Origin of the sequence: Streptomyces sp. NPDC060027 (assembly GCF_042737005.1) — a bacterium.
Taxonomy (GTDB): Bacteria; Actinomycetota; Actinomycetes; order Streptomycetales; family Streptomycetaceae; genus Streptomyces.
Genome location: NZ_JBHWVI010000035.1, coordinates 1 through 56585, shown reverse-complemented (window position 1 = coordinate 56585; position 56585 = coordinate 1). Strand labels below are relative to the sequence as shown.

The 56585-nt window shown below is 71.5% G+C and carries 52 protein-coding genes and 1 riboswitch; of the genes, 40 read left to right on the top strand and 12 right to left on the bottom strand.

The genetic code is table 11. The features are described 5' to 3' along the window. The first annotated feature begins 22 nt into the window (after positions 1–22). From ACFWBT_RS12190 to ACFWBT_RS12170, 5 genes are all read left to right on the top strand, one after another. Positions 23–430 carry a ribonuclease domain-containing protein gene (locus tag ACFWBT_RS12190; protein ID WP_385698588.1) on the top strand — a complete coding sequence of 136 codons (408 nt, stop codon included), beginning with the start codon at positions 23–25 and terminating at the stop codon, positions 428–430. Beyond that, positions 427–804, top strand: coding sequence for a barstar family protein (locus tag ACFWBT_RS12185; RefSeq protein ID WP_385698582.1), 378 nt, complete (start codon positions 427–429; stop codon positions 802–804). Before ACFWBT_RS12190 ends, ACFWBT_RS12185 begins: the two co-directional genes overlap by 4 nt. A gap of 98 nt (positions 805–902) precedes the next feature. Further along, positions 903–2354 (top strand): GuaB1 family IMP dehydrogenase-related protein, encoded by a 1452-nt coding sequence (locus ACFWBT_RS12180; RefSeq protein WP_385698579.1) that lies wholly within the window; start codon positions 903–905, stop codon positions 2352–2354. Between the two features lie 390 nt (positions 2355–2744). Beyond that, on the top strand, positions 2745–4226 hold the full coding sequence (locus ACFWBT_RS12175) for an amino acid permease (protein ID WP_385698576.1): 1482 nt from the start codon (positions 2745–2747) through the stop codon (positions 4224–4226). 30 nt (positions 4227–4256) lie between these two features. Further along, entirely contained in the window at positions 4257–4709 is a 453-nt protein-coding gene (locus ACFWBT_RS12170) for an Lrp/AsnC family transcriptional regulator (RefSeq protein WP_015661832.1), read from the top strand. Positions 4710–4896: 187 nt separating this feature from the next. Here ACFWBT_RS12170 and ACFWBT_RS12165 read toward each other — a convergent pair whose 3' ends face one another. Continuing rightward, positions 4897–5637, bottom strand: coding sequence for a GntR family transcriptional regulator (locus tag ACFWBT_RS12165; RefSeq protein ID WP_385698573.1), 741 nt, complete (start codon positions 5635–5637; stop codon positions 4897–4899). Positions 5638–5850: 213 nt separating this feature from the next. Between ACFWBT_RS12165 and ACFWBT_RS12160 the strand changes: the two genes are divergently transcribed. The 10 genes from ACFWBT_RS12160 to ACFWBT_RS12115 all read left to right on the top strand — a co-directional run bounded on the left by ACFWBT_RS12160 (position 5851) and on the right by ACFWBT_RS12115 (position 17840). Further along, positions 5851–7008, top strand: a complete 1158-nt coding sequence (locus tag ACFWBT_RS12160; RefSeq protein WP_385698569.1) for an ABC transporter substrate-binding protein — start codon at positions 5851–5853, stop codon at positions 7006–7008. Next, on the top strand, positions 7005–7913 hold the full coding sequence (locus ACFWBT_RS12155; protein ID WP_385698567.1) for an ABC transporter permease: 909 nt from the start codon (positions 7005–7007) through the stop codon (positions 7911–7913). The genes ACFWBT_RS12160 and ACFWBT_RS12155 overlap by 4 nt, the downstream gene beginning before the upstream one ends. Continuing rightward, a complete protein-coding gene (locus tag ACFWBT_RS12150) occupies positions 7901–8725 on the top strand; it encodes an ABC transporter permease (protein WP_385698564.1) in 825 nt (274 codons plus the stop codon). Before ACFWBT_RS12155 ends, ACFWBT_RS12150 begins: the two co-directional genes overlap by 13 nt. Continuing rightward, on the top strand, positions 8722–9783 hold the full coding sequence (locus ACFWBT_RS12145) for an ABC transporter ATP-binding protein (protein WP_385698560.1): 1062 nt from the start codon (positions 8722–8724) through the stop codon (positions 9781–9783). The genes ACFWBT_RS12150 and ACFWBT_RS12145 overlap by 4 nt, the downstream gene beginning before the upstream one ends. A gap of 323 nt (positions 9784–10106) precedes the next feature. After that, entirely contained in the window at positions 10107–11606 is a 1500-nt protein-coding gene (locus ACFWBT_RS12140; RefSeq protein WP_385698557.1) for an HAD-IA family hydrolase, read from the top strand. Between the two features lie 171 nt (positions 11607–11777). Continuing rightward, positions 11778–14078 carry a nitrate- and nitrite sensing domain-containing protein gene (locus ACFWBT_RS12135; RefSeq protein WP_385698555.1) on the top strand — a complete coding sequence of 767 codons (2301 nt, stop codon included), beginning with the start codon at positions 11778–11780 and terminating at the stop codon, positions 14076–14078. Then, entirely contained in the window at positions 14068–14586 is a 519-nt protein-coding gene (locus ACFWBT_RS12130; protein WP_385698552.1) for a roadblock/LC7 domain-containing protein, read from the top strand. Before ACFWBT_RS12135 ends, ACFWBT_RS12130 begins: the two co-directional genes overlap by 11 nt. Before the next feature lie 7 nt (positions 14587–14593). Then, complete coding sequence (locus ACFWBT_RS12125) at positions 14594–14974, top strand: DUF742 domain-containing protein (RefSeq protein WP_385698550.1); 381 nt, start codon at positions 14594–14596, stop codon at positions 14972–14974. Between the two features lie 282 nt (positions 14975–15256). Then, positions 15257–16084, top strand: coding sequence for a carbon-nitrogen hydrolase family protein (locus tag ACFWBT_RS12120; RefSeq protein WP_385698547.1), 828 nt, complete (start codon positions 15257–15259; stop codon positions 16082–16084). Between the two features lie 61 nt (positions 16085–16145). Further along, a complete protein-coding gene (locus ACFWBT_RS12115) occupies positions 16146–17840 on the top strand; it encodes a flavin monoamine oxidase family protein (protein ID WP_385698544.1) in 1695 nt (564 codons plus the stop codon). A 63-nt stretch (positions 17841–17903) separates the two neighbouring features. On the opposite strand, the gene ACFWBT_RS12110 is transcribed toward ACFWBT_RS12115, so the two are convergent. Together ACFWBT_RS12110 and ACFWBT_RS12105 are read right to left on the bottom strand one after the other, a co-directional pair. Then, a complete protein-coding gene (locus ACFWBT_RS12110; protein WP_385698542.1) occupies positions 17904–18833 on the bottom strand; it encodes an LLM class F420-dependent oxidoreductase in 930 nt (309 codons plus the stop codon). Between the two features lie 92 nt (positions 18834–18925). Then, on the bottom strand, positions 18926–19600 hold the full coding sequence (locus ACFWBT_RS12105) for a DUF5995 family protein (protein ID WP_385698538.1): 675 nt from the start codon (positions 19598–19600) through the stop codon (positions 18926–18928). 172 nt (positions 19601–19772) lie between these two features. Here ACFWBT_RS12105 and ACFWBT_RS12100 point away from each other — a divergent pair, with 172 nt between their 5' ends. After that, the gene (locus tag ACFWBT_RS12100; RefSeq protein WP_385698585.1) at positions 19773–20882 is read left to right on the top strand and encodes a glycoside hydrolase family 6 protein; all 1110 of its coding nucleotides are present in this window, start codon (positions 19773–19775) and stop codon (positions 20880–20882) included. Here the strand turns inward: ACFWBT_RS12100 and ACFWBT_RS12095 are convergent. Further along, the gene (locus ACFWBT_RS12095; protein WP_385698535.1) at positions 20864–22258 is read right to left on the bottom strand and encodes a uracil-xanthine permease family protein; all 1395 of its coding nucleotides are present in this window, start codon (positions 22256–22258) and stop codon (positions 20864–20866) included. The two genes, ACFWBT_RS12100 and ACFWBT_RS12095, sit on opposite strands and share 19 nt — an antisense overlap. Before the next feature lie 121 nt (positions 22259–22379). On the opposite strand from ACFWBT_RS12095, the gene ACFWBT_RS12090 reads away from it, so the two are divergent. Together ACFWBT_RS12090 and ACFWBT_RS12085 are read left to right on the top strand one after the other, a co-directional pair. After that, positions 22380–23684, top strand: coding sequence for an alginate lyase family protein (locus ACFWBT_RS12090; RefSeq protein ID WP_385698532.1), 1305 nt, complete (start codon positions 22380–22382; stop codon positions 23682–23684). 97 nt (positions 23685–23781) lie between these two features. Beyond that, positions 23782–24240, top strand: a complete 459-nt coding sequence (locus tag ACFWBT_RS12085) for an acyl-CoA thioesterase (protein WP_385698530.1) — start codon at positions 23782–23784, stop codon at positions 24238–24240. On the opposite strand, the gene ACFWBT_RS12080 is transcribed toward ACFWBT_RS12085, so the two are convergent. After that, positions 24200–25411: an MFS transporter gene (locus ACFWBT_RS12080; RefSeq protein WP_385698529.1), complete on the bottom strand. Its 1212-nt coding sequence runs from the start codon at positions 25409–25411 to the stop codon at positions 24200–24202. The genes ACFWBT_RS12085 and ACFWBT_RS12080 overlap by 41 nt on opposite strands. Before the next feature lie 129 nt (positions 25412–25540). Here ACFWBT_RS12080 and ACFWBT_RS12075 point away from each other — a divergent pair, with 129 nt between their 5' ends. Continuing rightward, positions 25541–26773 (top strand): ROK family transcriptional regulator, encoded by a 1233-nt coding sequence (locus ACFWBT_RS12075; protein ID WP_385698526.1) that lies wholly within the window; start codon positions 25541–25543, stop codon positions 26771–26773. Between the two features lie 71 nt (positions 26774–26844). On the opposite strand, the gene ACFWBT_RS12070 is transcribed toward ACFWBT_RS12075, so the two are convergent. Continuing rightward, positions 26845–27594, bottom strand: coding sequence for an SDR family oxidoreductase (locus tag ACFWBT_RS12070; protein WP_385698523.1), 750 nt, complete (start codon positions 27592–27594; stop codon positions 26845–26847). Positions 27595–27753: 159 nt separating this feature from the next. Further along, positions 27754–28767: an RNA polymerase sigma-70 factor gene (locus tag ACFWBT_RS12065; protein WP_385698519.1), complete on the bottom strand. Its 1014-nt coding sequence runs from the start codon at positions 28765–28767 to the stop codon at positions 27754–27756. A 367-nt stretch (positions 28768–29134) separates the two neighbouring features. Next, positions 29135–29265, top strand: a riboswitch (FMN riboswitch). A 154-nt stretch (positions 29266–29419) separates the two neighbouring features. Between ACFWBT_RS12065 and ACFWBT_RS12060 the strand changes: the two genes are divergently transcribed. The 9 genes from ACFWBT_RS12060 (at position 29420) to ACFWBT_RS12020 (ending at position 36928) form a co-directional block, all read left to right on the top strand. Continuing rightward, positions 29420–30055, top strand: a complete 636-nt coding sequence (locus ACFWBT_RS12060; protein ID WP_385698516.1) for a riboflavin synthase — start codon at positions 29420–29422, stop codon at positions 30053–30055. Beyond that, positions 30052–30687: a nicotinamide riboside transporter PnuC gene (locus ACFWBT_RS12055; RefSeq protein ID WP_385698514.1), complete on the top strand. Its 636-nt coding sequence runs from the start codon at positions 30052–30054 to the stop codon at positions 30685–30687. The genes ACFWBT_RS12060 and ACFWBT_RS12055 overlap by 4 nt, the downstream gene beginning before the upstream one ends. After that, the gene (locus ACFWBT_RS12050) at positions 30684–32021 is read left to right on the top strand and encodes a bifunctional 3,4-dihydroxy-2-butanone-4-phosphate synthase/GTP cyclohydrolase II (RefSeq protein WP_385698511.1); all 1338 of its coding nucleotides are present in this window, start codon (positions 30684–30686) and stop codon (positions 32019–32021) included. The genes ACFWBT_RS12055 and ACFWBT_RS12050 overlap by 4 nt, the downstream gene beginning before the upstream one ends. A gap of 73 nt (positions 32022–32094) precedes the next feature. Further along, positions 32095–32580 carry a 6,7-dimethyl-8-ribityllumazine synthase gene (gene ribH / locus ACFWBT_RS12045; protein ID WP_266756416.1) on the top strand — a complete coding sequence of 162 codons (486 nt, stop codon included), beginning with the start codon at positions 32095–32097 and terminating at the stop codon, positions 32578–32580. Between the two features lie 34 nt (positions 32581–32614). Then, positions 32615–32887, top strand: a complete 273-nt coding sequence (locus ACFWBT_RS12040; RefSeq protein ID WP_111665608.1) for a phosphoribosyl-ATP diphosphatase — start codon at positions 32615–32617, stop codon at positions 32885–32887. Positions 32888–32973: 86 nt separating this feature from the next. After that, the gene (gene hisG / locus ACFWBT_RS12035; protein ID WP_385698507.1) at positions 32974–33831 is read left to right on the top strand and encodes an ATP phosphoribosyltransferase; all 858 of its coding nucleotides are present in this window, start codon (positions 32974–32976) and stop codon (positions 33829–33831) included. Between the two features lie 14 nt (positions 33832–33845). Continuing rightward, positions 33846–34313 (top strand): PH domain-containing protein, encoded by a 468-nt coding sequence (locus ACFWBT_RS12030; protein WP_385698505.1) that lies wholly within the window; start codon positions 33846–33848, stop codon positions 34311–34313. A gap of 198 nt (positions 34314–34511) precedes the next feature. Beyond that, positions 34512–35843, top strand: a complete 1332-nt coding sequence (locus ACFWBT_RS12025) for a hemolysin family protein (protein ID WP_385698502.1) — start codon at positions 34512–34514, stop codon at positions 35841–35843. After that, the gene (locus ACFWBT_RS12020) at positions 35840–36928 is read left to right on the top strand and encodes a hemolysin family protein (protein ID WP_385698500.1); all 1089 of its coding nucleotides are present in this window, start codon (positions 35840–35842) and stop codon (positions 36926–36928) included. The genes ACFWBT_RS12025 and ACFWBT_RS12020 overlap by 4 nt, the downstream gene beginning before the upstream one ends. 83 nt (positions 36929–37011) lie before the next feature. Here ACFWBT_RS12020 and ACFWBT_RS12015 read toward each other — a convergent pair whose 3' ends face one another. Together ACFWBT_RS12015 and ACFWBT_RS12010 are read right to left on the bottom strand one after the other, a co-directional pair. Then, positions 37012–38877, bottom strand: coding sequence for an AAA family ATPase (locus ACFWBT_RS12015; RefSeq protein WP_385698497.1), 1866 nt, complete (start codon positions 38875–38877; stop codon positions 37012–37014). 467 nt (positions 38878–39344) lie between these two features. Then, positions 39345–40013, bottom strand: coding sequence for a uridine kinase (locus ACFWBT_RS12010; RefSeq protein ID WP_385698495.1), 669 nt, complete (start codon positions 40011–40013; stop codon positions 39345–39347). A gap of 218 nt (positions 40014–40231) precedes the next feature. On the opposite strand from ACFWBT_RS12010, the gene ACFWBT_RS12005 reads away from it, so the two are divergent. From ACFWBT_RS12005 to ACFWBT_RS11985, 5 genes are all read left to right on the top strand, one after another. Continuing rightward, on the top strand, positions 40232–41188 hold the full coding sequence (locus tag ACFWBT_RS12005; RefSeq protein WP_385698494.1) for a hypothetical protein: 957 nt from the start codon (positions 40232–40234) through the stop codon (positions 41186–41188). Between the two features lie 53 nt (positions 41189–41241). Beyond that, the gene (locus ACFWBT_RS12000) at positions 41242–42783 is read left to right on the top strand and encodes an amino acid permease (RefSeq protein ID WP_385698492.1); all 1542 of its coding nucleotides are present in this window, start codon (positions 41242–41244) and stop codon (positions 42781–42783) included. A gap of 189 nt (positions 42784–42972) precedes the next feature. Beyond that, positions 42973–44325, top strand: a complete 1353-nt coding sequence (locus ACFWBT_RS11995) for a peptidase C39 family protein (protein ID WP_385698491.1) — start codon at positions 42973–42975, stop codon at positions 44323–44325. A gap of 311 nt (positions 44326–44636) precedes the next feature. Next, complete coding sequence (locus tag ACFWBT_RS11990; protein WP_266756395.1) at positions 44637–44783, top strand: SCO1431 family membrane protein; 147 nt, start codon at positions 44637–44639, stop codon at positions 44781–44783. A 195-nt stretch (positions 44784–44978) separates the two neighbouring features. Next, positions 44979–45638 (top strand): TetR/AcrR family transcriptional regulator, encoded by a 660-nt coding sequence (locus ACFWBT_RS11985; protein ID WP_385698488.1) that lies wholly within the window; start codon positions 44979–44981, stop codon positions 45636–45638. Between the two features lie 141 nt (positions 45639–45779). Here ACFWBT_RS11985 and ACFWBT_RS11980 read toward each other — a convergent pair whose 3' ends face one another. Further along, positions 45780–47087 (bottom strand): glycoside hydrolase family 18 protein, encoded by a 1308-nt coding sequence (locus ACFWBT_RS11980; protein WP_385698485.1) that lies wholly within the window; start codon positions 47085–47087, stop codon positions 45780–45782. Between the two features lie 351 nt (positions 47088–47438). Between ACFWBT_RS11980 and ACFWBT_RS11975 the strand changes: the two genes are divergently transcribed. Further along, positions 47439–48611, top strand: coding sequence for an acyl-CoA dehydrogenase family protein (locus tag ACFWBT_RS11975; protein ID WP_385698482.1), 1173 nt, complete (start codon positions 47439–47441; stop codon positions 48609–48611). Here ACFWBT_RS11975 and ACFWBT_RS11970 read toward each other — a convergent pair. Further along, the gene (locus ACFWBT_RS11970; protein WP_385698480.1) at positions 48574–49005 is read right to left on the bottom strand and encodes a hypothetical protein; all 432 of its coding nucleotides are present in this window, start codon (positions 49003–49005) and stop codon (positions 48574–48576) included. The genes ACFWBT_RS11975 and ACFWBT_RS11970 overlap by 38 nt on opposite strands. 198 nt (positions 49006–49203) lie before the next feature. Between ACFWBT_RS11970 and ACFWBT_RS11965 the strand changes: the two genes are divergently transcribed. Both ACFWBT_RS11965 and ACFWBT_RS11960 read left to right on the top strand, forming a co-directional pair. Continuing rightward, positions 49204–50316 (top strand): hypothetical protein, encoded by a 1113-nt coding sequence (locus ACFWBT_RS11965; protein WP_385698479.1) that lies wholly within the window; start codon positions 49204–49206, stop codon positions 50314–50316. Between the two features lie 13 nt (positions 50317–50329). Next, positions 50330–51442 (top strand): phosphotransferase family protein, encoded by a 1113-nt coding sequence (locus ACFWBT_RS11960; protein ID WP_385698476.1) that lies wholly within the window; start codon positions 50330–50332, stop codon positions 51440–51442. 13 nt (positions 51443–51455) lie between these two features. On the opposite strand, the gene ACFWBT_RS11955 is transcribed toward ACFWBT_RS11960, so the two are convergent. Beyond that, entirely contained in the window at positions 51456–51893 is a 438-nt protein-coding gene (locus ACFWBT_RS11955) for a hypothetical protein (RefSeq protein ID WP_385698474.1), read from the bottom strand. Between the two features lie 268 nt (positions 51894–52161). Here ACFWBT_RS11955 and ACFWBT_RS11950 point away from each other — a divergent pair, with 268 nt between their 5' ends. The 4 genes from ACFWBT_RS11950 (at position 52162) to fxsA (ending at position 56569) form a co-directional block, all read left to right on the top strand. Beyond that, positions 52162–52602 (top strand): Lrp/AsnC family transcriptional regulator, encoded by a 441-nt coding sequence (locus ACFWBT_RS11950; protein WP_385698471.1) that lies wholly within the window; start codon positions 52162–52164, stop codon positions 52600–52602. A gap of 307 nt (positions 52603–52909) precedes the next feature. Continuing rightward, the gene (locus ACFWBT_RS11945) at positions 52910–54526 is read left to right on the top strand and encodes an amidohydrolase (RefSeq protein WP_385698469.1); all 1617 of its coding nucleotides are present in this window, start codon (positions 52910–52912) and stop codon (positions 54524–54526) included. A 540-nt stretch (positions 54527–55066) separates the two neighbouring features. Then, entirely contained in the window at positions 55067–55858 is a 792-nt protein-coding gene (locus ACFWBT_RS11940; protein ID WP_385698466.1) for a polyprenol monophosphomannose synthase, read from the top strand. 138 nt (positions 55859–55996) lie between these two features. Then, positions 55997–56569: an FxsA family membrane protein gene (fxsA, locus tag ACFWBT_RS11935; protein WP_385698464.1), complete on the top strand. Its 573-nt coding sequence runs from the start codon at positions 55997–55999 to the stop codon at positions 56567–56569. Positions 56570–56585 lie beyond the last annotated feature (16 nt).

Here is a 56585-nt window from a genome sequence, read left to right as displayed (position 1 = left end):
ACAGCGCGCGTACGCGGGCCGGCTGTTCGCCGGCCTGCTGGTCTGTCTGACGGTCCTGCCGGCGGGCTGCTCGTCGACGGGGACCGCCGCGCCGGGAGACTCCGCGGCCACGGCCGCGAGCCGCGCCACGCCGATCCCGTCCTGGGCCGGCGACCTGCCGACCGTCGCCGCGGCCGCGCTCCCCGCGCAGGCACGCGAGACCCTCGCCCTCATCGACCGGGGCGGCCCCTACCCGTACGCCAAGGACGGCGCCGTCTTCGGCAACGTCGAGCGGGAGCTGCCGAGGCACGACAGGGGGTACTACCACGAGTACACGGTCCGGACCCCGGGCGAGAGCGACCGCGGGGCCCGGCGCATCGTCACCGGGCGCGGCGGGGAGATCTACTACACCGACGATCACTACGACTCGTTCAAGGCGGTGCTGAGATGACCCACGGTCCTCTCTCGGAGGTGTGCCGCTCCGCCGGGTGGCAGGTCAACGAGCTCGACCTCACCGGGGTTCTCGACAAGGCCGGTTTCATGGCGCGCTGTGTCCGCTCCCTCGACCTGCCGGAGTGGTTCGGGCAGAACTGGGACGCGCTCGCCGACGTCCTGGGCGATCCCGACTGGGGACCGGCCAGTCCGGGCAGGCTGCTGGTGGTGACCGGCTGGCGCCCCTACGCGAGGGCGCGGCCCGGTGAGTGGGAGACCGCCCAGGAGGTCCTGGAGTCGGCATCCGGCCACTACCAGCAGTTCGACGCCACGCTCTCGGTCGTCCTCGTCCTTGGAGGATCCGACCAACTGCCCCCTGACCAGCCTGGATGATCTGTCCGGGGACCGCATACGGGTGGTCATGGGACAATGAAGTACGTGCTCTTCCCCCTGGCTGACCTGTCCGGGGGCCACCTCTGATCGACTGGGATGTGCAGCACGTGCGTTTCCTCAACGGCATCCAGCCCCCGTACGACCTGACGTACGACGACGTCTTCATGGTGCCCAGCCGCTCCGCGGTCGGCTCGCGTCAGGGCGTGGACCTCAGCTCTCCGGACGGCACGGGCACCACCATCCCGCTCGTCGTCGCCAACATGACGGCGATAGCGGGCCGCCGGATGGCCGAGACCGTCGCCCGCCGCGGTGGCCTTGTCGTCATCCCGCAGGACATCCCGATCGAGGTCATCACCGAGGTCGTCTCCTGGGTCAAGGGGCGCCACCTCGTGCTCGACACCCCGATCCGCCTCGAGCCCCACCAGACCGTCGCCGACGCGCTGGCGCTGCTCCCCAAGCGCGCCCACAACGCGGGCGTCGTCGTGGACGAGAACAGCCGTCCGGTCGGTGTGGTCACCGACGCCGACCTCACCGGCGTGGACCGCTTCACCCAGCTGTCCGAGGTCATGTCTAGGGACCTGCTGCTGCTCGACGCGGACATCGAGCCCCGCGAGGCGTTCAACACGCTCGACGGCGCCAACCGCCGCTACGCCCCCGCCGTGGACGCGGACGGCAAGCTGGCCGGCATCCTCACCCGCAAGGGCGCCCTGCGCGCCACGCTGTACACCCCGGCCACCGACGCGGGCGGCAGGCTGCGCATCGCCGCCGCCGTCGGCATCAACGGCGATGTGGCGGGCAAGGCCAAGCAGCTTCTCGACGCGGGCGTCGACACGCTCGTCATCGACACGGCGCACGGTCACCAGGAGTCGATGATCAGCGCCGTCAGGACGGTACGCGCGCTCGACCCGCAGGTGCCGATCGTCGCGGGCAACATCGTCGCCGCCGAGGGCGTCAAGGACCTCATCGACGCGGGCGCCGACATCATCAAGGTCGGCGTCGGCCCGGGCGCCATGTGCACCACCCGCATGATGACCGGCGTCGGCCGGCCGCAGTTCTCGGCCGTCATGGAGTGCGCGGCCGAGGCCAGGAAGTACGGCAAGCACGTGTGGGCCGACGGCGGTGTCCGCCACCCCCGTGACGTCGCGATGGCGCTGGCCGCCGGTGCGTCCAACGTCATGATCGGCTCCTGGTTCGCCGGCACGTACGAGTCCCCGGGCGACCTCCAGCAGGACGCCAACGGGCGCCTGTACAAGGAGTCGTTCGGCATGGCCTCGGCGCGTGCCGTGAAGAACCGCACCAGCGAGGAGTCGGCGTACGACCGGGCCCGCAAGGCGCTGTTCGAGGAGGGCATCTCCACCTCGCGCATGTTCCTCGACCCGTCCCGTCCGGGCGTGGAGGACCTGATCGACTCGATCATCGCGGGCGTCCGTTCCTCCTGCACCTACGCGGGCGCCAACTCCCTGGACGAGTTCGCCCGGAACGCGATCGTCGGCATCCAGAGCGCGGCCGGCTACGCCGAGGGCAAGCCCCTGCACGCCAGCTGGAGCTGACCCGCCGCTTCGCCCTCGTACGGCCCCTGTTCCCCTCGTCGGGAGCGGGGGCCGTACGCGTGTCCAGGGGGCGTGGAGGGGGTGGACGGGCGTCCCCGCGAAGGGAACTGACGCCGTGTCGGACAGGGTGCTCGCAGGGCCGCTCCCCGAGTGAAAAGGCGCCTTGCGCAACCATCGAAAGGCCCCGCGCAACGAACATGCGCCGGGATGCGATGAACGCAACGATCTTGCGGAGATGCGCAAGGTTGCTGCATTACGCCCGTGAAGCCCGGACTCATAGGGTCAAGCGCTGTACATAGCGTGGCGGGGACCCCGCTCGGTGGGTCCCTCCTGTCAGGGGTGCCGCCGGTCCCCGTCCTTTCCGACCGGCAGCGATGAAGGAGCCAGCGCGTGCTCGACCAAGGCGCACCCCCGCAGTCCCCCACCACGTCCGCCCCACCGTCCCCGGGTGTCGGCGCGCGTCTCATGCGCCGCAAGCCCGTGGAACGCCTGGTCGCGGAGGGTGGCCAGGGCGAGGGAGGCTCCCTGCGGCGCTCCCTCGGCCTGTGGCAGCTCACCATGATCAGCATCGGTGCCACGCTCGGCACCGGCATCTTCGTCGTCCTCGGCGAGGCCGTCCCCAAGGCCGGACCCGCGGTCACCCTGTCCTTCGTGATCGCCGGCCTCACGGCGCTCTTCTCCGCCCTCTCCTACGCCGAGCTGGCCGGCACCATCCCGGTCGCCGGATCCTCGTACTCGTACGCGTACGCAACGATGGGCGAGCTCATCGCCTGGATCTGCGGCTGGTGCCTGGTCCTGGAGTACGGCGTCTCGGTCGCGGCCGTGGCGGTCGGCTGGGGCGAGTACCTGAACGAACTGCTCGACGGCACCATCGGCGTCACCATCCCGGACGCGCTGTCCGCGCCGCCCGGTGACGGAGGCATCTTCAACCTGCCCGCGCTCATCGTCGTGCTGCTCGCGATGGCGTTCCTGCTCGGCGGGGCGAGGGAGTCGGCGCGCGCCAACACCATCATGGTGGCCGTGAAGATCGCCGCGCTGGTGATGTTCTGCGCGATCGGCATCCAGGGCTTCCGCTCCGGCAACTACGAGCACTTCATGCCGCTCGGCATGGCGGGCGTCAGCGCCGCCGGTGCCACCCTGTTCTTCTCCTACATCGGCTTCGACGCCGCCTCCACCGCCGGTGAGGAGGCCAAGGACCCGCAGCGCGACCTGCCGCGCGCGATCATGCTCTCGCTGGTCATCGTGACCGCCCTGTACGTCCTCGTCGCGGCCGTCGCCGTCGGTGCGAGGCCCTGGCAGGGGTTCAACGACTCGGAGGCCGCGCTCTCCGGGATCATGAAGGACGTCACCGGGCAGACCTTCTGGGGCACGCTGCTGGCGGCCTGCGCGGTCATCGCCATCGCGAGCGTCGTGCTGACCGTGCTCTACGGCCAGACCCGCATCCTGTTCGCGATGGGCCGGGACGGCCTGGTGCCCAAGGTGTTCGCCCGGGTTCACCCGAAGACCGGCACGCCCCGCGCCAACACGGTCATCGTCTCGCTGTTCTGCGGTGTCCTCGCCGCCGCGATCCCGCTCGGCCAGCTCGCCGACGCCACCAGCATCGGCACGCTCTTCGCCTTCGCGCTGGTCAATGTCGCCGTCGTCGTCCTGCGCCGGACGCGCCCGGACATGCGCCGTACTTTCCGGGTTCCGCTCGCGCCGGTCCTGCCCGCGATCGGCTTCCTGCTGTGCGTGTGGATGATGGCCAGTCTCTCCACCGTCACCTGGGTGGTCTTCGGCGTCTGGATGGCCGTCGGGCTCGTGTTCTACTTCAGTTACGGCTACCGCCGGTCCCGGATGGCGACCGCGGAACCCGTCGCCGAGCAGCCGTAGAACCTCTCGCAGAAAAGTGAACCACCCGCAGTGCTGAACGATCTCGACGAACGCATCGTGCACGCCCTCGCCGAGGACGCCCGTCGCTCCTACGCGGACATCGGGCAACTGGTCGGCCTGTCCGCGCCCGCCGTGAAGCGGCGGGTCGACCGGCTGCGGGCCACCGGGGCCATCACCGGGTTCACCGTTCGGGTGGACCCGGCGGCGCTCGGCTGGGAGACCGAGGGCTTCGTCGAGATCTACTGCCGGCGGAACACCTCGCCGGAGACCATCCAGCGCGGTCTCGAGCGCTATCAGGAAGTCGTGGCCGCCTCCACCGTCACCGGGGAGGCGGACGCGGTGGTGCAGGTCTTCGCCTCGGACATGCGGCACTTCGAGCGGGTGCTCGAGCGGATCGCGGGGGAGCCGTTCGTGGAGCGGACGAAGTCCGTGCTGGTGCTTTCGCCGCTGTTGCGTCGGTTTTCATCGGGGTCGCCCACGTAGTCGGAGCCCCCATAAACGCTGGTGCGCCCCAGGGGGTGGGGGTCCTGCCTCTGGCTGGCTGCCGGCTCGTCGTGGCTTGTCGCGCAGTTCCCCGCGCCCCTGAGGGGGCGCTCCAGTTGACGGCGGTCGGACAGTGCCCGGCATCGGAAGAGGGTCGCGTCCCAGAGGGCCCGCCACTCGGGCGCCGCTACTCCGCCGTCTTCCTGGCCAGGGCGTTGTTGCCTGTCGAGTTGTGCACGCTGAAGCTCACCGCGTCCGAGCGGTAGCGGTCGTCGGACCATTCCACCGGGCGCCCCTCGCGTGTGGTGGTGACGCGGCGGACGCGCAGCAAGGGGCTGGTGCGGCGGACTCCGAGGAGGTCGGCGTCCTGGGCGCCCGCCGCGACGGCGTCGATGACGTGCTCGCCGTAGGCGAAGACCACGCCGGTGTCCTCGTAGAGCCGTTGGGTCACGGAGGGGCACTCGGGCTCGATGGCCGCCACGGCGGGGGAGATCCAGTCCGCGTACACGGTGCGCTCCAGCAGGACCGGTTCCCCGTCCAGGCCGCGCACCCGCAGCACGTGCAACACGGGCGTCTTCTCCCGCAGTTGGAGGCGGACGGCGTCCTCCGCCGTCGCCGGGCGGTACTCCTGCGCCACCACGTGCCCCGTCGCCTCGCGTCCCATCGCCCGCGCCCACTGGGCGAAGCTGCGCAGTTCGGCGAAGCTCTGGCTGCGGCGGCCCGCGAGAACCACGCGGCGGGCGCCCTGGCGTGAACCGATGAGTCCCTCGGCGGTCAGGGCCGCGACGGCCTGACGGACCGTGCCGCGCGAGACGCCGTAGTGGGCCGCGAGGTCGGTCTCCGCCGGCAGCAGACTGCCCACGGTGTACTCCTCGCGGTCGATCGCCCGCCGCAGCTCCTCGGCGATCTCCTCGTGTCGCGCCGCCATTCTTCCCCTCTGAATTCGACCACTGTGCACAGCGTGATCAGCCTAATCGAGATCGGACGGTGATCCGCGGCGGTCGGGATTGTGCAGGGAATAAGGGGTAACGGTTTCACCAAAGTTTACGAACACGACATCACTAGCGGGCCTACTGGGGCCAACTTGTTCAGACAAGTTCGCCGTCCCACCCCACCCCTCGTGCGTCACCCTGGAGAGACCGTGACCGTGTTCCTGCCGAGGACCGCCCTCCTCACCGGCGGCCTCGCCGTCGCCGCAGCACTCGCCCTGAGCGCCTGTGGCGCCGCTCCCGACGACAAGGCGACCACCGCCGACGGCAAGAGCGCGGCCACCGCGACCTCCGCCGCGGACTTCGGCGGCCTCGACGCCCTCGTCAAGGCGGCCAAGAAGGAGGGCACGCTGCACGCGATCGCCCTTCCCCGCGACTGGGCCAACTACGGTGCCCTCATCGACGGCTTCACCAAGAAGTACGGCATCAAGATCGAGGTCGAGAGCCCCGACGGCTCCAGCCAGGACGAGATCAACGCCGTCACCTCGCGCAAGGGCCAGGACCGTGCCCCCGACGTCCTCGACCTCGGCAGCTCCTTCGCGCTGAGCGCGGCCCAGCAGGGGCTGCTCGCCCCGTACAAGGTGACCGCCTTCGGTGACCTCCCCGAGGGGCAGAAGGACGCCGCGGGCCGCTGGTTCAACGACTACGGCGGCTACATCTCCATCGGCTGCGACGCCAAGCGGGTCAAGGAGTGCCCGAAGACCTTCAAGGACCTGCTCAAGCCGCGGTACAAGGGCCAGGTCGCGCTCAACGGCAACCCCACCAAGTCCGGTTCGGCCTTCGGCGGCGTGTACGCGGCCTCGCTGGCGAGCGGCGGTTCCTTCGACGACATCCAGCCCGGACTCGACTTCTTCGCCAAGCTGAAGAAGAACGGCAACTACACGCCGGTGGAGTCGACCCCGGCCACGGTCGAGAAGGGCGAGACGCCCATCAGCATCGACTGGGACTACCTGAACGCCGGGTACGCCGACGAGTTCAAGTCCAAGGGCGTCGACTGGAAGGTCGCCATCCCCTCCGACGGCCAGTACGCCCAGTACTACTCCCAGGCCATCAACAAGGACGCCCCGCACCCGGCGGCCGCCCGCCTCTGGCAGGAGTACCTCTACAGCGCCGAGGGCCAGAACCTCTGGCTGAAGGGGTACGCCCGCCCGGCTCTGATGACCGCGCTGGAGAAGGCCGGCACGCTCGACAAGCCCGCCGCCGCGAAGCTCCCCGAGGTCTCCGGCACCCCGAGCTTCCCGACCGAGGACCAGCAGAGCAAGGCGAAGACCGTGCTCGCCGACGGCTGGGGCAAGGCCGTCTCCGGATGACCACCGCTCTCACCGAGGCCCCGGCCGACGTGGCGCCCGCCGCTGCCGACAAGCAGCGGCGGCGCCGCCGCGCCCCCGACTGGCTCGCCGTCGTCCCGCTGCTCGCCTTCGTGGTGATCGCCTTCGGCATCCCCGCCCTCGCCATGCTCAACGGCGCCTTCACCGTCAAGGACCAGGCCACCGGCGCGAGTTCGTACACCACGGCCAACCTGACCGGCTCGTTCCGGGGCGCGTATCTCACCGCCCTGATCGGCAGCGTCAAACTGTCCGCCGTCTCCGCGGGCCTCGCGACCGTCCTCGGACTGCCGCTCGCCCAGGCCGTGGTGACCTCCCGTTTCCGCGCCCTGCGCGAGGCCGTGCTCACCGCGTCCGGGGTCCTCGCCAACTTCGGCGGCGTCCCGCTGGCCTTCGCCTTCGTCGCCACCCTCGGCAACTCGGGTGTGCTGACACGGCACTTGAGCCTCACCGACAAGGGCTGGAGCCTCTACAGCTTCTGGGGCCTGGTCATCGTCTACCTGTACTTCCTGATCCCGCTCATGGTGCTCACCATCACCCCCGCCCTCGACGGCCTGCGCTCCCAGTGGCGCGAGGCGGCGCAGAACAACGGCGCGACCTCCGTCCAGTACTGGCGGCACGTGGCGCTGCCCGTCCTCACGCCCTCGCTGCTCGGTGGATTCGTGCTCCTCTTCGGCAGCGCCTTCGCCGCGTACGCCACCGCCGCCGCCATGGTGGGCAGCGCGGTCCCGCTGGTCACCCTGCAGATCGCCGACGCCATCTCCGGCAACGTGCTGGTCGGCCAGGAGAACGTGGCGCTCGCCCTCAGCCTCGACATGGTCCTCATCGCGGGCCTGGTCATGGCCGTGTACCTGCCCCTGCAACGACGGAGCGCGCGATGGCTCGCCTGAACCTGTGGCGCTGGGTGGTCCTCGCCCTCGCCGCGCTGTACTTCCTGGTGCCCATGGCCGCGTCCGTGGTCTTCACGGTCGACGTCCCGGGGCAGGGCGTCACCTTCGACGCCTACAGCGAGATCGTGTCCAGTGACGGGTTCGTCTCCAGCCTGGTGCTCTCGCTGGAACTCGCCGTCGCCACCATTGTCGTGGTGCTGCTCCTGATGGTGCCCGCCACGGTCGCCCTGCGGCTCGGCGTGCCCCGGCTGCGACCGGTCGTCGAAGTGGTGTGCTCACTGCCTCTGGTCGTCCCGCCGATCGCGTTCGTCGCCGGGATCGCCACCGTCCTGAAGTGGGGGCCCGAACACCTCTCGCGGACCCCGCTGTTCCAGACGTTCGTCGCGATCCAGGACCCGGGCTTCCCGGTCGTGCTCGTCCTCGCGTACGTCGTGATGGCGCTGCCGTTCGTGTACCGGGCCCTGGACGCGGGACTGCGCGCCGTCGACGTGCGCACCCTCGTCGAAGCCGCCCGCAGCTGCGGCGCGAGCCCCACGCGGGCGCTCGTGCACGCGGTGCTGCCCAATCTGCGCGGCGCGTTGCTCAACGCCTCCTTCCTCACCCTGGCCCTGGTGCTCGGCGAGTTCACGGTCGCGCGGCTGCTCGGCTACCAGCCGTTCGCCGTGTGGATCTACAACGTCGGCGGCTCGCAGGCCCAGATGTCCGTCGCCGTATCCGTGCTCAGCCTGTTCGTCACCTGGGCACTGCTCCTCGCGCTCGCCGTCTTCGGCGGCCGCTCCCGTACCGCTTCAGCCTCCCGGGGACGACCATGACCCTCGCCACGCTCGAAAAGGCCGCCACCGTCGAATTCCGGGCACTCCGGAGGGCGTTCGGCCCGACCGTCGCCCTCGACGGCCTGGACCTCACCGTCCGGCCCGGTGAACTCCTCGCCCTGCTCGGCCCCTCCGGCTGCGGCAAGACCACCGCGCTGCGCATGCTCGCCGGGTTCGAACAGCCCGATTCCGGCGAGGTGCTGGTCGACGGCGAGGACATCACCCGGGTTCCGGCACACCGCCGCGACGCCGGGATGGTCTTCCAGTCGTACAGCCTCTTCCCGCATCTCAGCGCCCTGGACAACGTGGCCTTCGGACTGCGGATGCGCAAGGTGCGTGCGGCCGAACGGCGAGCCCGCGCCGCCGAGTTGCTCGATCTCGTGGGCCTCGGGGACAAGAGCGAGCAGTTCCCGCACCAGCTCTCCGGCGGCCAGCAGCAGCGCGTCGCGCTGGCCCGCGCGCTCGCCCTGCGGCCCCGCGTCCTGCTGCTCGACGAGCCGCTCTCTGCGCTGGACGCCAAGGTGCGGCTCTCGCTGCGTGAGGAGATCCGCCGGCTCCAGCTGGAACTCGGCATCACCACCCTGTTCGTGACGCATGATCAGGAAGAGGCGCTGTCCATGGCGGACCGGGTCGCGGTGATGCGGGCCGGACAGCTCGAACAGTGCGCGTCGCCCGCCGAGTTGTACGGGCGTCCCGCCACCGCCTTCGTCGCCGAGTTCGTGGGCACGATGAGCCGGCTACCGGGGAGCCTCGACGGCGACACGGTCGAGGTGCTCGGCCGGCGGCTGCCGGTGGACGGGGACGCGCCCGCCGCGGGGGAGGTGGATGTGCTGGTCCGGCCCGAGGCGGTCCGGGTGAGCGCCGACGACACGGGGGACGCGCGGGTCGTGGCCACCGCCTTCCTCGGCGCGGCCACCCGGGTCACCGTGCGGCTCGCGGACGGCACCGAGGTCAAGGCCGACCTGCCCACGCACGAGGCCGCGACGCTCGCCTCGGGTGCGGCGGTGACGGTCGCGCTGCCGGACCGTCCGGTCCTGGTCGCCGAACGCACGACCTGAGCGGCGCCCGCTCTCACCGGTCGGAACCCGCCCGGTTCAGAACCGGTACCGCATCCAGCTCCGAACCGGCACCGCCCCCGGCACCACATCCGGTCTCGAACCGGGTCCCGCATCCGGTCTCGACCCGGGTCGGGAATCCGGCCCCGTACCGAAACCAGGTCGGGAATCCGGTACCGCGTCGGCCGACGTACCGGCAGGTCCCGGGCCGCGCGTCCGGTGCCGTGCCGCGCGGGGGTGGTGGCGGTGGCCGCAGGTCGCCCCCCCCCGCTGAGCGAGGTGGAGGCGCCTCTCCCGTCCGAGCCCCCACCCGACTCCCCCCACCGATGAAAGAGAACCCCGTGACCCACCGCACCACCGCCCGACTTCCCCTCCAGGCCGTCCTGTTCGACATGGACGGGACCCTCGTGGACACCGAGCGGCTGTGGTGGGAGGCGGTGGAGCAGGTGGCCGACGGGCTCGGGCACGTCCTGACGGGGGCGGACCAGTCGCACGTGCTCGGACGGCCCGTCGAGCACACCGCGGGCTGGCTGGCCGGAGCCACCGGCGGATCGGCCGAGACGATCGCAGCCGAGCTGCACCAGCAGTTCGCGGACCGTGTCCGTACGGGCATCGTGCCCCGCCCCGGAGCGACGGAACTGCTCGACGCGCTCGCCCGTGAAGGCGTGCCCACCGCGCTGGTGACCGCGTCGCCGCGCGCGGTCGCCGACACCGTCCTGGAGGTGCTCGGCGCCGAACGGTTCGCCGTGTCCGTCACCGCCGACGACACCGAGCGCACCAAGCCCGCCCCCGACCCCTACCTCGCCGCCTGCCGTGCCCTCGGCGTCGACCCCGCCGCCTGCGTCGCCGTCGAGGACACCCAGACCGGCGTCACCTCGGCCGAGTCGGCCGGCTGCGCCGTCCTCGCGGTGCCCTCGCTCGCCCCGATCGCCCCCGCGGCCGGGCGTACCGTGCTCGGCAGCCTGGAGGAGGTGTCCCCGGCCCGGCTGCGCGCGATGGTCGCCCCGGGGGAGCTGCGGGTGATGAGCTGGAACCTCTGGTACGGCGGCACCAGGGTCGACGGGTATCGCGAGAAGCAGCTCAAGGTCATCGCCCGGACGGCCGCGGACGTGGTCGGCCTCCAGGAGACGTACGGGAACGCGGCGGAGGAACTCGCCGAGGCTCTCGGCTGGCACCACCACCGGGCGGGCGACAACCTAGGCGTCATCAGCCGCTACCCGATCGTCGCCCGGCTCGGCGACCCGGACGTCGGTTTCTACGGGGGGACCGGCGTCCGGATCGCGCTGGACGGCGGCCGGCGGGTCGACGTCTGGAGCGTCCACCTCGACTGCGCGCCGTACGGCCCGTACGAGGCACGCTTCGACGGACTTCCGGCGGCCGGACTGATCGCGCACGAGGACGGGCGGCTCGACCGGATGAGGGAGATCCTGCGGAGGGTCGCCGACTCCGCCGACGGGTCCGTTCCGGTCGTCCTGGTCGGGGACTTCAACGCGCCCTCGCACCTGGACTGGCCGGACGTCGCCTGGCCGGTGACGCAGGCCGCCGAGGAGGCGGGCCTGCGCGACTCCTACCGCGAGGCCCACCCCGATCCGCTGCGGGACCCCGGGCACACCTGGTCGCCCGTCCACATCGAGCACGAGGACGGCAGCGGACGCCCGGAACCGCAGGACCGGATCGACTTCGTCCTGCACCGGGGCCTGACCGTTCTCGACTCCCGCACCCTCGTCAGCGGCACCCCGCGTGCCTGGCCCGACGTCGCGGACAACGACTGGCCCTCGGACCACGCTGCGGTCGTCACCGTCTTCGAGGTGCCGCGCGGAGACTGAGGGGACGGGCCGGGCAGCGGGCCGTGGGCATTGAACGGCGAGTCAGTCCGGACCATTGCGGTCCGGGCATGTCATCCACTAGTTTGAGCCGTCTCGCTACCCGCGAGTAACACCGATGGGTTACCACACGTCACCCGGCCACCCGATTCGTCCTGTCGTCCTGGGGAGTCCATGCGCTGGCCCTTCGGCCGTCCGACCACGGTCCGCACGCGGATCGTGACCCTCGCACTCGCTCCGGTGATCGCCCTCATGACGCTGTGGAGTTTCGCCATGGTGTCCGTCACCGGCGAACTGCGCGCGCTCGTCCGCCTGGAGGGTGTGTACAACACCTTCGGCACACCGGTCGACACGGCGATCGGCCAGATCCAGATCGAACGGCGGCTCGCGGCCGCGTACTTGGGCGAGGGCCGCGGAACGAGGGCGGCCGTCGACCTGCTGGCGCAGGAGCGCCGCACCGACCGGGCGGTGACCGCGATGCGCACCGCGATCCGGGACGGGGACCGTGACCAGCTCTCCGATCGCCAACGGCAGGAACTCGACGCCGTGCTCCACTCGGTGGACGGGCTGGAGGGGCTGCGCGGGCGGGTGCTGTCCCACGCCGTCACCTGGGACCGGGCCGTGGCCGAATACAGCACCCTGGTGGAACCCGGCTTCGACGTCCCGTCAGCGCTCACGGCGCTCCAGGCGGGGCAGCTGGCACGCGAGGCGCAGGTCGTCGTCGAGCTGGTGCGGGTAAGGGAGTTCGTCTCCCGCGAGGACGCGCTCGTCGCCGGGGCGCGGGCCGCCGGAACGCTCACCGACCGCCAGTACGACACCCTCACCGCGACGATCGAGGACCGCCGGGTCTTCGAGCGGACCTATGTGCCCGACCTGCCGGCCGACTCGCGCGGCCTCTTCGAGGAGTTCCAGCGCGGAGACCTCCACCGGGAGCTGACCCGGGGTGAGGACGCCCTGCTGCGGGCGGGTGCGGAGGGCGCGGGCGAGGCCGTCGCGGCCGGTACCTGGCGCACCACCACGGACCGCGCCGTCAAGCAGTACATGCGGCTGTGCACCCGGTCGGCGATCAACTCCGCCGAGCGTGGGCGGGCGTTCGCCTACCGTGAGATGGCCAAGGCCGCGATCGTCGGTGTGCTGGGACTGGCCGCCGTGGGACTCTCCCTGTGGTTCGCGGTGCGCGGCGCACGGCGCATCTCGCGCCGCATCGAGTCGCTGCGGGACGCCGCGGACCTGCTGACCAACCGTCAGCTCCCGCACGTCATGGAGCGGTTGAGCGCCGGCGAGGAGATCGACGCCGCCGCCGAGGCGCCGCCCCTGGTCGACGCGGAGGCGGTGGCCGACGAGATCGGCCAGGTCGGCCGGTCCTTCAACACCGCCCGGCTCGCGGCCGTCGAGGCCGCCGTCAAGCAGGCCACCCTGCGCCGCGGGCTGTTCGCGGTGCTCCTGAACATCGCCCGCCGCAACCAGGCGCTCGTGCACCGCCAGCTCAAGCTGGTCGACACACTGGAGCGGCACACCGACGACCCGGACGTCCTGGACGACCTGTTCCGGATCGATCACCTGACCACACGCATGCGGCGCCACGCGGAGAGTCTGATCATCCTCTCCGGCTCGGCCCCGGGCCGCCGTTGGCGGCGGCCCGTGCCCGTCGGCGAGGTGGTGTCGTCCGCGGTGAGCGAGATCGAGCAGTACGCGCGGGTCGTGGTCCCCCCGATGCCGCAGGTGGGCGTCGCGGCGGACGCCGTCGCCGACGTCGTCCATCTGATCGCCGAACTCGTCGAGAACGCCACGGTGTTCTCACCGCCCCACACCCAGGTCACCCTGCGTACCGGGCGGGCCGGGAGCGGGTTCGTCCTGGAGATCGACGACCGGGGCCTCGGTCTGGCGCCCGAACAGATCGAGGAGGCCCACCGCACCTTCACCACGCCGGACGACTTCGACCCGACCCGGCACGACCGGCTCGGGCTGTACGTGGTGGGCCGGCTCGCCGCACGGCACGGCATCACGGTCACGCTGTGCCGTTCGCCGTACGGCGGCACGACGGCGGTGGTGCTGCTGCCGGAGGCGGTTCTCGCGCCGGTGGAACCCGCGCGCCCGGCGGTGGCGGCGGACCCGGACCCGCGGGCGCTGCCCTCGCGGACGGGCACCGCGGTCCTCCAGGGGCTGCGGACGGCGCAGCGTGAGCAGGAGCTCGATCCTGTGCCGCGGGACGCCCCCGTACCGGGCTCCCCCGTGCTGCCCACCCGGGTCCGCCAGCGGGCCCTCGCACCCGAGCTGCGTACCCCGGCACCGGTGGCCGGCGAGACGCCGGAGCGCGAGGTCACTCCGGAGGAGATGCGCGCGGTCTTCGGATCCTTCCAGCGCGGCCTCGACCGCGGCCGCAAGGGGCTGCCCACGCAGCCGGACGCCAGGCGGTCCGGCCCGGCGCAGCGAACCGACACCGAGGAAGGGACGGACGCCGACCATGCGCCCTGACCAGCTCCCAGAGCACTCTGACCGGACCCTCGAGGCCCGCGTCCCCGAGGCCCGGACCCCGGAGCCGGCGGGAGGCGCCTCCGGGTCCGGGGGTGACACCGACCGGCCCGGTACCGATCTCGGATGGCTGCTCGACGACCTCGTGGCCAGGACGGACCATGTCCGCCAGGCCGTGCTCCTCACCGCCGACGGTCTCCCGCTGAGCTGTTCGGACGGCATGCGCCGACGGGACATCGAGCACCTCGCCGCCGTCTGCGCGGGCTTCCACAGCCTCGCCCGTTCGGCGGGGGAGCGCTTCGCCGCGGGCGGGGTGCGCCAGACCATGGTGATGCTCGACGACGCCTACCTCTTCATCACCCCGGCGGGCGACGGAAGCAGGCTGGCCGTGCTCAGCGAGGTGCAGACGGACGTCGGACAGCTCGCCCACGAGATGGAACTGCTCGTCCGCCGCGTCGGCCGCCACATGACCGCCGCCGTACGTTCGGCGGCCGACCCCGCGGGCCCCTGATCCGCCCGTGACCGACGACCACTGGTACGAGGACGAGACCGGGCCGATGGTGCGGCCCTACACCGTCACCGGGGGCCGGACCCGGCCCTCGGACGGGCAGCTCATCGATCTGATGTCGCAGGTCACGGCCCTGGAGGCGGGCACAGGGCTGCCCGGTGTCGATCATGCCGCGGCCGCCCTGCTCGACCTGGCGCGCCGCGGCCCCCGGCCGGTCGTCGAGCTCGCCGCGGATGTCGACCTGCCGCTGACCGTCGTACGCGTGCTCCTCGGCGACCTGGCGGAGGCCGGGCTGGTACGCATCGACGAGCCCCGCCGTTCGCCGCACGGCGGTCCGGTGGCCGACCCGGAACTGCTGCGCGAGATCGTGGAGCGGCTGCGCGAGCTGTGAGCGCCCGGAGGGCCGGACCCGGGGCCGGAGGGGCCACTGTCTCCGGGCAGCCGCCCGGCCCCGTCCTGGAGCGGGAAACCCGCCTGTGACCTGCGTCTCCCCGGGAATCGGGACCGCGACCGGGATGCGCGAGGGGGTGCGCAACGAATCGCCGCCGGAGGCCGGGCGCACGCAATGAATCGTTCGGTGGCGCGCAACAGGTCCTTCTTGTCCCCCCGCGTCGGCCGACCGTACCGTCTATCTGGCCCCCCGAATCCCCTTCCGCACCGGTGGAGAACACGCATGCGCACAGCCCTGCTCCAGAGCTCCGGCCGCCCCGGCTCGATCGTCGAGAACCTCAAGGTGCTCGACGAGGCCGCGGGCCGCGCCGCCGCAGCGGGAGCCGGGCTGATCGTGACCTCGGAGATGTTCCTGACCGGCTACGCCATCGGTGACGACATCGCGCGCCTCGCCGAGCCCGCCGACGGCGAATCCGCAGACGCGATCGCCGAGATAGCCACCCGGCACGGCGTGGCCGTCGCCTACGGCTACCCCGAGCGCGAAGCCGCGCACCAGGAGGGCGAGGGCGCCCCGGCCGACGGTGGGGCGCGGGTGTTCAACTCCGTGCAGCTGATCTCCGCCGACGGCGCCCGGCTCGCGAACTACCGCAAGACCCACCTCTTCGGCTGCTTCGAGCACGACCACTTCACGCCCGGCGACCAGCCCGTCGTGCAGGCCGAACTCGACGGCCTCCGCGTCGGCCTCATGATCTGCTACGACGTCGAGTTCCCGGAGAACGTCCGCGGGCACGCCCTCGCCGGCACCGACCTGCTGCTCGTGCCGACCGCGCAGATGCACCCGTTCCAGTTCGTCGCCGAGTCCGTCGTCCCGGTGCGCGCCTTCGAGAACCAGATGTACATCGCCTACGTCAACCGCACCGGTCCGGAAGGGGAGTTCGAGTTCGTCGGGCTGTCCACGCTGGCCGGGCCCGACGGAGTCGCCCGTGCCCGAGCCGGCCGCGGCGAGGAACTGGTCCTGGCGGACGCCGACCCCGTCCGTCTCGCGGCCTCGCGCGAGGCGAACCCGTATCTGAAGGACCGCCGCCCCGGTCTCTACGGGTCCCTCGTCTGACATCCCGCCCGGTCGAACAAGCCTCCCCCTCACCAGCATTCGCGCAAGGAGTCCGTACCCCATGACGTCCACCGTGCCCAACGCCGTCCAGCACGCCGACGTGCAGCAGCCGCCGATCACCATGTTCGGCCCGGACTTCCCCTACGCCTACGACGACTTCCTCGCGCACCCCGCGGGCCTCGGGCAGATACCCGCGACCGAGCTCGGCACCGAGGTCGCGGTCATCGGTGGCGGCCTGTCCGGCATCGTGGCCGCGTACGAGCTGATGAAGATGGGCCTCAAGCCCGTCGTGTACGAGGCCGACGAGATCGGCGGCCGGCTGCGCACGGTCGGTTTCGAGGGCTGCGACCCCTCACTCACCGCCGAGATGGGCGCGATGCGCTTCCCGCCGTCCTCCACCGCCCTCCAGCACTACATCGACCTGGTGGGCCTCGAGACCCGGCCGTTCCCCAACCCCCTCGCCGAGTCCACGCCCTCGACGGTCGTCGACCTCAAGGGCGAGTCGCACTACGCGACCTCCGTCGACGACCTGCCGCAGGTCTACCGCGACGTGATGAACGCCTGGAACGCCTGCCTGGAGGACGGCGCCGACTTCTCCGACATGAACCAGGCCATGCGGGAGCGCGATGTCCCGCGCATCCGGGAGATCTGGTCGAAGCTCGTCGAGAAGCTCGACAACCAGACCTTCTACGGCTTCCTCTGCGAGTCGGAGTCCTTCAAGTCCTTCCGCCACCGTGAGATTTTCGGCCAGGTCGGCTTCGGCACCGGCGGCTGGGACACCGACTTCCCGAACTCCATCCTGGAGATCCTGCGGGTCGTCTACACCGAGGCCGACGACCACCACCGCGGCATCGTCGGCGGCTCCCAGCAGCTTCCGCTGCGGCTGTGGGAGCGCGAGCCGGAGAAGATCGTGCACTGGGCGTACGGCACCTCGCTGTCGACGCTGCACGACGGCGCCCCGCGTCCGGCCGTGACCCGGCTGAACCGCACCGCGGGCAACGGCATCACGGTGACGGACGCGAACGGCGACATCCGTACGTACAAGGCGGCGATCTTCACCGCCCAGTCCTGGATGCTGCTCTCCAAGGTCGCCTGCGACGACTCGCTCTTCCCGATCGACCACTGGACCGCGATCGAGCGCACGCACTACATGGAGAGCTCCAAGCTCTTCGTGCCCGTCGACCGGCCGTTCTGGCTGGACAAGGACGAGGAGACCGGCCGTGACGTCATGTCGATGACGCTCACCGACCGGATGACGCGCGGAACCTACCTGCTGGACGAGGGCCCGGACAAGCCCGCCGTCATCTGCCTCTCGTACACGTGGTGCGACGACAGCCTGAAGTGGCTGCCGCTGTCCGCGAGCGAGCGGATGGAGGTCATGCTGAAGTCGCTCGGCGAGATCTACCCGAAGGTCGACATCAGGAAGCACATCATCGGCAACCCGGTGACCGTGTCCTGGGAGAACGAGCCCTACTTCATGGGCGCGTTCAAGGCCAACCTGCCGGGCCACTACCGCTACCAGCGCCGTCTGTTCACGCACTTCATGCAGGAGGCGCTGCCCGAGGACAAGCGGGGCATCTTCCTCGCCGGCGACGACATCTCCTGGACGGCCGGCTGGGCCGAGGGCGCCGTCCAGACCGCGCTGAACGCGGTCTGGGGCGTCATGCACCAGCTCGGCGGGACGACCGACCCGACCAACCCCGGGCCCGGCGACGTCTACGACGAGATCGCGCCGGTGGAACTCCCCGAGGACTGAGTCCTCCTCGACACGACACGACACGAGACGAGGCGCGAGGCGAGACGCGGCGCGGCCGGCGGGTCAGACCCCGGCGGCCCGCGCCGCCTCGTACACCTCGGCGGCCACGTCCTTCAGTTCCTGGGCGTCCCGCACCGAGCTCTGGAGGTCGAGGAAGATCTCGTCGAGGCCGACCTCGGCGTGGGCCACCAGGTCGGCCACGATCTGCTCGACACCGCCCTGGAAGGGCTGGCGGTCCGCGCCCTCGTACCCCTTCGCCGTGTACCGCGGGTTGGTGCGCAGCACCGTGCGCAGCGGCTCGGTGCGGCCGCGCTCGGCGGCCAGATCCTGCAACTGACGCCACTGCGCCGCCAGTTGCTCGACCCCCATGCCGATCGGCATCCATCCGTCGGCGTGGTCGACGAGCCGGCGCCGTGCCTTTCCGGTGTTGGCGGCCAGCAGGATCGGGATCGGTCGGGCGGGCTTGGGGCCGACCACGGCCGACGCGATCTTGGTGAGCGTGCCGTCGTGGACCACCGGGTCGGGGCCCCACACCGCGCGGCACACCGCGATCACCTCGTCGAGGACCTGGCCGCGCTCCTCGAAGGGCCGGGCGGAGGCCGCCGCGTACTCGTCGAGGGACCAGCCCGTGCCGAGGCCCGCGACGACCCGGCCGCCGCTCGCCGCGTCGAGCGAGGCGAGGGCCTTGGCGAGCTGGAAAGGCACGTGCAGGGGGGCCACCAGGACGCTGGTGCCGAGCTCGGCGCGCTCGGTGACCGCGGCCGCGAGGGTCAGGGTGACCAACGGGTCGGCGACGCCGCGGTACGCCTCCGGCCAGGCCAGTCCCTCGATGCCGTACAGCCCCTGCGTCGGGGGATCCGGGAACAGCGCCCGCTCGAAGACCCACAGGCTGTCGTACCCGATCGCCTCCGCGGCGCGGGCCACGTCGGGCACGTCCCGTCCGAGGTCGTACTGCTTCATCTGGGGGAGGGTGAGGCCGAGTCGCGTCGCCATACCTGGGTGCTCCTTCGCATCAGGGTGTGCCGATCGTTCAACGTACAGTGATCCGAACCGAGTTCCGGCGAGGACCGCGCCGCGTGGCCGGATCAGCTCGGCAGAGGAGTGAGCAGCATCCGGCCGGCCAGGCCCACCGCGGCGTCGAGGCGTTCGGCGAACTCCTCGGCCAGGTCCGGGAGTCCGCGCAGGGCCCACAGTGCCCGGGCCGCCGCCCAGGTGGCCTGACGCGCCCGCTCGAGGCTCCATGAGCCGAGCAGATGGGTGAGCGGATCGGCGATCTGGAGCAGGTCGGGGCCCGGCATCAGATCTTCGCGGATGTGTTCCTCCAGCGAGACGAGGAGATCACCCACGCGGTCGAACTCGTCCTCCAGGTCGGCCGGTTCGCAGTCGAGCGTACGACAGGTGTCCACCAGGGCGAGCGCCAGATCGTGCCCGATGTGCGCGTTGATGCCCGCGAGCGCGAACTGCAGCGGACGTACCCCCGGATGGCGGCGGAACTGCAGCACCGGCCGCCAGCAGGCCGGTGCGCGGCCTTCTTCGGCCACCGCCAGATAGCGCTCCGCGAACCGCACGTCCAGCGTGATCGCGGCCCGGCGGTCCGGGAAGAGCCCGGTGTCCAGGTGCCGGTCGAACTCCTCGGTGACGGTGAGGTAGACGCGGTTGAAGACCGCGAGACCGTCCCGCTCGGGGAGCTCCGCGTCCAGGGTCCGCATACGGGAGACGACCGCGTCTACGGGAGTGGTGAACTGTGCCGACTGCGCCATGAGGGCAGCGTCCCAGTCCTAGGGTGGCCGGAGTGCCGCCGGGCCGGAGGCTTCCCCAGAACGGGGGAACGCGGCCGGGGCGGGAGTGGGGGAGCAGTACGTGTCAGGCTTACGTGCCCATCGGTCGGCCGAGCGCAGGGCCGAGCGCAGGAGGTCTGCCGGGCGCGCCGCGATGGTCGCCGCGGCCTCGGTCGTCGTGGCGGTCGGGACCGTGACGGGGATGGTGTCCGCGCTCGACGGCGGTCGCCCCTCGAAGGCCGCGAAACCGCCGGTGACCCAGTCGCCCGGCCTCGGGCCGCTGCCGGGTGTGCCGACGCCGTCGCGCACCCCGGCCACGCCGTCCCGGTCGGGTTCGGCGTCCCCGGGACCGGCTCCCGAGTCCTCGCCGAGCAGGAGGAAACCGCGGACCGTGGCCGCTCCCGCGCGTCTCTACCGCCACTCGGACTCCCAGGTCCGCGACTGGGTCGACGCCCACGCCGGTGACGCCCGGCGGCCGGTCATCGAGTCCCGGATCGCCGACCGTCCGGCCGCGGTGTGGTTCGCGGACTTCACGCCGTCCACCATCACCGCGCGGGTCAGGGCCGTGACGTCGGCGGGATCCGCGCAGGGCCGGGTGCCCGTCGTCGTGCCGTACGCCATCCCGGGGCGCGACTGCGGCGGCGCCTCGGACGGCGGGGCGCCCGACCTCGCCGCGTACGACGGCTGGATCGACGGCTTCGCGGCCGGGCTCGGCTCGGGCGAGGTCGTCGTCGTCCTGGAGCCCGACTCGATCGCCCAGTCCGACTGCCTCGGCGAGGGCGAACGGGCCGACCGCTTCGCCTCCCTGGCCCGCGCCGGCCGCGTCCTGAAGGCGGCGAACCCCAGGGCCAGGGTCTACTTCGACGCCGGTCACTCCGACTGGAACCCGGCCGCCGAACAGGCCGCGCTGCTCGGCCGGGCGGGCGCGGCCTCGGCCGCCTCCTCCGACGGCGTCTTCACCAATGTGTCCAACTTCCACCGGACGAGCGACGAGATCGCCTACGCCCGGAGGGTGCTGTCCGCGCTCGGCGGGTCCGCGCACCTCGGCGCCGTCATCGACACCAGCCGCAACGGCAACGGCGCCCCTCCCGACGGAGAATGGTGCGATCCGGCGGGCCGCAGGATCGGCCAGGCGCCGACCCTGAGCACCGGGGAGGCCGGGATCGACGCCTATCTGTGGGTGAAGCTGCCGGGTGAGTCGGACGGCTGCCGGGGCACACCGGGGACCTTCTCGGCCGAGTACGCCTATGAGCTGGCGCGCTGATCCCCTGGCGAGTCGTACGTCGACGTCCCCGAGTCGAGCAGGGGATCCTGCCGCTTGAGGTGGGCCGGGGCCATCGCCCGCAGCGCGTGATAGCCGGTGATCACGACGATGGTGCCCAGCGCGATGCCGTTCAGCGAGAAGTTGTCGGTGAACTTCAGGGTGACGCCGCCGATGCCGATGATGATGCCCGCGGCGGCCGGCACCAGGTTCAGCGGATTGCGCAGGTCCACCCGGGCGTTGAGCCAGATCTGGGCGCCGAGCAGGCCGATCATGCCGTACAGGATGACGGTGATGCCGCCGAGGACACCGCCCGGGATCGCCGCGACCACCGCACCGAAGGTGGGGCACAGGCCGAAGAGCAGGGCGAAGCCGGCGGCCGCCCAGTAGGCGGCCGTGGAGTAGACCCGGGTCGCGGCCATCACGCCGATGTTCTCGGAGTAGGTGGTGTTGGGCGGGCCGCCGACCGCCGCGGAGAGCATCGAGGCGGCGCCGTCGGCGGAGATCGCGGTGCCGAGCCTGTCGTCCAGTGAGTCGCCGGTCATCTCGCCGACGGCCTTGACGTGACCGGCGTTCTCGGCGACCAGCGCAATCAGGACCGGCAGCGCGACGAGGATCGCCGACCACTGGAACGACGGTCCGTGGAAGGACGGCAGCCCGATCCAGTCGGCCCGGCCGACACCGGAGAGGTCCAGGCGCCAGTGGTCGGTCACCTTCCCGCTCGCGTCCGTCGAGTGGATCCGGCCGAAGATCCGGTCGAAGGCCCAGGAGATGACGTAACCGAAGACGAGCCCGAGGAAGATCGCGATGCGTGACCAGAAACCGCGCAGGCACACCACGGCCGCTCCGGTGACCAGCATCGTGAGGAGCGCGGTCCACTGGTCCTGCGGCCAGTAGGTGGACGCGGTCACCGGCGCCAGGTTGAAGCCGATCAGCATGACGACCGCGCCGGTCACGATCGGCGGCATCGCGGCGTGGATGATCCTCGCCCCGAACCGCTGCACGGCGAGACCCGCCAGGAACAGCGCGACCCCGACCACGAAGCACGCGCCCGTCACCGTCGCGCTGGTGCCGCCCTGCGCGCGGATCACGGCGGCGACGCCCACGAAGGAGAGCGAACAGCCCAGGTAGCTGGGCACCCGGCCGCGGGTGGCGAGCAGGAAGATGACCGTCGCGACACCGGACATCATGATCGCAAGATTCGGGTCGAGTCCCATCAGGACGGGTGCCACGAAGGACGCCCCGAACATCGCCACCACATGCTGGGCGCCGAGCCCGAAGGTCCGGGGCCAGGAGAGGCGTTCGTCGGGGCGGACGACCGCTCCCGGGGCGGGGGTCCGCCCGTCGCCGTGCAGTTTCCAGCGCACGCCGAGATCCATGGTGAGGATTCGCTTTCTCTGTACGTGAATCGGTCCGGGCGATTGTCAGGGTCAACCGGCCGCCCTACGCTCGCACGATCCTACTCATGAACATCGTTCATATGTATGATCGGAGTGTTCTGTGAACGCACGATCCCGACTGGGCGCGGTCGCGGTCGCGGTGGCCGTCGCGCTGGTGTCCGTCCTCGTTCCCGCCGCGTCCGCTCGTACCGCCTCCGCCGTCGCCCTCGCGGCGTCCGCTCACGCGGTGCCGGGCATCCCCAGGACCGTGGTCCTCGACGGCGGACGGCTCCAGCGGACCCGGATCCGGCTGGACCACGGCGACCGCCGACTCGCCCGACCGCTGCGGGACTTGACGGCCCGCGCCGACAACTGGCTGGACCAGGGCCCCTGGACGGTCGTCGACAAGCCGAGACCCGCCCCCGGCGGCGACCCTCACGACTACCTCAGTCAGGCCCCCTACTGGTGGCCCTCGCGGCCCGCCACCGCCGACAACCCCTGGGGCTGCCCCTATGTCCAGCGCGACGGGCAGCGCAACCCCGAGGTGGACACCGGCACCGACCGCCAGGACGTCGAGAAGGTCTTCGACTCGACGTACGACCTCGCGCTCGCCTGGTACTACACCGGCAGGAAGCAGTACGCCGAGAAGGCCGCCCAGGTCCTGCGCACCTGGTTCCTGGACCCGGCGACGCGGATGAACCCGAACCTGGACCACGGCCAGTTCATCCCGTGCAGGTACGACGGCCGGGCCATCGGCATCATCGACTTCTCGCAGTCCTATACGAGCGTCCTCGACGCGATCGCCCTCCTGGACACCGGCGCCCCCGGCTGGTCCCGGCACGACCGGGCCGCGATGCTCGACTGGAACACCGGCTTCCGCGACTGGCTGGCGGACAGCGCCTTCGGCAAGGAGGAGGGTGCGGCCCAGAACAACCACGGCACCTTCCACGACATGCAGCTCGCCGCGCTCGCGTACGCGACCGGCGACAAGGCACTCGCCCGGCGGACCGTGCTCGCCGCGCGTGCCCTGCGCATCGACCCGCAGATCGCCGCCGACGGCAGCCAGCCCCAGGAGCTGGCCCGCACCCGCAGCTGGCACTACTCGACCTTCGACCTGGTCGCCTACACCCGGCTCGCGGCCATCGGCCGGCATGTCGGCGTGGACCTCTGGTCCTACCGGGGGCCGGACGGCCAGAGCCTGTTCAAGGCGGTCGACTACCTGCTGCCCGCGGCGACCGGCGCCGAGCCGTGGACCCGTCCCGAGCTGGAGTTCCACCGGTTCGCTGCGAGCGATGTGGTGCACGCGGCGGCCGACGCGGGGGACCGGGCCGCACGGGCCGCCGTGCCGAAGCTCGAAGCGCCGCCCGGCGGCGATCTGTGGGAGCTGCGGCCGGCCGCCGAGCAGCTCGACTCGATCACGGGCTGATCCCGCCCGGACGGGGTTCCTGAGCGGTTGCTTAGGATGGGGGTGTCGTTTTCAGCCACGCCTGTCCCATCAGCACCCCGTCCCAGGAGCCCCGCCCGTGACCGCCGAAGCCCCCGTCGCCCCCGCCCTTCCGTACGGACGGCTCCTGCCCGTCACCGTCCACTTCGACGACCTCGACGCGCTCGGACTGCTGCACAACGCCCGCTACCCGGTCATGGTCGAGCGCGCCTGGGCCGCGCTCTGGTACGAGCGCGGCTTGACCTTCGAGGGCGACTGGGAGGCGGCGGGCGACTTCTGCAACGCCGTCAAGGAACTGCGCATCACCTACGAGGCCCCGGTCAGCCGCCCCGGCGCGTACGCCGTCCACCTCTGGCTGGAACGGCTCGGGAACACCGGACTGACGTACGGCTTCCGCTTCTGCTCCCTCGACGGCGCGGTGACCTACGCGCACGGCACCCGCGTCCTCGTCCGGCTCGACCCCGGGACACTGCGCCCGACGCCGTGGAGCGACCGGTTCAGGACCTTGGGCCGGGAACTGCTGCGCTCGGAGGGCTGACCTTCGGGCGGTCGCGGTCCCCGGCGCGCAGCACACCCGCGAGCACGGTGAGCCCGAACGCCAGGATCGTGACCAGCCCGAACGACACGACCAGACTCGTCGCCTGCGCCACCGACCCGATCAGGCTCGGCGCGATCAGACCCGAGGTGTACGTGATGGTCGCGACGCCCGCGATGGCCTGACTGGGGTTGGGGCCGCTGCGCCCGGCCGCCGCGAAGCAGAGCGGGACGACGACCGCGATACCGAGGCCGAGCAGGGCGAAGCCGCCCATCGCCACCGCCGGATGCTCCGCCACGACGATCAGCAGCCCGCCGATCACGGCCAGCACGCCGCCCGCCCGCACGGTGCGCACGGCGCCGAAGCGGTTCACCACCGTGTCGCCCACCAGCCGGGCCACCGCCATGGTCAGCATGAAACCGGTGGTCGACGCCGCGGCGAGACCCGCCGAACTGTCCAACTGGTCGCGCAGGTAGACCGCCGACCAGTCCAGGCTCGCGCCCTCCGCGAAGACCGCGCAGAAACCGACGGCGCCGATGAGCAGCGCCGACCGGGGCGGCAGCGCGAACCGCGGCGGCGGCTCCTCGTCCTCGGTGGGCTGCAGATCGAGCACCCAGCGGCAGGCGACCAGACCCAGGAGCGTGAGGATCACCGCGGCCAGGGCGTGGTGCAGGCGCGCGTCCGAGCCCAGATGGGCGGCGAGCGTGCCGGCCGCCGCGCCGATCAGGGCGCCGGCGCTCCACATGCCGTGCAGCCCGGACATGATCGACTTGTCGAGCCGGTTCTCGACCTCGACACCCAGCGCGTTCATGGCGACGTCCGCCATGCCCGCCGTGGCGCCGTAGACGAACATGGCGAGGCACAGGGTGAGCAGGTTCGGAGCCAGCGACGGGAGGATCAGGGCCAGCGTCCACAGGGTCATGAGCCCGCGCAGTGCCGTACGGCTCCCGAAGCGGTGGGTGATCCGGCCGGCCAGCGGCATCGAGCAGGACGCGCCGAGGGCGGTGAAGGCGAGGGCGAAGCCCAGCTGCCCCGCACTGACCGACGCATGGTCCTGGATCCACGGCACGCGGGTCGCGAACGAGCCCGTGACGGCTCCGTGCACGGCGAAGACGGCCGCCACGGCGTACCGGGCGCGCTTCACCTCGCGCTGGTCGTAGACCACTTCACTCATGCTCCGGCCCTCCCCGAGTGATGGTGCCCCATTCGGCCGCCGTAAACTATCAGGAACCCTGCCTGATAGATAGACGATTGTTCGCCGCCCGCCCGTCGGGCGGGCCCGCCGATCTGGGAGGATCCCGGCATGCCCGCATCCCCGAGCACCGCCCGGGCCATCAACGACCGGCTCGCCCTGCGGCTGTTGCAGCAGGAAGGCCCTTTGACGGCAGGCCGGCTGAAACAGCTCACCGGACTGTCCCGGCCGACGGTCGCCGACCTCGTCGAACGCCTCACGGCCTCCGGCCTCATCACGGTCGTCGGGGAATCGGGGGAGCAGCGGCGCGGCCCGAACGCCCGGGTCTACGGGATCGTCGCGGACCGCGCCCATCTGGCCGCGCTGGACGTCCGTACGGAGGGAGTCTCCGTCGTCGTCTCCGACCTGGTCGGAGACGTCCTGGCCGAGGCTTCCGTGCCGATCGGCGGTGACACCGGGACCGCACCGGCGGTGGAGCGGGCGGTCGCCTTGGTCGAGCGCGTGGCGAAGGAGGCGGGGGCCCTGGGGGCGGCGCCCCCGCGCGAACTCGTCCGTGGGTGGGGCAGGCTGCACACAGTCGGCATCGGCGCGCCCGGCCTGATCGACCCCGCCACCGGCGAACTGCGCGACTCCTCGGGGCTGCCCGCGTGGCACCGGCGTCTGGTCGCCGCCCTCCAGGAACGGCTGCCCGAGGCCCGCGTCCTCGTCGAGAACGAGACCAACCTCGCCGCCCTCGCCGAACAGCGTGACGGCGTCGCCCGCGACCGTGACACCTTCGTCCTGCTGTGGCTCGGCCACGGCACCGGGGCCGCCGTCGTCCTCGACGGCGCCCTGCGCCGCGGTGCCTCGGGAGGCACCGGGGAGATCGGCTTCCTGCCCGTACCCGGCACCACGACCCTCCCCTCGGCGACCGACTGCGAGGGCGGCTTCCACTCGCTGGCCGGGGCGGCCGCGGTCGCGGCGCTGGCCGTGGAGTTCGGTGTCTCGGCCGAGCCGGACGCCCACGAGCCGCCTGCCGCGGCGCTGGTGAGACACGCGGTGGCCGCCCCCGACACCCCGGGCGCCGCCGCATTCCTCGACGCCCTCGGTGACCGCCTCGCCATCGGGGCGGCCTCCGTCACCGCCGTCCTGGACCCCGGCTGTGTGGTTCTCGGCGGTGAGGTCGGCCGGGCGGGCGGTGCCGCGCTCGCCGCCCGGGTCGAGCGACGGCTCGCCCGCATGTCGCCGCTCCCGACCGAGGTGCGCGCGAGCACGCTGGGCGGCGGCGCGGTACTGCGCGGCGCCCTGCTGACCGCCCGCGACGGCGCGCAGGACGAGCTGTTCGCTCCGCCTTCGTCGCGGTAGGAGCCGGGTCGGGGACCCCGGGTGGCGGGCCGAGCCGATGGGTGGCCCGGCGCCCCGGGCTCACCGGCGTATCAGCGTGCGTTCTCCGAGCGTGCCTTCAGGAAGTTCTCGAACGTTCCCTTCCCCACGGCGTGGGCCGGTGTGAGGTGGTGCCCCTCACGGAACGCCCGGTAGGTCTTGCCCGGCAGGCGTACGTCGAGCAGCGGGCGTCGCTTCCCGGTGGCGCGGAGGTGGGCGGCGGCCAGCGAGCGGAACGAGCGCACCTCGGGCCCGCCCATGTCCGCGACCCGCCCCGCGGGCGGCCCGGCCGCCAGTTCGGCCAGCCGGGCGGCGACCTCGGCGGCCTCGACCGGCTGGTCGGAGACCCCGGCCGGGAGGAGCAGCACCGGCAGTCTGGCGAGCCCGCCCAGGAGCTGGGCGACGAGGTCGTGGAACTGGGTGGTGCGCAGGATCGTCCAGCCGAGCCCGGACTCCTCGATCAGCCTCTCCACGGCCAGCTTGGTCTTGTAGTAGCCCATCGGCACCGCGTCGACGCCGACGATCGAGATGTAGATCAGATGCGGGACGGCCGCCCGGCGCGCGGCCGCGACGACCTGCGCGGCGGCCCGTTCGTCGCCTCCCCGCGGTGTGGTCGCGCAGTGCACGATCGCGTCCACTCCCGCGACGGCCGCGTCCAGGCCGCTGCCGCCCTCGCGCAGATCGACGGCGTACGGCTGCGCGTGCCGGCTGAGCACCCGCACCTCGTGCCCGTCCGCCCGCAGCCGCTCGGTGACGAGCCGGCCGAGGGTGCCGGTTCCGCCGGTCACCAGGATCGTGGTCATGCTGTTCAGCCCTTCGATGCCGGACGCTCCCGGGTGGAACGCCCCTCGTCAGCTGAGACCGGACAGCCCGCGCGGATGTGACAGCGGCCCGCGCGGGAGGACGGCCACCTGGCGTCGGCGGGCGTGACCCGTCTACGCGCCCGGATGGTGTGACCCCGTCTACGCACCCGGACGGCGTGACCCCGTCCACGCACCCGGATCGGGCGGGAGCGGGACCTCACGGGGCCGGGACCCAGGGGAGGGGAGGCGGTCGGAGCCGTCGGGCCGGACCCGCGCCAGCTGGCGCCCCACGAACTCCAGTTTGTCGGGGTTCAGCACCACCCGCACCTCCGTGAACAGCCCGTCGTGGACCTCGAACGCGGCGACGCCGATGACCGCGGCGACCCCGTCGGCGTCCTCGGGCCCGCGCGCGATCAGCCCGGCGCTGCCGTTGACCTCGGTCATCGACAGACCGACACCGTCCGCCAGGGACCGGCCGAGGACACCGGCCAGGAAGCGCAGCACCTTCTCCCGCCCCTCGACGGGCCGCCGTGCCGCGGAGACCTTGCCGCCTCCGTCGGACCACCAGGTGACCTCCTCGGCGAACAGCCGCTCCAGGCCGGCCAGATCACCGTCACGGGCGGCGGAGAGGAACGAGGCGACGAGCCGGGTCCGCTGCTCGGCGGGGGCCTCGAAGCGGGCCTCCGGTGCGGCGATCCGCCGTACCGCCCGCCGGTACAGCTGACGGCAGTTGGCCTCGCTCAGCTCCAGCACGTCGGCGATCTCCCGGTGGCCGTACGCGAAGGCCTCCCGCAGGACGTAGACCGCCCGCTCGGTCGGGGTGAGCCGCTCCAGGAGGACGAGCAGGGCGAGTGACACGGCGTCACGCTGCTCCGCCGACTCCAGGGGGCCGAGGGCGCCGCCCGCCGTGACGAGAGGTTCGGGCAGCCAGGGCCCCACGTACGTCTCGCGCCGTGCACGGGCCGAGGTCAGCCGGTTGAGGCAGAGGTTGGTGACGACCTTGGCGAGCCAGGCGCCGGGCCGCTCGACCTCCGCGCGGTCGGCGCCGCTGAAGCGGAGATAGGCGTCCTGCACCGTGTCCTCGGCGTCGGCGGCGGAACCGAGCATGCGGTAGGCGAGCCCGAACAGGCGCGGGCGATACGTCTCGAACTCGTCGGCGAGGCTCGTCGTCACGCCTCCAGCCTCGCAGAGGCCGGGATCCGGCGGACCGCACGGGTACCGGCGGCCGAGCCGGGTCCGGTTGGGGGACCCGGCGGCGGGGCAAGGGCCTTCGTCACCGCCGCCGGGTCGATCATGGGGGGACCGGCGATGAACGATCACGCAGTCTTGATCGAGGACACTAAGAGGACTAGACCATAGCGTCAATAGGTATGGACCAATATTGCGGCGGCGTGGTACGGCCCAAGGGCGCGCGGCGCGACGGGAGTTGGCTTGAGAGACCGTCTTGCGAATGTCCATGCCGAGTCTCTGTGAGCCACCCCACAGAGGTGCGGCCGCATGGGTGCCGATCGAGCGTGGCACACTGGCCCTGTACCAGAAGCAGCGCACTCCGGGGTCGGTGTAATTCCGAACCGGCGGTTACAGTCCGCGACCCGGTCGCTTCCAGCGGCCGGTTGACCAGGTGAAATTCCTGGACCGACGGTTAAAGTCCGGATGGGAGGCAGTGCGCGGCGGGCGGGCATGCGTGCGCGCTGCCGTTTGTTGCTCCTCGTCCTGCGGGACGAGTGACCTTTCGGCTTCGCTGCCTGTATGTCGCGGTCCGCTCATTCTGTCGTCATCGACAGGCCCCGGAGTCCGTGCCCTATGAGGCAGGAGGACCCGGGAAGTGTTCACCGGAATCGTCGAAGAGCTGGGTGAGGTCACCGCCGTCGAGACGCTCGACGACGCCTCGCGTTTCCGCCTGCGTGGCCCCGTCGTCACGCAGGGCGCGCAGCACGGCGACTCCATCGCCGTCAACGGAGTCTGTCTCACCGTGGTCGAGCACGAAGGCGACGAGTTCACCGCCGACGTCATGGCGGAAACCCTGAACCGCTCCAGCCTCGGCGCCCTCACCGTCGGCTCCCGCGTCAACCTGGAACGCCCGATGGCCGTGGGGGAGCGCCTCGGCGGCCACATCGTGCAGGGACACGTCGACGGCACCGGCGCGGTCGTCGAGCGCAAGCCGTCCGACAACTGGGAGATCGTCAAGATCTCGCTCCCGGCCGACCTCTCGCGCTATGTGGTCGAGAAGGGCTCCATCACGGTCGACGGCATCAGCCTGACCGTCGTCGACGCCGGCCCCGACTACTTCACCGTGAGCCTCATCCCCACCACCCTCGACCTGACCACGCTGGGCCACAAGCAGCCCGGCGACCCGGTCAACCTCGAGGTCGACGTCATCGCCAAGTACGTCGAGCGACTGCTCGGCGCCCGTGGCGAGCAGCCCGCCGGTCTGCCCGGCGCCCAGGGGGCCGGGCAGTGAACTGGCTCAACTCCGAGGCCTTCGTCCTCCTCGACCAGCACATCATGTGGTCGGACATGATCGGCAACGTGATCGGTCTGATCGCCCTCGCGCTCGGCTGGCGGCGCTCCATATGGAGCTGGCCCGTTCAGCTCCTGTCCGGCGTCATCCTCTTCGCGGCCTTCTTCGGTCACCTCACCGGCAGTGCGGGCAAGCAGGTCGTGGTCATCGCCGTCGCCCTGTGGGGCTGGTGGCAGTGGAACCGCGGCGAGGGCAAGGACGGACGCGTCTCCGTGCGGTTCGCCACCTGGCGCGAGCGCGCGTACATGGCGGGCGCCGCGGCCGTGGGCACGCTCGCGGTCAGCGGCCTGTTCCACCTCTACCCGAAGCTGTCGTGGGACCCCTGGCCGGACGCCTACATCTTCGTCGGCACGATCGTCGCCATGTACGCGCAGGCCCGCGGCATGGTCGAGTTCTGGTTCGCCTGGCTGCTGGTCGACCTGGTGGGTGTCCCCCTCAACTTCGCCAACGGCTACGCCTTCTCCGGTTTCGTCTACGTCCTGTACGGCGCGCTCGTCCTGTGGGGACTGCGCGACTGGTGGCTGCGCTCCCGCGAGGCCGGGCAGCCCGTCCTGGAAGGAGCTCCGGCATGACAACGGCGCCGGTTTGGTACAGCACCGGGCACGATCAAGACGCCTCGGACTTCGCGCTCGATCCCGTCGAGCAGGCCATCGCCGACATCGCGGCGGGCCGCCCCATCGTGGTCGTCGACGACGAGGACCGGGAGAACGAGGGCGACCTCGTCATCGCCGCCGAGAAGGCGACCCCCGAGATCGTCGCCTTCATGATGAGCGAGTGCCGCGGGCTGATCTGCGCACCCATGGAGGGCGACGAGCTCGACCGGCTGCGCCTTCCGCAGATGGTCGACGACAACACCGAGTCGATGAAGACGGCGTTCACGGTGTCGGTGGACGCGTCCGCCGCGCACGGTGTGAGCACCGGCATCTCGGCGTCCGACCGCGCCACCACCCTGCGGCTCCTCGCGGACGGCGCGGCCGGGGCCGACGACTTCGTGCGCCCGGGCCACATCTTCCCGCTCCGTGCCCGGCCCGGCGGTGTCCTGGCGCGCAACGGCCACACCGAGGCCGCCGTCGACCTGGCCCGGCTGGCCGGCCTGCGTCCGGCCGGAGCGATCGTCGAGATCGCGGGCGAGGACGGCCGGATGCTCCGGCTGCCCGAGCTGATCCCCTTCGCCCGCAAGCACGGCCTGACGATCATCTCCATCGAGGACCTGATCGCCTACCGCCGCTCCGCCGAGCTCTCGGCGACGCCCGGTGAGGGCGCGCTGCTCGCCGGACCCACCGTCCGCCGCGAGGCCGAGGTCCATCTGCCCACCGCCTTCGGCGAGTTCACGGCGTACGGCTACCGCTCCACCGCCGACGGCGTCGAGCACGTCGCTCTCGTCCACGGCGAGATCGGCGACGGCGAGGACGTCGTCGTCCGCGTGCACTCCGAGTGCCTCACCGGTGACGTCTTCCACTCGCAGCGCTGCGACTGCGGCCCCCAGCTGCAGACGTCCATGGAACGCATCCAGACCGAGGGCCGCGGCATCGTGGTCTATCTGCGCGGCCACGAGGGGCGCGGCATCGGCCTGCTCTCCAAACTCCGCGCGTACGAGCTGCAGGAGCGCGGCCGCGACACCCTCGACGCCAACCTGGAACTCGGCCTGCCCGCCGACGCCCGGGACTACGGCGCGAGCGCGCAGATCCTGGAGGACCTCGGCGTCCGGAGCCTGCGGCTGATGACGAACAACCCCGACAAGACCGACGCGCTCGTCCGGTACGGCCTGCGGGTCTCCGGACGGGAGCCGATGCCCGTACAGGCGGGCGAGCACAATCTGCGCTACCTGCGCACCAAGCGGGACCGGATGGGCCACGACCTGCCCTGGCTGGACACGACCACCGTGTCGGCCTGCGGGAGCCAGTGACACCGCACGACCGGTACCACCTGCACGACACACGCACTATCGGCAACACAGCACAGCGGGACTGAGGAGAGACGTGAGCGGCAAGGGTGCACCTGAACTGTCCGTACGCAACTGCGGCGACCTGCGGGTCGCGGTCATCGCGGCACAGTGGCACGACAAGGTGATGGACGGTCTCGTCGACGGCGCGCTGCGCGCCCTGCACGAGCTGGGAATCGACGAGCCGACCCTGCTGCGGGTCCCCGGGAGCTTCGAGCTGCCGGTCGTCGCCAAGGTCCTGGCGGGCCGCGGCTACGACGCGATCGTCGCGCTCGGCGTCGTCATCCGCGGCGGAACGCCCCACTTCGAGTACGTGTGCCAGGGGGTCACCCAGGGCCTCACCCAGGTCTCCATCGACACCGGCGTCCCCATCGGCTTCGGTGTGCTGACCTGTGACACCGAGGAGCAGGCCCTGGACCGCGCGGGCCTCGAAGGCTCCAACGAGGACAAGGGACACGAGGCGGTGACGGCCGCCGTGGCGACGGCGGCCACCCTCCGCTCAGTATCCGAACCCTGGCACTGAGGTACGGCACCGAGCGCGTAGGGTGAGGACCACCATGTCCAATAAGACGTTCGAGGAGCTCTTCACCGAGCTCCAGCAGAAGGCCGCCACGGGCGATCCCGCCACTTCGCGCACCGCCGAGCTGGTCGGCAAGGGTGTTCATGCCATCGGCAAGAAGGTCGTCGAAGAGGCCGCAGAGGTCTGGATGGCCGCCGAGTACGAGGGCAAGGACGCCGCCGCCGAGGAGATCTCGCAGCTGCTGTACCACGTCCAGGTGATGATGGTCGCTCGCGGGATCTCCCTCGACGACGTGTACGCGCATCTGTAGGGGCCCGTCTCAGCAGCGCCCCCCACCGAGCACGTCCACCTGTCCCACCCACTCCTGAACAACCTCACGCAAAGGAAGCCGACCTCATGCTGCGCATCGCCGTCCCCAACAAGGGTTCCCTCTCAGGCCCTGCGGCGGAGATGCTGCATGAGGCCGGCTACCAGCAGCGCCGGGAGTCCAAGGAGCTCAGGATCGTCGACCCGGAGAACGAGGTCGAGTTCTTCTACCTCCGCCCCCGCGACATCGCGATCTACGTCTCCTCGGGCCGGCTCGACATCGGCATCACCGGCCGCGACCTCCTGATCGACTCCGGGGCCAACGCGGAGGAGATCCTCCCGCTCGGCTTCGCCCGCTCCACCTTCCGCTTCGCCGGCAAGCCGGCCACCGCGAACGGCATCGCGGACCTCAACGGCATGACCGTCGCCACCTCCTACGAGGGCATCGTCGCCAAGCACCTCGCCGACCACGGCGTCGACGCCTCCGTCGTGCACCTCGACGGGGCCGTCGAGACCGCCATCGAACTCGGTGTCGCCGAGGTCATCGCGGACGTCGTCGAGACGGGCACCTCGCTGCGCAACGCCGGCCTGGAGGTCTTCGGCGACCCGATCATGAAGTCCGAGGCCATCGTCATCCGCCGCGTCGGAGCCGACCTCACCGAGGACGCCGAGCCCAAGGTGCAGCAGTTCCTGCGCCGGCTCCAGGGCGTCCTGGTCGCCCGGACCTACGTGATGATGGACTACGACTGCCGCGCCGAGCACCTGGAGAAGGCCGTCGCGCTCACTCCCGGCCTGGAGTCGCCGACCATCTCGCCGCTGCACAACGAGGGCTGGGTCGCCGTCCGCGCCATGGTCCCCTCCAAGGAGGCCCAGCGGATCATGGACGACCTGTACGCGCTCGGCGCGCGGGCCATCCTGACCACGGCCATCCACGCCTGCCGGCTCTGACAGGGATCTCGAACATGTCGGACCTTCCCGCCCTTCCCATAACCTTCCGCCCGTCCCGCACCCGGGCCGTGCTGCTCACCGCCGGCGCCACGATCCTCGTGGTCATCACCACGGTCGCCATGCTTCTGGAGCAACTCGGCCCGGGGGAGCGGCTCAGCTTCATCTTTACCGCGGCCCTCCTCTTCGGGGTGCTCCTGCTGCTCGCGCGGCCCAAGGTCGTCGCCGACGAGACCGGGGTCACCGTCGTGAACATCGCGAGCCGGCGGCACCTGGACTGGGCGGAGATCCTGAAGGTCAACCTGCGCCCCGGCGACCCCTGGGTGTTCCTCGACCTCAGTGACGGCACCAGCCTGCCGGCGCTCGGCATCCAGCCGGGCATCGCCAAGCAGCGCGCCATCGAGGACGCCCGGACCCTGCGCGCCCTCGCCGAGGCCCGCGCCATTCGCGAGCCCGGCGGGCACCGCGACGAACATCAGGGCTGACTCTCGCCCTTCCACCCTGCCCTGAGGGCCCATGTCTTGATTAATCTGTTGGCGGAGGCGTTTTCATCGCGCCTCCGCCTCCGATGTGCCCCCAGCCCTCAGAGGCTCCCTGCTACCCGAGGAGTGACTCCCTCCAGCGATGGACGGATCGTCCTGTAGTACCTGCGCCGCCCCCTTCCGACATATCGAGGCGGCGGCATGACCATCCCCCTGTTGCTCCTTGGCGCGGCGTTCCTGCTGATTCTCGCCAACGGCTTCTTCGTGGCGGCCGAGTTCGGCCTCATCACGGTCGAGCGCCCGGACGCCGAGCAGGCCGCGGCCGCCGGCGACAAGCGCGCCGGCACGGTCGTCGAGTCGCTCAAGGAACTGTCCTTCCAGCTCTCCGGCACCCAGCTCGGCATCACCATCACCTCGCTCGTCGTCGGCATGCTCGCCGAACCGGCGCTCGCCCAGCTGCTGGACGGCCCGTTCACCGCGATCGGGCTGCCCGAGGGCGCGGTGCCCGGCATCGCCGTGGTGGTCGGCATGCTGCTCGCCTCCGCCGTACAGATGGTGGTCGGTGAACTCGTGCCCAAGAACTGGGCGGTGTCCAGGCCGCTCCAGGTCGCCCGCTTCGTCGCCGGCCCGCAGCACGTCTTCTCCCGCCTCTTCCGGCCGGTGATCGCCGCGCTCAACACGGTCGCCAACCGGCTCGTCCGCGCCCTGGGCGTGGAACCCGCCGAGGAACTGGCCTCCGCCCGCACCCCCGGCGAACTCGTCTCCCTGGCCCGCCACTCGGCCCGGGCGGGCGCGCTGGAGCAGGACACCGCGGACCTCTTCGTCCGCACCATGTCGCTCGCCGACCTCACGGCCCAGCACGTCATGACGCCGCGAGTGAAGGTCAGCGCCCTCCAGTCGTCGGCGACCGCCGAGGACGTGGTCAACCTCACCCGTGCCACCGGCCTCTCCCGCTTCCCGGTCTACCGGGAGCGGATCGACGAGATCGTCGGCATGGTGCACCTCAAGGACGCCCTCGCGATCCCCTCGCACGACCGGCTGCGCACGCCTGTCGTCCGGATCGCCCAGGCCCCGCTGCTCGTCCCGGAGACGCTGCCCGTGCAGCCGCTCCTCGAACGGCTGCGCAATGAACAGCCGATCGCCGTCGTCGTCGACGAGTACGGCGGCACGGCCGGCGTGGTCACCCTGGAGGACATCGTCGAGGAACTCGTCGGTGAGGTCCGCGACGAGCACGACGACGTCCTGGGCGAACCGCCCGAGCTCGCGGCCGCCCCGCCCGAGGACGGCAGGCCCGCCTGGGACGCCGACGGCAGCTGCCGGGTGGACATCCTGCAGCGCATAGGCCTCGACGTTCCCGAGGGACCGTACGAGACCGTGGCGGGCCTCGTCGCCGACCTGCTCGGCAGGATCCCGGCCCCCGGCGACAAGGCCGAGCTCCCCGGCTGGCGTCTTTCGGTGCGCCAGGTCGGGCACTACCGTGCCGAACGCGTCCGCCTGGTGCGGACCGCGCTCGCCCCGGAGGCCGTCCGATGAGCGTGCTCCAACTCCTCTTCGCCGGCCTGCTGGTGCTCGCCAACGGCTTCTTCGTCGGCGCCGAGTTCGCCCTGGTGTCCGTGCGGCGCAGCCAGATCGAACCGCTCGGCACCGCGCGCTCCCGGCAGGTCCTGTACGGCCTGGAGCGGCTCCCGCAGATGATGGCGGCGGCCCAGTTCGGCATCACCATGTGCTCGTTGACGCTCGGCGCGGTCGCCGAGCCCACGGTCGCCCATCTCCTGGAGCCGGTCTTCGAGGCGGTCCGTCTGCCGGACGGGGTGATCCACCCCCTCGGCTATGTGATCGCGCTCGCCCTCGTCGTCTTCCTCCACCTCGTCATCGGCGAGATGGTCCCCAAGAACCTGGCGATGGCCGCGCCGGAGAAGACGGCCCTGTGGCTCAGCCCCGGACTGGTCGCCTTCGCGCGGCTGTGCCGGCCGGTCACGGTGGGCCTCGGCGCCTGCGCGCGGCTGATCCTCAGGCTGTTCCGGGTCGAGCCCAGGGACGAGGTCGAAGCGGTCTTCACCAGCGAGCAGCTCAACCGGCTCGTCGAGGACTCCGGACAGGCCGGCCTCCTCGACCCCGAGGAGCAGGAGCGCCTCGAGGACGCCCTGGAGCTCGGCTCCCGCCCGGTCACCGACGTCCTGCTCGACGGCGGCTCGCTGGTCACCGTGGACTCCTCGGTCACCCCGGGCCAGGTCGTCGCGCTCACCGCGCGCACCGGGTACTCCCGTTTCCCGGTGGTCGCGGAGAACGGCGCCTTCATGGGCTGCTATCTGCATGTGAAGGACGTCCTCGACCTGGAGGAGTCCGACCGCGCGGTCCCGCAGCAGATGTGGCGCCCCATGACCACCCTGCGGTCCGAACTCCCCCTGGACGACGCCCTCACCGTGATGCGCCGCGCCGCCACCCACCTGGCCCAGGTCGCCGACGCCACTGGGAAGGTCATGGGCCTCGTGACCCTTGAGGACGTACTGGAGCTGCTGGTCGGCGAGGTGCGGGACCCGGCGCACCGGGATGTCGCACCGGTGCGCGTCGCCGAGCCGCGCCCGAGCCCGGCCCCGGAGGAGGCGCTGGCGAGCTGATCGTGAGCGTGGGCCCCGGTTTCCCCGGCGGCCGTGCGACCGGTCCTTCCGGTCGTACGGCCGCCGGCGGCGCCGGGACCTTCTCACATGGCGGACGGATCCTGCGGGCCCCGTCCGGACAGGACCTCCCCGTAGGCCTGCATGAGGTCGGGCAGGCGCAGGGTCGACAGGTCGTCGCGCGAGGGTGTGCCGGGGTATCCCGACAGCCGCAGATCGCGATAGGCGCAGCTCTTCTCGTACAGGGTGCGCAGGAAGCGGCCGTTGCCGAGTTCGTCGATCCAGCCCTGGTCGACGACGTGGCCGGCGATCGACCGCAGCTCGTCCAGTGCCTCCTCGTCCCAGATGTCACCGTTCTCGGCGGCCAGCACCTCGCCGATGGAGGTCAGTTCGAGGGGGCGGTAGGAGGGGAAGTCCACGCGGGTGGTGAAGCGGGAGGAGAGGCCGGGGTTGGCGGCGAGAAGCCGGTCCATGCCCTCGGGGTATCCGGCGAGGATGACGACCAGGTGGTCGCGGTTGTCCTCGGCTCGCTTCAGCAGGACCTGGAGGGCTTCGTCGCCGTACGCGTCGCCCTTGCCGTAGCCGGAGTTGGACAGGGAGTACGCCTCGTCCACGAACAGGACGCCGCCGATCGCCGAGTCGATCAGCTCGTTGGCCTTCACGGCGGTCTGGCCGAGGTATTCGCCGACCAGGTCGGCTCGCTGGGCCTCGACCAGGTGGTCGCCGCCGAGCAGTCCGAGCGCGTAGAAGACCCGGCCGAGGATGCGGGCCACCGTGGTCTTGCCGGTGCCGGAGGGGCCGGAGAAGACGAAGTGCCGTTTGGGAGGCTGCACCGGCAGGCCCTGCCCGGTGCGCAGCCTTGCCATGTTCAACTGCGCCGACAGGGCCTTGACCTGTCGTTTCACGGGCTCCAGGCCCACCATGCGCTCCAGCTCGTCGAGTGCTTCCTCGAGTAATGCCGGGTCGGTCGGTCCCGCGGGCAGCGGCTGCACCGGCACCACGGCCTTCTCCCGGAAGGCGTCGGTCCGGGGCGGCAGCCCGCCGGGCGGCGAGGGATCGGGCTCCGAGAGTTTCAGGTCCCGCCCTTCGGAGCCGAACAGCGGATCCACTCCGTCCGGGCCCTCCAGCACGTCCTGCCCGATCCCGGCGAGCGTGATCGCCGCGAGATCGGCCGCGGCGTCGTCGTACCCGTCGCCCTCGGAGATGGCCGCGAGCCGCGCCGAGGTGTCCATGAAGGAGGGGTCGACCCGGTGCACCGCCCGGTACAGGGGGAGTGCCGCGGCCGACCGTCCGGTGCCCTCGTGGGCGCGGGCCAGCCAGTACCGCAGCTCCTTGCGCTGCGGCTGCTCGCTGCGGCAGCGCATCAGCGCGGACGACAGCAACGGCTCCGCCTGGCCGAACATCTCCAGCCGGACACGCGCCATGCCGCCGAACAGGCCGGCCTCTATGCCGAGCATCGGATCGTTGATCAGCGGATCGGTGTGCCGCACCAACTGGTCCCAGTCCTTCACCAGATAGGCGCGGCACGCGTGCAGGAAGCGCACCTGGTGGTCCGCGTCGACCGGTGGCAGACCGGCCAACGCCCGGTCCAGTTCGGGGACATGACGTCCGTCGAGCCAGTGCGAGGCGTGCGCGAGCAGCAGGTCGCGCGGGCTCTCCAGAACCGGTTGGACCCACCAGCCCAGCCAGTACCAGGAGTTGAGGGTGCGCCGGTGGCGGCCGCGCTGTTCGCCGAAGCGGTCCCGGTGCCGGAACATCCGCAGCAGCGCGGTCGTCGTGTCCACCCGCAGCGCGTGCAGTCCGAGCCAGCCGTCCGCCATACCGGGGTCCATCCGGACCGCGGCGCGGAACTCCTCCTCCGCCTGCGGGTAGGCGCCCATCGTGTAGGCGTCCACACCTCGCAGCCAGGCGAGGTCGGCCGGGGCCTCGGGGCCCTGCGTGCCGAAGTCCATCACGTCCCCCACAAACCGTGCCCCCGATGGTCGGGGAGTGTCTCGTGGATCAGGACACCCCCCTTGCCGCCGGGCCGGTGCCCGTCGGCAGCTCTGGTCGAACGACTGTGCCGCGGACGGGAGTTGCAGCGGTGCGCAGAGCAGCCGTCCGAAGGTCGCACCGAGAGGCATCGTACCTGCGGTACATGGGCCTGCCGAAGGGTGCCGCACACCCCGTTCCACGAGGTGGGAGCAGATGGGGCGCACTTCGGACGGTGACCCAGGGTGAGCGAATCATCCCGCGCAGCGTCCGGAAAGAGGGGGTGTGGGCAGAACGAAGCCCCCGATCACGGGGGAACAACCGGGGGCTTCGCGACTGCGGGGCGGCTCCCGAAGGCCGCTCATTGAGAACGTAAGACCTGTACGGCCCCCTGGTCAAGCAGAGTTGAGGCACTGAGGAAACTTCCCGTGCGCGGCTCTTCACAAGTTCAGCACACTGCGGGTGGTCCATCACGGTGAGTGATGAACTGGTCCGGTCCAGACGTCTCAACAGGCCCCGGCAGCACCTCATATCCCTCCGGACACTGCCGCACCACATGGTCCGCGAAGGGCCGCGTGGGGTCCTCGGCGAAGTGCCGGCGCTCCGCGTGGACCCACCCGGCCCAGAAATCGCTCTGCGCCTCCCCGTCCCGCCGCCGCCCCCGCGCCCAGGCCTCCTCGTGCGGCAACTCCATCCACAGGAGTCGCGCGAGCCACGGGCGCAGCAGCCGGCGTCCCGCGCCGACGCCCTCCAGAAGCACCACGGGCGCGGCCGGCAGCTCGCGGGCCGGTCCGAACTCCCGGGTGGTCCAGTCGTACGGGGCGTAGCGCGCCGTCTCGCCGCGCCCGAGCGGCTCGATCACCTCGTGCAGCAGGCGCCCGGTCCAGCCGAAGAGCTCCTCATGGGTGGCGATGTCGTCGAGGTGCAGTACGGGTGCGCCGCCCAGGGCCGACGCCAACTCCCCGGCGAACGTGGTCTTTCCGGAGCCCGCGTGGCCGTCGACGCCGATCAGGCGGGCGGGACCGCAGGAGGGCGGCAGTCGGCGCAGACGCGAGGCGAGCTCGTGAATGAGGTTTCCCGGGGTGAGATGCGAGGTGGGCATAGTTCTGGGGGACATTCTATCGATGTGCCGATCACAGGGGATCCACGGGTTCGGGGTAGTGGCGTATTGAACCATTCATTGAACAGCCCTCAGGAACTCCCCCCGGCCGACTCCAAAGGTTCCCGGCCCGGTGCAAGCAGGTATTTCAGATATGCCGTTCCGGTACTCCGTGATGCTGAGTAGGGTTCCTGTTGCGCAAGGGTGAAGTGTCGAACGGGGATGGACAGGGGAAGATGGCCGCGGGCTTATTCGAGGGGCAGTATGTGTGGCATCCGGCGGCCGACGACCGCAGACTCGCGAGCGTCTGTGTGGATGTCCGGGCCGGCCGCTATCGGAGTGCCCAGGAAGCTCTGGCCGAGACACGCGCCGACTTCGCGTTACGGGCTCACCGCTCCCTGGTCCTCGCCTCCGAGGCCGCCGACTCCGACCTCGCCGAACGCTGGCTGGGCGAGGAACAGACACCCGAAGCCGCGCTGATGTGGGCCCGCGTCGCCGTGCTGCGGGCGCTGCGCGCGGCGGACGCCAAGGACGACCGGGCCGAGGCCCTGGAGCGCATAGCGCTGACCGCCTGCGACCGGGCCGCGACGATGGACCGGGCGGATCCCACGCCCTGGGTCGCCCGGCTCTCCATGGCACGGCTCCACGATCTGCGTGACCCCGCACCGCAAGGGCTGCTGACCCAGCCGCCCGGTCCCTGGCGCCTGTTCTCGCACATCGCCCGCCTCGATCCGTGGAACCGTGAGGGCCATCACCGGTTCCTGGCGTTCTTCTTCACGCGGTACGGCGGTTCCGTGAACGCCGCCTGGGACGTCGCCGCCTTTCTCAGCCAGCGCGCCCCCGCCAGCTCGCCGCTGCGGCTGCTGCCGCTGGTGGCCCTGGTGGAGAGCTACAACCCCTCCCAGTTGCTGGTCGACCGCACCTGGGAGCAGCCGCAGTGGCGCTCCACGGCGCTCGCGAACTACCAGAACTGGCTTCCGGAGGTGTCCGGATACCGCTTCACGCCGGTGCTCGACCTGGCGTATCTGGCGCACGCCCTGTTCATGGCGCAGCGCGAGTTCGAGGCGCGCGCGGTCCTGATGGCCATGGGGCCGTACGCCTGCCGCATGCCGTGGAGCGTGTTCGGCGAGCCGGAGGAACAGCTCTCCCGCGCCCGCCGAGCCTGCGGTCTGCCCGTGCCGGGAGCCGCCTGACCGGCCGCCGCCCTCCCTGACGACCTGCACCCCCACCCAGAGAAAGGTCAGCTGTGTCAGAACGAATATCGGCCCCACGCCCGAGAGCCCGCGCCGGAGAGGATTCCGTCGCCCTCGACGACGACGCGACGCTTCACGCGATGGGATATCCGCGAAAACTCACCCGCCGATTCCAGGCGTTCGACAATTTCGCGATCTCCTTCACCATCATCAATATTATCTCCGGTATTTTCTCGTCCTTCGGTTTCGGAATGAATGCGGGCGGTCCGCGCATTCTCGTGTTCGGCTGGATCGGCGTCTCCGTGATGGTGCTCTTCATCGGCGCGGCGATGGCGGAGGTCGCCTCCGCCTATCCGACCAGCGGGGCGCTCTACTTCTCCGCCGGGAAGCTCGCCAAGCGGCACAAGGGTGCCTGGTCCTGGTACACGGGGTGGCTGAATTTCGTGGGCCAGGTGGGCGGCACGGCCGCCACCGGATACGCGGCCGCCACCTTCATCCAGGCGTTCATCGCCCTGCAGTGGCACTCGTACGAGCCGACCGCCCAGCAGACGGTCCTGATCACGGCTCTGATCATCGTGCTCCAGGGTTTGGCCAATACCTACACCGTCCAGCTGGTCGCCCTGCTCAACCGGATCTCCGTGTGGTGGCTGCTGATCGGGCTCGTAGTGATCGTGAGCACACTCATCGTGATGCCCGACGACCATCAGTCGGCCTCGTTCGTCACGCATTTCGCGAACAACACCGGTTTCACGAACGGGATTTACGGAGGCATGCTCGGTCTGCTGGTCACCAGCTGGACCTTCACCGGCTTCGACGGCAGCTTCCACATGTCCGAGGAAACGGTGCGTGCCACGGTCAACGCGCCGAAGGGGATCACCCGTGCGATCGGCTATTCGGCGATCACCGGACTCATCCTGATGCTCGCCCTTGTGTACAGCATCCACGATTATGACCAGGTGGCCGGTTCGTCCGCGCCGCCCGTGCAGATCCTCATCGACGGGCTTGGCATGGGCATGGCGAAGTTCATTCTGCTGATCGTGATCGGGTCCATGCTCTTCTGCGGCCTGGCCAACCTGACCAGCAACACCCGGCAGATCTTCGCCTTCTCCCGGGACGGCGCGATGCCCGGCTCCCGCTGGTGGCACTCCGTCTCGCCCCGCACCCGCACACCCGTCAAGGCCGTCTGGCTGGCCGTCGCCTGCTCGCTGGCGCTCGTCCTGCCCGGCTGGTGGTCGCACACCGCCTTCACCGCCATCGTCAGCGTCAACGTCGTCGGACTCTTCCTGGCCTACGCCGTGCCGATCTTCCTGCGGCTGCGGCTCGGCGACGAGTTCCAGCCCGGCCCCTGGCACCTCGGCCGCTGGAGCAAGCCCGTCGGCTGGGTGGCCGTGACCTGGATCCTCGCCAGCAGCGTGCTCTTCATGCTGCCGCAGGTCTCGCCGATCACCGGGGACACCTTCAACTACGCCTCGATCGCCCTGGCCGTCGTGCTGATCATCGCCACGGTGTGGTGGTTCGCCACGGCGCGCCGCCGTTTCCAGGGCCCCGTCAGCTACGGCCGCCCCGACGAGGTCGCCGCCATGGACCTCGTCTGATCGACCGTCATCCTCGGCCCCGGCATCCGCCGGGGCCGAGGCGTCGCAGGTCATGCCAGTGGTCCCGACCAATATTGGTAGGCGCGGCACGGGCCGAGGTGCTGGCAGAAGTCGGCCTCCGGCGTCCATAGTTGGCGCACAACCGAGCACTGGGCCCGCCCGTTCCGGACACCTGGGGGTTCTCCACCCATGAGCAGAGCCGAACAGCCGTCCCGCAGAATCGTTCTGGCCGCCGCGGTCGCCGCGGCGGCGGTGGGGGCCGCGGGCCCGTCGGCCGCCGCCGCCCCGCCCCGCCGGGCCAAGGCGTCCGGCGGTCTCGTCGACAACCGCGCCTGGACCTCCTACAGCGACTGGCGCGGTGGGACCGCCCGGGGCACGCGGGCCGTGCCGGGCGTGCGTCCCGGCCTGGTGATCGTCTCCCCGGCCGGCACCACCGACTACACCGACCCGCACACCGGCAGGACCGCCACCTGGGAGTACGCGACCTGGACCACACCGGTCCACCGGCTCGCCGTCCCCTCCACGGAGGCCATCGCCTCCTGGAACGCGCACACCCCGGCCGGCACCTGGCTCCAGGTGGAACTGACCGGTACGTACTCGGACGGCACGGACACCCCCTGGTACGTCATGGGCCGCTGGGCCGCCGGTGAACAGGACATCCGGCGCACCTCCGTGGACGATCAGAGCGACGGCCGCAGCAGCATCTGGACGGACACCTTCTCCATCGACGACGCGGCCTCCGGCCTGCGCCTCGTCTCGTACCGGCTGCGCCTGACCCTCTACCGCACCCCGGGCTCCAGGATCACGCCCACCGTGTGGCGGCTCGGCGCGATGGGTTCCGACATCCCGGACCGGTTCACCGTCCCGGCCTCGACCCCGGGTCTGGTCCAGGAGCTGAGGGTCCCGCGCTACTCGCAGGAGATCCACGCCGGCCAGTACCCCGAGTACGACAACGGCGGCGAGGCCTGGTGCAGCCCCACCTCCTCGCAGATGATCATCGAGTACTGGGGGCGCAGGCCCACCGCCGAGCAACTCGCCTGGGTCGACCCGACCTACACCGACCCGCAGGTGTGCCACGCGGCCCGCTACACCTACGACCACCAGTACGCCGGCTGCGGCAACTGGCCCTTCAACGCCGCCTACGCGGCGACGTACAAGGACCTCCAGGGCGTGGTGACCCGGCTCGGCTCGCTCACCGACCTGGAGACGCTGATCGCCGCCGGTATCCCGGCCATAACGTCCCAGTCGTTCCTCAAGTCCGAGCTGACGGGCGCGGGTTACGGCACCTCGGGCCACCTCATGACCGTCATAGGGTTCACCGCGGACGGCGATGTGATCGCCAACGACCCGGCGTCGCCCGGCGACGACGCGGTGCGCAGGGTCTACAAGCGCTCCGAGTGGGAGAACATCTGGCTGCGGACCAAGCGCTACAACGCCTCCGGGAAGGTCGTCTCCGGAACCGGCGGGGTCTGCTACCTGTACTTCCCCGCGCATCCCTCGGCGCGGCAGCGCAAGGCGCTCGCGGCGGTCGGCGTCCGGTGATCCGAGGGGCGGCCCCTGGCAGTGGGGGCCGCCCGTCCGGGCTCAGCCCTGGACCGGATCCACCACCCGGTCGGCGGTGAGCCCCCGGTACTGCTGCGTCGGCGCGTTCGGTCGGCTGACCGGGATCGTGTGATGCGACGCACACGTGGAGCGTGCCGTTGTGGATTCCGGCGGGATTCGACGGCGGTCGAAGCGTGGACGTGACCCAGGTCTCTACCGGTGGGAGCGGCTCCGGTGGCAAGGTGGTGGGGTCGGTGGGGAGCCGGCGAGAGGCGGGGGGTTCCACCGCACCACTACGTCAGCGAGATGCCATGACCGCGAGCTCCGCCACCGCCCCTCGTCTCCGCGCACGCACGGGCGGTCCCAAGGACGACGGCCCGAAGATCGTCGAGCATGTCGTGGGCTGGATCCTCGTGGTGGTCGTGGCGATGCTGGTGACGCAGCTCGGTCTGCTCTGAGCCGTCACGCCCCGCAGAGCCCGCGGCGAGGACCAGGGTGGTCCGCCCCGCCCGCAGCGGCCGGGCCCGCCGCCCCGCGGCCGGGCAGCAGCCTCCCGCCCCGCGGTGACCGGTTGCCGATCGCACCCGAATGAGCGGTCGGCAGGTCTGCCATACTGCGCATGTTCCGTCGGCAGTTGGAGACCAGGGCCGAAATTGAATAATAGTCAACAGTGTGGCGTCGACCGTCCCCGGGCGCGGGGCACCGACCGCTCCTTGGCGCGCCGCGCCGAACTCATCGCCATCGGACGGAAGTTGTTCGCCGATACGTCCTACGACGCGTTGTCGATGGATGACATCGCACGTCAGGCGCATGTCGCCAAGGGGCTGATCTACTACTACTTCAAGTCCAAGCGCGGCTACTACCTCGCCATCGTCGAGGACTCGGTCGCGGACCTGGTCTCGCGGGCCGCCGACGGTCTGGAGCTGCCTCCGGTGGAGCGGGTCCACCGTACGATCGACGGCTATCTCCGCTATGCCGAGCACAATCAGGCCGCCTATCGGACGATCATCACCGGTGGCGTGGGCTTCGACACCGAGGTGCAGGCGATACGGGAGGGCGTGCGCGAGGTCATCGTCGAGACGATCGCCGAAGGCGCGTACGGCAGGGGCCGGGTCGGGCCGCTGCCGCGGATCGCCCTGCTGGGCTGGCTGCACAGTGTGGAGGGAGCCACCCTCGACTGGATCGGCCACCCGACGCTGCCGCGCGAGACGATGCGCGAGCTGTTGGTGAAGATGCTGGGCGGCACGATGCGCGCCGTCGAGGAACTCGACCCCTCGTACGTGGCCCCGCCCGGCGCGCGCAGGGACGGCTGACCGAACGGCCGACCCCTGGCAGGGGCGGGCCGGCGAAGGTGCGCCGTCGTGGACCGCGCCCTGCCCGGGCGACCGGCGAAGGGGCGGACACCGTGGCCGGTGCCCGCCCCGAGTCGCCTTCGCCGAAGGCTGGGACCTGTCCTAGTTGATCGACTTGATCAGCTCGCCGTTCGAGGTGTCACCGCTCAGCTCCCAGAAGAAGGTGCCGCCCAAACCCTGCGCGTTCTTGTAGCTCATCTTGCCCGCGATGGTCGACGGGGTGTCGTAGCTCCACCAGTTGCCGCCGCACTTGGCGTACGCGGTGCCGGCGACCGTGCCGGTCGCGGGGCACTTCGTCTTGAGCACCTTGTAGTCGTCGATGCCCTGCTCGTACGTGCCCGCCGCCGGGCCGGTCGCCGTGCCGCCCGGCGCCGCCTGGGTCACGCCGGTCCAGCCGCGCCCGTAGAAGCCGATGCCGAGCAGCAGCTTCGAGGCGGGAATGCCCAGCCCCTTGAGCTTCGCGATGGTCGCCGAGGTGTAGTACCCCGCCTTCGGAATACCGGTGTAGGAGTTGAGCGGCGAGTGCGGGGCGGTCGGGCCCGCCGCGTCCCAGGCGCCGAAGAAGTCGTACGTCATCGGGTTGTACCAGTCGACGTACTGTGCGGCGCCCGCGTAGTCCGCCGCCTCGATCTTGCCGCCCGCGGTGGCGTCGGCCGTGATCGCCGCGGTGACCAGGTTGCCACCGCCGAACTTCGCCCGCAGCGCCGACATCAGGTTCTTGAACGCCGCCCTGCCGCTGGTGTCACAGGACAGACCGCAGGAGTTGGGGTACTCCCAGTCGATGTCGATGCCGTCGAAGACGTCCGCCCACTTGGAGTTCTCGACCAGGTCGTAGCAGGACTGGGCGAAGGCGGCCGGGTTCCTGGCGGCCTCGGCGAAGCCGCCCGACCAGGTCCAACCACCGAAGGACCAGAGGACCTTGAGGTTGGGGTGCTTCTTCTTCAGCTTGCGCAGCTGGTTGAAGTTGCCGCGCAGGGGCTGGTCCCAGGTGTCGGCGGTGCCGTCCACGGACTGGTCGGCGGTGTACGCCTTGTCGGTGGCCGCGTAGGCGTCGCCCATGGCGCACTTGCCGCCGGTGACGTTGCCGAAGGCGTAGTTGATGTGGGTCAGCTTGGCGGCGGAGCCGGACGTCTCGACGTTCTTGACGTGGTAGTTCCGGTCGTAGACGCCCCACTCGGTGAAGTATCCGACGACCTTGGAACCGGCCGCGGCGGCGCTCGCCGCGCCGACGGTACGCGTGGTTGTCGCTGTCCCGGTCTCGTCGGCCGTCGCCGTGCCGGCGCCGGCCAGCAGTCCCGCTCCGAGGACGGCGCAACACGCGGCGGACACCAGTGCCCGGAGTGAAGTGCCCTTGGGGCGAACGGAGTCGAGGAGCTGAGGGAGGACGCGGGATCGGTGTGGTCTGAGCATCGGTTCTCCTCGTGGGGGAGGGGAGTGTGGGGGATGGTGCTGTGACCTTCCGGCGGCCGCACGGCGGCCTGCCGATCGCCAATTGGCATGAACGCGGTGAGGCGTTGAGGGAACAGTAGGAGGACTAGACCATTGCGTCAATGGTTCGGACCAATCCACCACGGGGTCGGCGGACGGCCGTCATCCGGTGGGGGCGTGCCTCCGTTCGGGCATACTCACCGCGCCACAGCCTCTGATCGGCGGGTTCCGCGATCCGGACCGGGAGCATCGGCTGGGCCGGGTGAGACCCGGCGGCGTCGCCCCACCCGGGTGCGCGTTCGCCTTTGTGCCCGAACAGGGAGGAGCGTCACCATGCCCGACCGCGTCCCGGCGCCGGTGGACCGTCAACTGCCCACGGACGAGGCCCGGGAGCTGATCTCGCTCGTCCGTGACATCGCGCGGCGCGAGATCGCTCCGAAGGCGGCCGAGGAGGAGGACGCCGGACGCTTCCCGCGCGAGATCTTCCGGCTGCTCTCGGAATCCGGACTGCTCGGACTGCCGTACGACTCCGACCACGGCGGCGGGTCCCAGCCGTACGAGGTCTACCTCCAGGTCCTCGAGGAACTCGCCGCGGCCCGCCTCACCGTCGGCCTCGGCGTCAGCGTCCACACCCTCGCCTGCCACGCCCTCGCGAACTACGGCACCCCGGAGCAGCGGGCCGGGCAGCTGCCCGCGATGCTCGGCGGCGGCCTCCTGGGGGCGTACTGCCTCTCCGAGCCGTCCTCGGGCTCGGACGCCGCCTCCCTGCGGACGAAGGCGGAGCGCCGGGGGGACGACTGGGTGATCACGGGCACCAAGGCGTGGACCACGCACGGCGGGGTGGCCGACTTCTACACCGTGTTCGCGCGCACCGGCGGCGAGGGCCCGAGCGGCATCACGGCCTTCCTGGTGCCCGGCGACGCCGAGGGGCTCAGTGCCGCGCCGCCCGAGAGGAAGATGGGCATGAAGGGCTCGCCGACCGCGCAGGTGCACTTCGACGGCGTGCGGGTCGCCGACAGCCGGCGCCTCGGCGACGAGGGCCAGGGCTTCGCGATCGCCCTGTCGGCGCTCGACTCCGGGCGGCTCGGCATCGCGGCCTGCGCGGTCGGCGTGGCCCGGGCCGCTCTGGAGGAGGCCGTCGCGTACGCCACCGGCCGGCGCCAGTTCGGGAGGAGCATCTCGGACTTCCAGGGGCTGCGCTTCATGCTCGCGGACATGGCCACCCAGGTCGAGGCCGGCCGCGCGCTCTGCCTGGCCGCGGCACGGCTGCGCGATGCGGGCCGGCCCTTCTCCAAGCAGGCCGCCATGGCGAAACTGCTGTGCACGGACGCCGCGATGAAGGTCACCACGGACGCCGTCCAGGTGCTCGGCGGGTACGGCTACACGGCCGACTTCCCCGCGGAGCGCTACATGCGCGAGGCGAAGGTCCTCCAGATCGTGGAGGGCACCAATCAGATCCAGCGCATGGTCATCGCCCGTCACCTCGTGGGTCCCGGTCCGCGCTGAGGTCACCACGCGGGTCCCGGCTCACGCCGAACTCCGCGCGCGGGTCCTGGCTCACGCCGAACTCGTTCCGCGGGTCGCGGGACGCGTTGAACTGCCCCTCGCCGCGCGGGTCCCGGACCCGGACGAAGCGCGGCTCGGCCCGCGGCTCCGCGCTCGCGCCGAACTGCCCGTACCCGTACATCACCGACGGTGCCGCCAGGCGCGCCCACTCGGGGTCGTGGCGGCCCGGCAGCGTGCGGCCGCGATCCGCCCAGGCGCGCATCAGGTCCCGGTAGATGGGCGGATCCTGGGCCGGCGGGGGCGGCAGCGGGAGGGGTGCCCGGTGAACCGATTCTCCCGGGGCCGGGACGAGGATCCGGCGTCGACGCCCGGTCGCGGAGGGTGTGGGGCTCATACCGGGGCAACGCCCGGGCGGGCGGACAGGTCACCCGCCCACGGAATCGGGCGTGCGTTCGCGGGCAGACCCTCTGGGGGTCCGCCCGCGGAGCGCGCTGTCTGTTCGCGTACCCGTATCTGACGTACCGTCAACTCTGCCGCCGGGGGCCGTACCCTCCGGGCGACGTCGACTGCCGCGCTCCCAGGGAGGCCTGACGTGACCGACGACCGCCCCGTCCCCCTCGACGAATACCCCGTGCACCAGGTCCCGCTGTCCATGAAGCATGTCGCGAGCGGTGACCGGAACGCGTACGACCGCTGCATCTTCCACGTCCTCGACCACCGGGGCCGGGCCCTGCTGATCCTCGGCCTCGGCGTCTATCCGAACGTCGGCGTGATCGACGCGTACGCCACGCTGCGCCTCGGCGACGCACTGCACGCGGTCCGGGCGTCCGACGCGCTCGGCGACGACCGGATGAACCTGGCCGTGGGACCCCTGCGGATCACCGTCGAGGAGCCGCTGCGCCGGCTGCGGCTCCGCTCGGACGACGACACCCTGTCGTACGACATCACCTGGACCGCCGGCTTCCCCGCCCTCTGGGAGCCGCACCACGTGCAGCGCCGCGGTGACAGGCTCACCCTGGAGGGCCGCCGCTTCGTGCAGGCGGGCGGTGTCGAGGGTGTCATACGCGTCGGCGGCCAGGAGATACCCGTCGGCCCGGGGGAGTGGACCGGCACCCGGGACCGCAGCTGGGGGGTGCGCCCGATTCCGGGGGAGGAGGGCGGCCGGCTCGCCGCCGAGAACCCGACCGAGGGATTCCACTGGATCTGGTGCCCGGTGCGCTTCGAGGACCGCTTCCTGATGGTCGTCGTCCAGGAGGACGCCGACGGGTACCGCTCGCTCAACGACGCGACCCTCGTGCGCGACGGCGAACGGGACCTCCAACTCGGCTGGCCCCAGGCCGACATCACCTACCGCTCCGGCACCCGTCAGCCCACCTCGGCCGTCCTCCACCTCACCCGTCCCCAGGACCGCAAGCCGCTGGAGCTGGGGGTGGAGGTGCTGGCCTCGTCCCCGCTCGAGGTCGGCGCGGGATATCCACCGGCCGACGACTGGCAGCACGGCACCTGGCGCGGCCGTGCCTGGACCGACCGCCGCGTCTACGACCTCTCCGATCCGGCCGCCCAGCCCCTCGCCGGTTACGGGGTGACCGACCACGCCGCCCGCTTCACCCTCGACGGGCAGATCGGGTACGGGATCTTCGAGCACGGCTCGTTCGGCCGCCACGATCCGAGCGGCTTCACCGGGTTCGACTCGGTCGCGCCCTGAGAGGAGTGGCGAGATGTCCACGGCACCCCGCCCGCGTACGACCACCCGCGACCCCGGGGAACTCGCGCGCCGGCTCACCGCCTGGCTGAGCACTCGCCTCCCGGGCGCCGAGGCGGCCGACGTGACCGTCCCGGAGTCCAACGGCATGTCCAGCGAGACCCTGCTCTTCACCGTCGAACACCCCGAACCGCCGCTGCGGGCCTGCGCGTTGAGGCTCGCAGCGGACCCGGCCGCGTACAGCGTGTTCCCCGTGTACGACATGGTGTGGCAGTACCGCACGATGCGCCTCGTCGGCGAACGCAGCGATCTGCCGGTGCCGCGGGTGCTGTGGCTGGAGGAGGACCCCGGGCCGCTCGGGGCGCCGTTCTTCGTCATGGAACGCGTCGCCGGGCGCGTGCCTCCGGACGTCATGCCCTATACGTACGAAGGCAATTGGCTGCACGCGGCGAGCGACCCCGAACGCGAGCACCTGGAGGCGGCCTCGATCGCGCTCCTCGCCCGGCTGCACGACCAAGTCCCCCTGAAGGAGGCCGACTTCCTCGCCCTGCCCGGAGACGGCAGCCCGCTGCGCCGCCATGTGACGGCCCAACGCGCCTACTACGCGTGGGTGATCGAGGGGCGGTCGCGTTCGCCGCTCATCGAGAGCGCCTTCGACCGGCTGGAGGCGCTCTGGCCGCGCGACGAGGGCGAGACGGTGCTCAACTGGGGCGACGCGCGCATCGGGAACGTCGTCTACGACGGCTTCGACCCCGTCGCGGTGCTCGACTGGGAGATGGCGGCACCGGCCCCGCGCGAGGTCGACCTCGGCTGGACCGTCTATCTGCACCGCTTCTTCCAGGACCTGACCGTGGGCTTCGGACAGCCGGGGTTGCCCGGCTTCCTGCGCCGCGACCGCGTCGAGGCCCGCTACGCCCGCCTCACCGGCCACATCCCGCGCGACATGGACTTCTACACGCTGTACGCCGCCCTGCGGCAGGCGATCGTCATGCTGCGCATCGCCTACCGGCAGGCGCACTTCGGCGAAGTGACCGTCCCCCCGGACCCGGACACACTGATCCTGCACCACGGCAGCCTGCGGGCCATGGTGCAGGGCAGCTACTGGGATGAACCGGGCGTCGCCCGCTGAGCGCGCGGACCGCTCAGGCGGCCTGGCGCCGCATATCGGGAACGCGCATCGGGCGCGAGCCCGGGCCGCCCACGTGGGAGAACGGCTGCGTCCGCCAGTCGAGGCCCTGAGGGAGCGTCAACAGGAGCGCCGTGTCCTGCTCCTGGAGTTCCGCGGACTCGTCCGCGGGCCGCGCCTCGGTGGCCGTGCGGCCCGTGCCCGAGCAGACCGTGAGCCCGAACGGGTTCCACGGAGAGACGCACAGCGCGTGCTCCGGAAGGACCTCCTCGTCCGCCAGCAGCGCGATCGGCTGCGCGCAGTCCGGGCAGATCACCCGGTACATCTCGAAGGTGTCGTACGCGTCGAACTCATCGCCGTCCAGGGCGTCGGATTCGACACCCTCCGGCTCGGGCTCGAGAACGGACTGCTGCCGCTTGGGCGCGGTACGACCAGGGCGCTTAAGACTCTGCATGGGATTCTCCCCCTCGGGTGGGCCGACAAGGCGCTGCGACCTCGACCACAGCAAGCACTTCCCGTCCCGTCTCTGCGGTAATCACGTGAACATCACGGACCCGGTTGCATCCATGTGTCGTTCGTCACATGGCGACCGCAGGTGCCTGGCCCGGCGGAATTTCTCCGCCGGGTGGCGCGCAACTGACTCTAGGCCACATCACAAAGCGGGTATGACCTGCGCCGCTGAGGTATCCGGGGGGATCAACGGCCCTGTAGGTTCTTGCGTCATGGAGGAGCTGGACCGACAGATCGTGCAGCTGCTCGTCGCAGACGGGCGGATGAGTTACACCGACCTGGGCAAGGCCACGGGCCTGTCCACGTCCGCCGTGCACCAGCGGGTGCGCCGGCTGGAGCAGCGCGGCGTCATCCGCGGCTATGCCGCGGTCGTGGACCCGGAGGCCGTCGGGCTGCCCCTGACCGCCTTCATCTCGGTGAAACCCTTCGACCCCAGCGCCCCCGACGACATCGCCGAACGCCTCGCCGACGTCCCGGAGATCGAGGCCTGCCACAGTGTCGCGGGCGACGAGAACTACATCCTCAAGGTGCGTGTCTCGACCCCGCACGAACTCGAGGAACTCCTCGGGCGGTTGCGGGCGCTCGCGGGTGTGTCGACGCGGACCACGGTCGTCCTGTCGACGCCGTACGAGTCCCGCCCGCCCCGCATCTGACGGACCCGCCCGGCCCGGATCCAACGGACTCGCCCGGCCCGATGCGACCGACCCGCGGGCGTTCGGGATCTCCGGGCGCGATCACGTGGGCCCGCCCGGACGGCCGTGCGGACCGGCCACGCAGACCGACCTCGGGTGATCAAGAAGACCCGCGCGCAGCGCGCCGTGCGAACCGTCCGTGTGACCGTGCCGACCCGCGCGGACAGCCGTGCGGACCCGTACACGCGACCGTGTCGGCCCGTCCGGGCCGTCGTGTCGAGACCGACCCCGGGGGCGGCCCGGTGCCGGCAGGCGCGAGACTGTCTCCATGAGTGAGAGCACCGCCCCGTCGGACACCGTGCTGCTGCGCGGTGGAGAAGTCCACAGCCCCGCCGATCCCTTCGCCACCGCCATGGTCGTGGAACGGGGACAAGTCGCCTGGGTCGGCTCGGAAGGAGCCGCCGACGCCTTCGCCGACGGGGTCGACGAGGTGGTGGACCTCGAAGGCGCCCTGGTCACCCCGGCGTTCACCGACGCCCATGTGCACACCACCGCCACCGGACTCGCGCTCACCGGCCTCGACCTGTCCGACGCGCCGTCCCTGGAGGCGGCGCTCGCCCTCGTACGCGACTTCGCGGCCGCCCGTCCGGCCGACCGGGTGCTGCTCGGGCACGGCTGGGACGCGGCCCGCTGGCCCGGCGGACGCCCCCCGACCCGCGCCGAGCTCGACGAGGCGACCGGCGGGCGCCCGCTCTACCTCTCCCGCATCGACGTGCACTCCGCGGTGGCCACCAGCGCGCTCCTGGACCTGGTCCCCGGCGTCACGGCACGCGCCGGCTACGCGCCCGACGGTCCGCTCACCCGTGACGCCCACCACGCGGTGCGCGCCGCGGCCCTCGGCGCGATCGGCGGCGAGCAGCGCACCGAGGCCCAGCGCGCCGCGCTCGCCCACGCCGCCTCGCTCGGCATCGGCTCCGTGCACGAGTGCGCGGGCCCCGAGATCTCCTCCGAGGACGACTTCACCGGCCTGCTGCGGCTCGCCGCCGAGGAGCCCGGACCGCGGGTCGTCGGCTACTGGGCCGAGCGCGACGCCGACCGGGCACGGGCCCTCGGCGCCGTCGGCGCGGCCGGTGACCTCTTCGTCGACGGCTCCCTCGGCTCGCACACCGCCTGCCTGCACCGGCCCTACCTCGACGCCGACCACACGGGCGTCGCCCACCTCGACGCCGACGCCGTCGCCGCGCATGTGGTGGCCTGCACCGAGGCGGGCCTCCAGGCGGGCTTCCACGCCATCGGGGACGCCGCGGTGACCTCCGTGGTCGAAGGCGTCCGCACCGCCGCCGAGAAGGTGGGCCTGGCCCGCGTGCGCGCCGCCCGGCACCGCGTCGAGCACGCCGAGATGCTCACCCCGGAGACCGTCGCCGGCTTCGCCGAACTCGGCCTCACCGCCTCCGTGCAGCCCGCCTTCGACGCGCTGTGGGGCGGCGAGGACGGTATGTACGCCCAGCGGCTCGGAGTCGACCGGGCCCGGGCGCTCAACCCCTTCGCGGCCCTGCTGCGCGCCGGAGTGCCGCTGGCCTTCGGGTCCGACAGCCCGGTCACCCCGCTCGATCCCTGGGGCACCGTCCGTGCCGCCGCCTTCCACCGGACGCCCGAGCACCGGGTGTCCGTGCGCGCCGCCTTCACGGCCCATACGCGGGGCGGCTGGCGGGCCGTCGGACGGGACGACGCGGGCATCCTGGTGCCGGGCGCGCCCGCGGACTACGCCGTGTGGCGCACCGACGAGCTGGTCGTGCAGGCCCCCGACGACCGGGTCGCGCGCTGGTCCACCGACCCCCGCTCCGGTACCCCCGGACTCCCGGATCTGACCCCCGGGAACGACCTGCCCGTCTGCCTGCGCACGGTGGTCGGCGGACGGACGGTATTCGTACGGCCTAACGAGTGATGTCCCGGGGTTCCGGGGTCGCGATCATGGCCCGGCACCCCGTCGCGCGACCTGCGCATCCTCCGGGCTGACCAGGGCTTTGAGGGAAAAGGCGCAGATCAAGCCACTGTTGACAGCCGACGGCAGGTGGCCGGTAGGTTCGGCCGGGTCCACCACCGGACGGCCGACCGGGGAACTTCCGCGCGGCCTCGCAGCGCCGCTGGGTCAGGGGTGGTGTGCCGCACCGGCGCATCGCCACTGGCAGCCAGGCCCAGCGCTCGCGCCACGAGGCGAGGGAACGTTCCGACACGTCGGCAGGTGCGACCCGGGTGGGGCCCGGACGTTCAGTAGACAACGGCTTTCGGTCGACCCGCAGCCAGCGGGTCCCTGGTCGGCCCGAAGGGCGCCGGGCCCCGATCCGCAGCAAACGGTTTCCGCCTCGGAACATCGGTTGCTACCCGGCTCTCGCGGATTCGACACCCCCGTAGGGACGCTGCGACGCAGCAGCGCAGGTTGGGCGCACTATGGTGGACCCCTGCGTACGGATACGAAGGGGCAGCAGTGAACGACGGCGACGGGACCCTCGCGGCGGAAGCCCAGGGGAGGCAGTTCGGCCCGCTCGGCACGGCCTTGGTGATCATTCCGACCTACAACGAGGCGGAGAACATCAAGAAGATCGTCGGCCGGGTGCGATCCGCCGTGCCCGAGGCGCACGTTCTGGTGGCGGACGACAACAGCCCCGACGGCACGGGCAAGCTCGCCGACGAGCTGGCGGCCGATGACGAGAACGTCCAGGTGCTGCACCGCAAGGGCAAGGAAGGGCTCGGCGCCGCCTATCTCGCGGGGTTCCGCTGGGGCCTGGAGCACGGCTACGGCGTGCTCATCGAGATGGACGCCGACGGCTCGCACCAGCCGGAGGAACTTCCCCGCCTGCTGACCGCGCTCAAGGGCGCCGACCTCGTGCTCGGTTCGCGCTGGGTTCCCGGCGGCCGGGTGGTGAACTGGCCCAAGTCCCGCGAGTTCATCTCGCGCGGCGGCAGCCTCTACTCCCGTGTGCTGCTCGACGTACCGATCCGGGACGTGACCGGCGGCTACCGTGCCTTCCGGGCCGAGACCCTCACGGGCCTCGGCCTCGGTCAGGTGGCCTCCCAGGGCTACTGCTTCCAGGTGGACCTGGCCCGCCGCGCGGTGAAGGCCGGCTACCACGTCGTCGAGGTCCCCATCACGTTCGTCGAGCGCGAGCTCGGCGACTCCAAGATGAGCCGCGACATCCTCGTGGAAGCGCTGTGGCGCGTCACCACATGGGGTGTGGGGGAGCGGGTCGGGCGGATCACGGGCCGCAAGCGGTCCTGACGCGCGGGAGCGGCCCTCGGGCCGTTCTGACGTCCGGGACGGGCCCGGTTCGCTTCGGTTCCCCGGCGGGGCGGTTCCCCGACGGGGACTGATCATCCGCTTATCCCGTACTGAGGCGCGCCCAGGCACACTGGGAGCATGACGACAGGCGCTCCGACCCCCACCCACCCCGCCCGCCCGCGGCGCTCGCGGCTGCGTACCTTCCTGCCGCTCGGTGTCGCGGTGTGGCTGGTGCTGGAGATCTGGCTGCTGACGATGGTCGCGCGTGCCACGAGCGGCTTCACGGTGTTCCTGCTGCTGGTCGCCGGGTTCGTGCTGGGCGCCGTGGTCGTCAAGCGGGCCGGCCGCCGTGCCTTCAGGAACCTCGGCCAGACGCTGCAACAGGTGCAGAGCGGTGTCACGCCCACGAGCGAGGGCGGCCGGGGCAACGGCCTGATGATGCTCGGCGGTGTGCTCCTGATGATCCCGGGGCTGATCTCCGACGCGGTCGGCCTGCTCCTGATGGTTCCGCCCGTCCAGAAGGGCCTCAGCCGCTACGCGGAGCGGACCTTCGACCGCAGGATGCGTGTGGCGGCGGCCCCCGGAACCGTCGGCGACGCCTTCCAGCAGGCCCGTATCCACCGCCCCGACGGCAAGGTGGTCCAGGGCGAGGTCATCAGGAACGACGACCCGCGTGAGCCCGAGGGCCACTATCCGCCGCTGAACGGCTAGCCAGGCCGGACACGAC

Bases quoted from the DNA above. Each gene is read 5' to 3' on its own strand.
- ACFWBT_RS12185 (WP_385698582.1), top strand. From the start codon at position 427: ATGACCCACGGTCCTCTCTCGGAGGTGTGCCGCTCCGCCGGGTGGCAG.
- ACFWBT_RS12165 (WP_385698573.1), bottom strand. From the start codon at position 5,637: ATGGCGGCGCGACACGAGGAGATCGCCGAGGAGCTGCGGCGGGCGATC.
- ACFWBT_RS12155 (WP_385698567.1), top strand. From the start codon at position 7,005: ATGACCACCGCTCTCACCGAGGCCCCGGCCGACGTGGCGCCCGCCGCT.
- ACFWBT_RS12150 (WP_385698564.1), top strand. From the start codon at position 7,901: ATGGCTCGCCTGAACCTGTGGCGCTGGGTGGTCCTCGCCCTCGCCGCG.
- ACFWBT_RS12145 (WP_385698560.1), top strand. From the start codon at position 8,722: ATGACCCTCGCCACGCTCGAAAAGGCCGCCACCGTCGAATTCCGGGCA.
- ACFWBT_RS12140 (WP_385698557.1), top strand. From the start codon at position 10,107: ATGAAAGAGAACCCCGTGACCCACCGCACCACCGCCCGACTTCCCCTC.
- ACFWBT_RS12135 (WP_385698555.1), top strand. From the start codon at position 11,778: ATGCGCTGGCCCTTCGGCCGTCCGACCACGGTCCGCACGCGGATCGTG.
- ACFWBT_RS12130 (WP_385698552.1), top strand. From the start codon at position 14,068: ATGCGCCCTGACCAGCTCCCAGAGCACTCTGACCGGACCCTCGAGGCC.
- ACFWBT_RS12120 (WP_385698547.1), top strand. From the start codon at position 15,257: ATGCGCACAGCCCTGCTCCAGAGCTCCGGCCGCCCCGGCTCGATCGTC.
- ACFWBT_RS12115 (WP_385698544.1), top strand. From the start codon at position 16,146: ATGACGTCCACCGTGCCCAACGCCGTCCAGCACGCCGACGTGCAGCAG.
- ACFWBT_RS12110 (WP_385698542.1), bottom strand. From the start codon at position 18,833: ATGGCGACGCGACTCGGCCTCACCCTCCCCCAGATGAAGCAGTACGAC.
- ACFWBT_RS12105 (WP_385698538.1), bottom strand. From the start codon at position 19,600: ATGGCGCAGTCGGCACAGTTCACCACTCCCGTAGACGCGGTCGTCTCC.
- ACFWBT_RS12100 (WP_385698585.1), top strand. From the start codon at position 19,773: ATGGTCGCCGCGGCCTCGGTCGTCGTGGCGGTCGGGACCGTGACGGGG.
- ACFWBT_RS12095 (WP_385698535.1), bottom strand. From the start codon at position 22,258: ATGGATCTCGGCGTGCGCTGGAAACTGCACGGCGACGGGCGGACCCCC.
- ACFWBT_RS12080 (WP_385698529.1), bottom strand. From the start codon at position 25,411: ATGAGTGAAGTGGTCTACGACCAGCGCGAGGTGAAGCGCGCCCGGTAC.
- ACFWBT_RS12075 (WP_385698526.1), top strand. From the start codon at position 25,541: ATGCCCGCATCCCCGAGCACCGCCCGGGCCATCAACGACCGGCTCGCC.
- ACFWBT_RS12070 (WP_385698523.1), bottom strand. From the start codon at position 27,594: ATGACCACGATCCTGGTGACCGGCGGAACCGGCACCCTCGGCCGGCTC.
- ACFWBT_RS12050 (WP_385698511.1), top strand. From the start codon at position 30,684: ATGACAACGGCGCCGGTTTGGTACAGCACCGGGCACGATCAAGACGCC.
- ACFWBT_RS12040 (WP_111665608.1), top strand. From the start codon at position 32,615: ATGTCCAATAAGACGTTCGAGGAGCTCTTCACCGAGCTCCAGCAGAAG.
- hisG (WP_385698507.1), top strand. From the start codon at position 32,974: ATGCTGCGCATCGCCGTCCCCAACAAGGGTTCCCTCTCAGGCCCTGCG.
- ACFWBT_RS12030 (WP_385698505.1), top strand. From the start codon at position 33,846: ATGTCGGACCTTCCCGCCCTTCCCATAACCTTCCGCCCGTCCCGCACC.
- ACFWBT_RS12025 (WP_385698502.1), top strand. From the start codon at position 34,512: ATGACCATCCCCCTGTTGCTCCTTGGCGCGGCGTTCCTGCTGATTCTC.
- ACFWBT_RS12020 (WP_385698500.1), top strand. From the start codon at position 35,840: ATGAGCGTGCTCCAACTCCTCTTCGCCGGCCTGCTGGTGCTCGCCAAC.
- ACFWBT_RS12015 (WP_385698497.1), bottom strand. From the start codon at position 38,877: ATGGACTTCGGCACGCAGGGCCCCGAGGCCCCGGCCGACCTCGCCTGG.
- ACFWBT_RS12010 (WP_385698495.1), bottom strand. From the start codon at position 40,013: ATGTCCCCCAGAACTATGCCCACCTCGCATCTCACCCCGGGAAACCTC.
- ACFWBT_RS12005 (WP_385698494.1), top strand. From the start codon at position 40,232: ATGGCCGCGGGCTTATTCGAGGGGCAGTATGTGTGGCATCCGGCGGCC.
- ACFWBT_RS11995 (WP_385698491.1), top strand. From the start codon at position 42,973: ATGAGCAGAGCCGAACAGCCGTCCCGCAGAATCGTTCTGGCCGCCGCG.
- ACFWBT_RS11990 (WP_266756395.1), top strand. From the start codon at position 44,637: ATGACCGCGAGCTCCGCCACCGCCCCTCGTCTCCGCGCACGCACGGGC.
- ACFWBT_RS11980 (WP_385698485.1), bottom strand. From the start codon at position 47,087: ATGCTCAGACCACACCGATCCCGCGTCCTCCCTCAGCTCCTCGACTCC.
- ACFWBT_RS11975 (WP_385698482.1), top strand. From the start codon at position 47,439: ATGCCCGACCGCGTCCCGGCGCCGGTGGACCGTCAACTGCCCACGGAC.
- ACFWBT_RS11970 (WP_385698480.1), bottom strand. From the start codon at position 49,005: ATGAGCCCCACACCCTCCGCGACCGGGCGTCGACGCCGGATCCTCGTC.
- ACFWBT_RS11960 (WP_385698476.1), top strand. From the start codon at position 50,330: ATGTCCACGGCACCCCGCCCGCGTACGACCACCCGCGACCCCGGGGAA.
- ACFWBT_RS11955 (WP_385698474.1), bottom strand. From the start codon at position 51,893: ATGCAGAGTCTTAAGCGCCCTGGTCGTACCGCGCCCAAGCGGCAGCAG.
- ACFWBT_RS11950 (WP_385698471.1), top strand. From the start codon at position 52,162: ATGGAGGAGCTGGACCGACAGATCGTGCAGCTGCTCGTCGCAGACGGG.
- ACFWBT_RS11945 (WP_385698469.1), top strand. From the start codon at position 52,910: ATGAGTGAGAGCACCGCCCCGTCGGACACCGTGCTGCTGCGCGGTGGA.
- fxsA (WP_385698464.1), top strand. From the start codon at position 55,997: ATGACGACAGGCGCTCCGACCCCCACCCACCCCGCCCGCCCGCGGCGC.